The following is a 57,671-nucleotide window of genomic DNA, read 5'->3' on the forward strand; positions in this document are numbered from 1 at the left end:
TCGACCACACGGCGTTCCTGTCCGGGTCGGCCCGGGGGCTGGACATCCCGCCGGCGCCTGTCGTCTACCCCTCCCGAGGTCAGTTCATGGCCGAGGTGCCGCGGGTGGCGGTCGTGGCCGTCGCGCGGAAGGCGGGCTGATCCGCCATGGCGACACAATCGTTGACCGACCTCCTGCACCGGCCCGACGGCCCGGCGGCCGACGAGCCGGCGATCGTCAGCGCGGACGGCGAGCTGAGCTACCGTGACCTGTGGCGACGCGTCGCCGACACGGCGGTGCTCCTCCGGCGGGCGGGCGTGGAGCCCGCCGACCCCGTCGGTCTGTACTTCGCCCGCTCGGCCGACTATGTGACCGCGCTCCTGGCCACCCTGTCCATCGGAGCGGTCGGGGTGCCGGTCGACTCCGAGTTTCCGGAGAACCGGGTTCGACAGGTCCTGGACGCGGTCAAACCGCGCGTCGTGCTGTACGCGGAGGACGGACCCCCGGTTCCCGCCGACTCCCAGTCAGCCGACTGGCTCGACGTGGGTGCCGTCCGCGAGGTGGGCGTCGAGTGGGTACCGGCACCGGTGTCGGAGGAGTGGCGCGGCAGCGTGGACGGAGAACATCCGGCGCTGATCCTGTTCACCTCCGGATCGACCGGACGCCCGAAGGGAGTGCGGCTGCACCACGCCGGACTGCGGAACCGCCTGGCCTGGGGCCACGAGCGGTACGGCTTCGACGCGACCGACCGCGTGTTGCACAAGGCGTCCATCGCGTTCGACGCGTCGATCCACGAAATCTTCTCGCCGCTGATCGCCGGGGGAACGCTGGTCATCGCTCCGCCCGGGCTGCAGTTCGACAGCTTCGGTCTCGTGCGACTGATCCAGGACGCGGCCGTCACGACCGCCCACTTCGTGCCCACGATGCTCCGGTACATGGTGGACGAGGCCGAACTGGAGTACTGCACGGACCTGCGCCGCGTGTTCTGCGGTGGCGAGGCGCTGGACATGGCGATGGTGCGAAGGTTCCGCAGCCTGCTGTCGTGTGACCTCTTCAACCAGTACGGGCCCACGGAGACCTCGGTCAGCGTGACGTTCTGGGACTGCTCGGAGCCCTTCGACGGCGACATCGCCCCGATCGGCGAGCCGATCACGGGTGTGAGCTGCCACGTGCTGGACGGGGACATGGTGCCGGTCGAGGCCGGAGCCGTCGGCGAGTTGTGGCTGGGGGGCGTCGCCGTCGGACAGGGCTACCTCGACGACGAGGCGCAGACCCGGGAACGGTTCGTTCCCGACACGTTCGCGGTCGGCGGCGGCAGGCTGTACCGGACGGGTGACCTCGTCCGCCTGGATCCGGCGGGATACCTCGAGTTCCGGGGCCGGGTCGACGATCAGGTGAAGGTACGCGGCGTCCGGGTCGAGCCGGAGGAGGTCGGCGCCGTCCTCCGTCAGCACCCCATGGTCAGGGACGCCGCAGTCGTCGCCGTCACCGACGAGACCGACGGCGTCCGACTCGTGGCGTACGTCGCCGCGAAGCGCCGGCACTCGCCGATCGTGAACGGGCTGCGACGGACGCGGTTGCCCAACGGGATGGCAGTCGCGGCTCCGTCGCCGGACGAGGCGCTGTTCCTCTACCGGCAGATCTTCGAACACGACGAGTACTCGCGGTTCGGTGTCCGCCTGGGAGACGGTGCTGTCGTGGTCGACGTCGGGGCGAACATCGGACTGTTCTCCCTCTGGGCCCACCACCAGGCCGCCGACGTGCGGCTGGTCGCAGTCGAGCCCAACCCGGACGCCCTCGCGTACCTGCGGACAAATCTCGAGGCTCACGGGATCGACGCCGAGGTCGTCCCGGTGGCGATCACCGACCACATCGGTACGGCGGAACTCACGTCGTTCCCAGAGCTGACCTATCTGTCTGGTCTGGGCTCCGGGCGCGGGGAGGCGGCAGCCGAGCTCGTCCAGTCTCACTATCGGCACACCGTGGTTGCCGGTGGAGCCGAGGTGACCGAGGACGAGAGGTCGTCGCTGCTCCGCGACGCCGAACGCCGGCTGGGCTCCCAGACCCATGTGGTGCCGACCACCGACCTGTCGAACCTGTTCGAGCAGTTCCACCTGACCCGTGTCGACCTGTTGAAGATCAACACCGAGGGTGCCGAATTGAGCGTCCTTCGTGGCCTGCGGCCAGAGCACTGGTCCAGGGTCGGTCAGGTGTGTCTGGAGATGGAGCGCAGCAGCGTCGTCGGCCCGGAGATTCGCCGGATCCTGGAGGACGCCGGCTTCCGGGTACGCGAGATCGGGGACTGGAGCGTGGGAGAGGACGCCGATGTCAGCTACCTGTACGCGACCCGTGACTCCGACCAGAGCCCACCGGTCCCAGGAACGATGCTTCCGGCACCATCCGAAATGCTGACGGCACGGATGGTCCACGACTTCACCGCCGGCCTGCACTCGGCCATGCGGCCCGGTCGGATCGTCTTCGTCGAGGACCTGCCCCGCCTGCCCAACGGCAAGGTGTCCCGGGTCGACCTTCCCGCGCCGCCGGACCCTGGTCCGCAGACGGGTGCGGAGACGGAACCGGACGGTGGCCGCGACGCCGCGTTGCGGGAGATCTGGCGCTCCGCCCTCGGCGTCGACGCGGTCCTGGACGACGACAGCTTCGTCGGTCTGGGTGGGCACTCCCTCGTCGCGCTACGGATCAGTGCCCGGATGCGTGCGACGTTGGGCCTGGATGTCCAGCCGAACAGCTGTCTGAGGGCACCGACCTTCGCCGACTGGCTCGTCGCCACAGTGCGTCCAGTTACCGGCTAGCGGGACGGCGGTCGCAGCGTGCCTACTACTCGTCCCCTTTCCGACATGCAAAGATCCATGCTCGCCCACGAGGCGCTCGCGGACCGCCCGATCTACAACATGCCCCTGCGTTTCGGGCTCACCGGCACCGTCGACGAGGAGGTGCTGGGGCAGGCATTCCGGTACGCCGTTCGCCGGCACCCGGCGCTGTCCGCCCACTACGACGTGGACGTCGCGGTCCTCACCGACCGGCCTGCCGAGTTCGAGCTCTCGCACGTGACCTGCGCGTCGCCCGAGGACGCGGCGGCCGCCCTGGGCGACCTCTGGGACGTGCCCTTCGATCTGGCGGCGGAGCTTCCCGTCCGCGCCCGGCTGGTGTCGGTCGCTCCGGGTGAGTACCACCTCGGCATCTGCGTGCACCACGTCGCGGGTGACAGCTGGTCCCTGACGTTGCTGCTGAACGAACTCGGCAGCGCCTACGCGACCCTGTGCCGGGGCGGCACGCCCGACGCGACCGGCGGGCCGGACTTCTTCGACCACGCCGCTCGGGAGCAGGTCACGTCCTGGGACCACAGCTGGTGGCGGGAACGGTTGCGTGACGTGCGACCGCAGCCGTTCCCCCGCGAGATCGAACCGGACGAGGAGGACAGCGGCCGGATCCTCGACTTCCCCCTGCGGCTCGACGCGGCCCACACGCGGGGCGTGCGGCGGTTGGCCCGGGAGGCACGGGTGTCCCCCGCGACCGTTCTTTTCGCCGCAGTCAGCGACGCCGTGTCCGACGGGGACACCACGCGCGAGACGGTGGTCGGACTGCCGGTGGCGCTCCGGGACACGGATGCCCTGCAACGGACGGTCGGTCCGTTGCTCAACACGCTGCCGGTGAGGACCTCGTGGCGGACGGGTGTCGCGGGCAGGGGCATCGTCCACACGCACGCGGAGGCGATCGGGGACGCGATGGCACACAAGGAGATGCCGCTGTCGCAGATCCTCAGGGCCGCGGAGATCCGGCGGGTCCCGGGAACCGCGCCGCTGTTCCTGCACCTGGTCAACATCGACACCGAGGTACCGCGGCTACGGCTGCCCGGAATCCGCGCCACCGCGCACACGGTTCCGCTGCGCTGGGCGCAGCTTCCCGCATGCTGGGAGTTCGGGTGGGCCACCGTGGGCAATCTGGAGGGCACCCTGCGGGTCGCCACCGACGCCTTCGACGAGGAACTCGCGAACATGCTCGTGGCCGACTTCCGGTCCAGCCTGGCCCGCGTCCTGAGCGACCTGTGACCACCACACCGAAGGGGAGACTCGTGTTCTCGTCACGACAGCAAGACGGCCAGCAGTCCACCTCGGACACCTCGTTCCCGGGGCTGGACGGCGCGCCCCGCTCCCCGCAGGAGGAGATCCTGTGCGGGCTCTTCGCCGAGGTGCTGGGTCTGCCGCGCGTCGGGGTGTACGACAGCTTCTTCGCGTTGGGTGGCGACTCGCTCTCCGGGATGCGGCTGGTAAGCAAGATCCGCGCCGCGCTGGGCACGAACCTGAGCATCCGCACTCTCTTTCGCGTGCTGACCGTGTCCGGTGTCGCCCGGGAGATCGCCAGGTCGGCGCCGTCGTCTGTGTCGCGTCCGGTGTTGGGTGTTGGGGTTCGGTCGGGGTGTGTGCCGTTGTCGTTTGCGCAGCAGCGGTTGTGGTTTGTGGGGCAGTTGGAGGGGCCGGGTCCGACGTACAACATTCCGGTGGTGATGGGGTTGTCGGGTGTGGTGGATGTTGGTGTGTTGGGTGCTGCGGTGGGTGATGTGGTTGGTCGGCATGAGGTGTTGCGGACGGTGTTTCCTGAGGTGGGTGGGGAGCCGTTTCAGCGGGTGTTGGGTGTTGGTTCGGGTGTTCCTGTGGTGTCTCGGGTGTGGTGTGGTCGGGATGAGTTGGATGGTTTGGTCGCTGAGGCGGCGATGGGTGTTTTTGATGTGACGGTGGATGTGCCGTTGCGGGTGTGGTTGTTTTCGGTGGGGGATGGGGGTTCTGGCGGGTCGGGTGGGGCTGTTGCTGGTGAGCATGTGTTGTTGTTGGTTTTGCATCATATTGCTGGTGATGGTTTGTCGTTGGGTCCGTTGTTGCGGGATCTGTCGGTGGCGTATGGGGCTCGGTTGGGTGGTGGGGTTGTCGGGTGGGATCCGTTGCCGGTGCAGTATGTGGATTATGCGTTGTGGCAGCGGGAGTTGTTGGGGGCGGAGGGTGATTCCGGGAGTGTGTTGGCTGGGCAGATCGCGTTCTGGCGGCGGGAGTTGGAGGGGATTCCCGAGCAGCTGACACTGCCCATCGACCGGGTACGGTCCGGGGCTCCCGATCATCGGGGCGGAGCCGCCGAGGTGGTCGTCGACAGTAAGCTCCACTCCCGCCTCACAGAGCTGGCTCGGGCGAACCAGGTCACCGTCTTCATGGTGTTGCAGGCCGCGGTCGCGGTGGTGTTGACACGCTCCGGTGCGGGTGAGGACATCCCCCTCGGTACTCCGGTCGCGGGTCGGGGTGAGGAGGTGTTGGACGATCTTGTCGGGTTCTTCGTGAACACGGTGGTGTTGCGTACGGACACGTCTGGGAATCCGACGTTCCGGGAGTTGTTGGAGCGGGTCCGTCGGACGGATCTGGATGCCTACGCGCACCAGGACGTGCCCTTCGAACGCCTCGTCGAGGCACTCAACCCGGAACGGTCCGTTCAGCACCACCCGCTGTTCCAGGTGGTTCTGGCCTTCGGATCGGGTGCCGCCAGCACACTCGAACTGCCGGGACTGCAGGGGCCGGCCCAGGTGCTACAGACCGAGGTCGCCAAGTTCGACCTGGGCCTGTACCTGAAGGAGTCCTTCGCCGGGGAGGGAACCCCGGACGGAATCTCCGGCGTCCTGGAGTACGCCACGGACATCTTCGACCGGTCGACGGTGGAGAACCTCGTGGCCAGACTCGTTCGAGTGCTCGAGCAGGTGGCAGCCGACCCGGAACTCACCGTGGGGGCGGTGGAGACGGTGACGCCCGCCGAGCGGCACCGGGTCATGACGGAGTTCAACGACACCGCCGTCCCACGCCCGGATGACCTCTGCGTCCACGAGGCGTTCGACGAGCGGGCCGGACGCGTTCCCGATGCCGTCGCGGTCCTCTCGGACCAGGGTTCGCTGACGTACGCGGAACTCGGCACCCGTGCGAATCGTCTCGCCAACCACCTGGTCGCGCTGGGGGTTCGCCCGGAGGACGTGGTGGCCGTCGCTGTGGAGCGCACCCCACACCTGCCGGTCGCCGTCCTGGGGATCCTCAAGTCCGGGGCGGCCTACGCGCCGGTCTCCGGCGACTTCCCGGGCTCCCGGGTCCGCGAGATCCTCGATCGGGTCGGCGCGACCGTCATCGTGACGGACCACGAGACCCTTTCGGGGGCGTCCCTCCAGGGGGAGCGTGCCCGGGGAACCCGGATCGTCGTCGTGGACGACGACGGGGTCCTGGCCGACGCACCGGACACCAGTCCGGCGCTGGGCCTGGATTCCGGTGCGCTCGCCTATGTCATGTTCACCTCGGGCTCCACCGGGGAGCCCAAGGGCGTGGCGGTCACCCACCAGAACGTGGTGGATCTGGCCCGCGACGAGTGCTGGCACAACGGAGGTCACGAGCGGGTACTCGTACACTCCCCGCTCGCCTTCGACGCCTCGACCTATGAGCTGTGGGTACCGCTGCTGGCCGGCGGCACGGCGGTGCTGGCCGGAGCCGGATCGTCGGACCCGTCGGCACTCGCCCGGACGATCGTCGAACACGGGGTGACCGGGGCGTTCCTGACCGCGGCCCTGTTCGAGGTCATGTCGGAACAGGAGCCCCACGCCCTCGGCGCCCTGCGTGAGGTGTGGGCCGGCGGCGACGTCGTGTCCCCCCGTGCGGTGTCCCGAGTGCTCGCCCTCGGCACGGACACCACGGTGGTGAACGGCTACGGGCCTACCGAGACGACGACCTTCGCCCTGCGACACCCGATGACCGAGGCGCCTGTCGACGGCATGGTCCCGATCGGCCGTCCGCTCGCCAATACTCGGGCGTATGTGTTGGATGGTTGGTTGGGTTTTGTGCCGGTGGGTGTGGTGGGGGAGTTGTATGTGGCGGGTGCGGGGGTTGGTCGTGGGTATGTGGGTTCTTCGGGGGTGACGGCGGGTCGGTTTGTGGCTGATCCGTTTGGCGGTGGGGGTCGGATGTATCGCACGGGTGATCTGGTGCGGTGGAACGTGGTTGGTGAGTTGGAGTTTGTGGGGCGTGTGGATCATCAGGTGAAGGTTCGGGGTTTCCGGGTTGAGCCTGGTGAGGTGCGGGTGGTTGTGGAGCGGGATGTGGCGGTGGGTCAGGCGGTGGTGGTGGTTCGTGAGGACCGGCCTGGTGATCGTCGTCTGGTGGCGTATGTGGTGCCGGCGGATGTCGGGGTGGGGGTGGATGTTCGGGGGTTGCGTCGGCGGGTGGGTGAGGTGTTGCCGGAGTTCATGGTGCCGTCGTTTTTTGTGGTGGTGGATGTGTTGCCGGTGACGGCGAACGGGAAGTTGGATCTTCGGGCGTTGCCGGTTCCTGATGTGGGTTCGTTGGTGTCGGGTGGGGTGGCGCGTTCGCCGCGTGAGGAGATTGTGTGTGGGTTGTTCGCTGAGGTGTTGGGGTTGTCGCGGGTGGGTGTGCGTGACAGTTTCTTCGATCTGGGTGGGCATTCGATGTTGGCGATGCGGTTGATCAGCAGGGTGCGTTCCGTGTTGGGCGTCGACCTCACCATCCGACACCTGTTTGACAACCCCACGGTCGAGGGCCTCGTGGAGGCGGTGGAGGCCGAGACGTCTGTGTCGCGTCCGGTGTTGGGTGTTGGGGTTCGGTCGGGGTGTGTGCCGTTGTCGTTTGCGCAGCAGCGGTTGTGGTTTGTGGGGCAGTTGGAGGGGCCGGGTCCGACGTACAACATTCCGGTGGTGATGGGGTTGTCGGGTGTGGTGGATGTTGGTGTGTTGGGTGCTGCGGTGGGTGATGTGGTTGGTCGGCATGAGGTGTTGCGGACGGTGTTTCCTGAGGTGGGTGGGGAGCCGTTTCAGCGGGTGTTGGGTGTTGGTTCGGGTGTTCCTGTGGTGTCTCGGGTGTGGTGTGGTCGGGATGAGTTGGATGGTTTGGTCGCTGAGGCGGCGATGGGTGTTTTTGATGTGACGGTGGATGTGCCGTTGCGGGTGTGGTTGTTTTCGGTGGGGGATGGGGGTTCTGGCGGGTCGGGTGGGGCTGTTGCTGGTGAGCATGTGTTGTTGTTGGTTTTGCATCATATTGCTGGTGATGGTTTGTCGTTGGGTCCGTTGTTGCGGGATCTGTCGGTGGCGTATGGGGCTCGGTTGGGTGGTGGGGTTGTCGGGTGGGATCCGTTGCCGGTGCAGTATGTGGATTATGCGTTGTGGCAGCGGGAGTTGTTGGGGGCGGAGGGTGATTCCGGGAGTGTGTTGGCTGGGCAGATCGCGTTCTGGCGGCGGGAGTTGGAGGGGATTCCCGAGCAGCTGACACTGCCCATCGACCGAGTACGACCCGCGGTCGCGACGTACCGTGGGGCGACGGTGGAGTTGACGATCGAACCGGAGCTGCAGGGCCGGATCCTGGAACTCGCCCGCGCGAACGACTGCACGCTCTTCATGGTGTTGCAGGCCGCCGTGGCCGTTGTGCTGACCCGGTGTGGCGCGGGTGAGGACCTTCCGCTGGGCACCCTGGTCGCGGGTCGGGGTGAGGAGGTGTTGGACGATCTTGTCGGGTTCTTCGTGAACACGGTGGTGTTGCGTACGGACACGTCCGGGAATCCGACGTTCCGGGAGTTGTTGGAGCGGGTCCGTCGGACGGATCTGGATGCCTACGCGCACCAGGACGTGCCCTTCGAACGCCTCGTCGAGGCACTCAACCCGGAACGGTCCTTGTCCCGCCATCCCCTCTTCCAGGTTCTGATCGCGCTCAATGACGGATTCTCCACTGAGTCCCTGCGGCTGCCCGGGGTCGAGGTCGAGATGTTGCGGCAGACCACGGACACCGCCAAGTTCGACCTCTCCATCGACTTCGAGGACCGGCGGGACCCGGATGGCGTGCCCGCCGGGTTGTGGACGGTGTTGGAGTACGCCACTGATCTGTTCGACGAGTCCACGGTCAGGATGATGGCCGACCAGCTCGTCAGACTGCTGGAGACCGTCGTAGCCGATCCCGCCCAACGGATCGGTGTGATCCCGCTGCTCTCCGAAGCCGAACGGCACCGGCTGTTGGTGGACTGGAACGGGCCGCTCCGCCCCGAGGTGCCTGTTGACCTGGGCGCCCGGGTGCGCCAGCTCGCCGCGGAGCGGCCTGACGCCGTCGCGGTGTCCGACACCGGCGGCACCCTCACCTACCGACAGTTGGCGGATGCCGCTGAACAGGTTTCCCGAGCCCTGGCTGCCGAAGGAGTCGGTCCGGAGGACCTGATAGCGATCCTGTCCGAACGCAGCCTCTGGTACGTCTCCACTGTCCTCGGCGTCCTGGGAGCGGGCAGCGGGTACATGCCCCTGGACGCGGCCACGCCCGAACCGCGGGCCAGGCAGATGCTCGAGGATGCTGGCGTCCGGCACGTGCTCGCCTCCGCCGGGTTGACCGCCCGTGCCGAGAGGATCGTGGCCGGAGCCACGCACGAGGTCTCGCTGTTCTCCCTCGACGAACGCGAGGACGGTGGCTCGGCGGTCGGCCATCGGCTCGGCCACCGGCAGGACACGCTCGCGTACGCCGTCTTCACCTCCGGGTCGACCGGCCGTCCCAAGGGTGCGCTCATTCCGCATCGGGGCCTGGCGAACCACCTGACGGCGGTGGTCGAACTCTACGGGCTCGACGAGAACGACACGATGGCCTTCAACGCGCCGCTGACCTTCGACGTGTCGATCTGGCAGACCCTGACGATGCTGCTCGCCGGCGGCCGGGTGCACATCATGGACGACGACACCAACCGCGATCCGCTGGCGATGATGCGGTGCGTCGCGAACCACGGCGTCACGGTGCTTCAGATCGTCCCCCAGGTCCTGCGTGCGCTTCTCGACGCCTGGGATCTGGACTCCCGGGGTACGGATCTCCTCAAGGGCCTCCGCTGGATGCTCGTGCACGGCGAGGAACTTCCGCCCGACCTGGTGTCCCGGTGGTTCGAGTGGCACCCCGACATCCCGCTGGCCAACGTGTACGGCCCGGCGGAGTGTTCCGATGACGTCTCCATCTCCGTCATCCGCCAGGACGACGACTTTCGTCGGACCCGGGCACCGATCGGTCAGCTGCTTCTCAATACTCGGGCGTATGTGTTGGATGGTTGGTTGGGTTTTGTGCCGGTGGGTGTGGTGGGGGAGTTGTATGTGGCGGGTGCGGGGGTTGGTCGTGGGTATGTGGGTTCTTCGGGGGTGACGGCGGGTCGGTTTGTGGCTGATCCGTTTGGCGGTGGGGGTCGGATGTATCGCACGGGTGATCTGGTGCGGTGGAACGTGGTTGGTGAGTTGGAGTTTGTGGGGCGTGTGGATCATCAGGTGAAGGTTCGGGGTTTCCGGGTTGAGCCTGGTGAGGTGCGGGTGGTTGTGGAGCGGGATGTGGCGGTGGGTCAGGCGGTGGTGGTGGTTCGTGAGGACCGGCCTGGTGATCGTCGTCTGGTGGCGTATGTGGTGCCGGCGGATGTCGGGGTGGGGGTGGATGTTCGGGGGTTGCGTCGGCGGGTGGGTGAGGTGTTGCCGGAGTTCATGGTGCCGTCGTTTTTTGTGGTGGTGGATGTGTTGCCGGTGACGGCGAACGGGAAGTTGGATCTTCGGGCGTTGCCGGTTCCTGATGTGGGTTCGTTGGTGTCGGGTGGGGTGGCGCGTTCGCCGCGTGAGGAGATTGTGTGTGGGTTGTTCGCTGAGGTGTTGGGGTTGTCGCGGGTGGGTGTGCGTGACAGTTTCTTCGATCTGGGTGGGCATTCGATGTTGGCGATGCGGTTGATCAGCAGGGTGCGTTCCGTGTTGGGCGTCGACCTCACCATCCGACACCTGTTCCAGGATCCGACCCCGGCCGGAGTCCTGGAGATCGACGGCGGTCCGGAGACCGCGCAACGCGACTTCGACCTGTTGCTGCCGCTCAGGGAGGGCGTCGATCCCAAGCCCCTGTTCTGCGTGCACCCGGCCACAGGCCTCGCCTGGAGCTACCTGGGACTGGCCGGCCTGCTGCCCGAAGGCGTACCCGTCTACGGGTTGCAGGCTCCGGGCCTGACGGGAGGGGCGCTTCCCCGTGACGTCGGGGAGATGCTCGACCGGATGCTCGAACAGCTACGCCGGGTGCAGCCGGCCGGCCCCTACCGCCTGTTGGGCTGGTCGCTGGGCGGCAATATCGCGCACGCGCTCGCCGGCCGGCTCCAGGCGGACGGCGAGGACGTCGACCTGCTCGCGCTGGTGGACGCCTACCCCGGTGAGACGTGGCCCTATCCGGACTACGCCAGCCGTGCCCAGTGGGACGAGTTCAGCATGCTGAACACGCTGGTCACGGAGCCGCGAGACCCGGCGACGGGTGCCGCGGACTTCACCGGCTTCCTCGCCGGACTGCGGCGTGAGGCGGCCGCCGGACTCGAGCTCGACGACGAGACCTTCACCCGGTTGGTCGCTGTCGCGGTGAACGCCAGTCGGCTCGTCGCGGACTGGACGCCGCAGCCGGTGCGGCTGGAAGCGGTGTTCCTGACCGCCGCGGCGGGCCGGACCGCGCTGCACCCCGAGCCCGGATCGTGGTCGCCCTACGTCGACACGATCACCGAGTACCAGCTCGACTGTCGTCACGAGGAGGCGATGGGGGAGAAGGCCAGGACGCGGATAGCCGAGATCCTCGGCGCCGCGTTGACCGAGAGCCGCGACCCGGCGGGGACACACCCACCGACCGACTTTGAGGCAGGGATCTGAATGACCGACTTCGACGGCCGACCTCGACGCGATCCGGCTTTCGCGAGCCTGCGGGAGACGTTCCGCGGGGAACTTCTGGGGGCGGGGGAAACCGGCTATGACCACGCTCGCCGGGTCTGGAACGGCATGCACGACCGGCGGCCGGCTCTGATCGCGCGCTGTCTGGACAGCGGCGACGTGAGCGCGGCGTTGCGCTACGCCAGGACGGTGGGGCTGCCCGTGACGGTGCGGGGCGGCGGCCACAACGTCGCGGGCACCGCGGTCGCCGACGCGGCGTTGATGATCGACCTGTCGTTGATGCGGGCCGTCACCGTCGACGCGGCAGAGCGGGTGGCCGTGGCGGAGGGCGGCTGTTTGCTCAGCGACCTCGACGCCGCCACGGTGCCACACGATCTGGCCTGTCCTGCGGGAGTCGTCTCCCACACGGGGCTCGCCGGCCTTGCCCTTGGCGGCGGGTACGGATGGCTGGGGCGCAAGTGGGGACTGACCTGCGACCACATCCTCGCCGCCGAGGTCGTGCTCGCGGACGGTTCCGTCGTCGAGGCGGCTGCGGACCGACACGCAGACCTGTTCTGGGCGCTGCGGGGCGGGGGCGGCAACTTCGGGATCGTCACCCGGTTCACCCTCAGGCTCCGACCGGTCGGGCCGGTGTACTTCCACACCGGGGTCTACTCCCTCGCGGACGCGCCGGCGGCGCTCAGGGAGTACCGGACGTTCGCGGAGAAGCAGCCCTCTGATCTGCATACCATCGGGGCCTTCAAGCACGCCGGCCAACAGTCCTGGATCCCCGTGGCACTCCGGGGCACCCCCGCGTTGTTCCTCACTGCGGTGTGGCTCGGCGAACCCACCGAGGGGCCCGGGAACACCGGGCCGCTTTTCGACGCGGCGCCGCCCGCGGGGGCCTCCGCCCGCGTCATGCCCTACGCGGAACTCCAGGCGTTGGGCGACCACAGCGAGCCGCACGGCAACCGGTACTTCACGAAATCTTGCTACCTGGCGGATCTGACCGACGACCCCGTCGCCGAGATGACCGCCTCGGCGGACGAGATGCGTTCGCCGTTGTCATGCATCGACTTCGAGTACCTGCGCGGCGCCATCGCGGACGTGCCGGAGGCCGACTCGGCGTTCCCCCGGCGCGACGCGCCCTACATCTACACGGTGTCCGCGCAGTGGACCGAATCCTCGGCGGACCAGGAGAACATCGACTGGTCCCGACACGGGGTACGGCGCCTGGCCCCCTGGCAGTACGGCGGCGCCTACGTGAACTACCTGCAGGACGAGCCCTCCGACGCGGTCATCGACGTCTACGGGCAGTCCCGCTACAGCACGCTGGCGGACGTCAAACGCCGCTACGACCCCGACAACCTACTCGCGGGTAACCAAAACATCGTTCCGGCACCCAGCTCCCAGCGACGTTAGAGAGGAAGAGGACCGTGCCACAACTCAGTTCGACCGCAACCACCCTCCGTCCGCCGTCAGTCTTCGCGAGCAACGACCCGGAGGCATTCCTGGTGGCCCAGCGTTCTCCGTGGTACAGGCTCATCGCGGACCTGCACGACACCGTGCAGCGGGCGACGATGGACTATGCCAGGTCGCGTGGCCTCAAAAACCTGTGGCTGCCTCTGACCACCCGCACGATCACCTGCCCCACCGCCCTGGGCAGCGACTCCGAAGCGGTCAAGGTGACCGTCACCGGCGTCGAGACGTACCTCCCGGACTCGATGCAGTTCCTGCTCGAGTACGGCTGCCGTCTGGCGCCCGGCGGCTGCTACACGATCATGCCGTCCTTTCGGGGGGAGAACCCCGACGAGGCCCACCTCAACCAGTTCACCCACAGTGAGGCCGAGATTCCGGGCGGGCTCAACGACCTGACCCGCTATGTCGACGGGTACGTCAAGGCACTGGCGGGAGCGATCCTCGCCGAGCACGGCGACCGGATCTCGGCGGCCCGGGGAGACGTGTCGCACCTGGAGCGGATGGCCGGGCGCGACCGGGACTTCGAACAGATCACCTTCGAGGAGGCCGTGCGGGTGGTCGGCGATGTGGAAGGCTGCGTGCGCGACGCCGGGGACTGGAGGACGCTCACCCGCAAGGGCGAGCGCCTCGTGATGGAGCGGGTGGACGAGTTCGTCTGGGTACGCGACTTCGACGCCCTGGCGGTGCCCTTCTACCAGGCGTTCGGCGACAGCGACGCGAAGACGGCCCGCTGCGCCGACCTGTACTTCGGCATGGGTGAGGTCGTCGGTTCCGGTGAACGGCACTCCGACCCGGGCCAGCTGCGCAAGTCGATGGCGCTCCACAACGTCCAGGAGGACGAGTACGACTGGTACGTGCGGATGCGTGAGGAGTCCCGGATGCTCACCTCCGGGTTCGGTATGGGGGTGGAGCGGTTCCTGATGTGGGTCCTGCACCACGATGACATCCGGGACATGCCACTGGTGTCGCGGGTGAACGAGCCCCCCGGGTGGCCGCCGGCCATCGTCAGGCCGTGACCATTATCGAGAACGCCGGCCGATCCGGGTCGGCCTCCCGCAGTTGAGAGATGGGAACCATGACCGACGACTCCGACGCAGCGCCGAGGAACCCCGCCGACGACACCGGTGTGTCGAGGGCGGGGGTGGCGGACGGCGGTTCCGTGTCCACCGCCGACCCGGCGGACCGCATCCCCTCCTCGCGGTGGAGGAAACGATGGGGTCTGTTGGCGCATCCGGACTTCCGGGCACTGTGGCTGGGGGAGACCTCCAGAGGGTTCGGCAACGCCATCACCACGACGGTGCTGCCGCTGGTGGCGGTGATCACGCTGAAGGTCACTCCCTTCCAGGTCGGCCTCCTGGCGTCACTGGTCTGGCTCCCTTGGCTCCTGATCGGGCTGCCGGCGGGAGCCTGGGTGGACCGACTGCCACTCAGGCGCCTGATGGTCGTCTGCAACCTCGTCTCCGCCGCGACATTGGCGAGCGTGCCGGTCGCCTGGTGGCTCGACGCGTTAACCTTCGGGCATCTGCTGGTGGTGGCGACGGTGATCGGCGTCACCGCCGTGTTCTTCTCCACCTCCGCCCAGGTCTACGTGCCGACGGTGCTCGCTCCGGCAGAGCTGATGGAGGGCAACGCCAAACTGCACGGCAGCGAGGCCGCGACCCGGGTGGTCGGCCCAGGGTTCGGCGGCCTGATCGCACAGTGGTTCGGTGCGGCGGTCGGACCACTCGTGGACGCGGTCACCTTTGTGATCTCGACGGTGTGCCTTCTGCTGATCAGGGCCCGTGAACCGGAGAGGGTCGAGCCGACCCGGGAGGAGAGCCTCTCCCGACGGATCGCGATCGGCCTGAGATTCGTCGTCGGCGACCCGTACCTGCGGCCGATCGTTCTCTACGGCGCCGCGGTGAACCTGGCCCTCAACGGCTGGCAGGCGATCAGCATCGTGTTCCTGGTCCAGACCGTGGGTGTGAACGCCGCGACGGTCGGCGGCCTCATCGCCGCGGTCAGTCTCGGCGGAGTGCTCGGGTCTCTCGTGGCGCGGCCGATCGGTCGACGGTGGGGCACCGCACGGGGCCTGCTCATCTGCCAGTTCGTCACCGCGCCGTTCGCGCTGCTGATGCCGTTGGCGACCAAAGGCCCCGGGCTGGTGCTGTACACGCTCGGAGCGATGATCGTGGTGGCTGGGATCGTCGCCTGCAATGTCGTACTCGGCGCGTTCCGGCAGACCTACTGCCCGCAGCACATGCTGGGTCGGGTGGTCGCCTCGTCCATGGTCCTGCTGCACAGCACCATCCCGATCGGTGCCCTGCTCGGCGGGGCACTCGGCACCCTGTGGGGGCCACGCACCACCATGTGGATCATGGCCGGCCTGATCGCGCCGTGCTGGCTGATCCTGCTGGCGGGTCCGATCCGTCGGCAGCGGGATCTTCCGGCGAGCTACAGCCCCGCCGCGGGGACCGCCTGACGGACACCGCGGCTCCGGACCGCACGAACCTCTTGAACACCAACCCACAGGGGACAGGGAGACGACGATGACCAACCCGTTCGATGATCCTGACGGCCGCTACCTGGTACTTGTCAACGACGAGGGCCAGCATTCGCTGTGGCCGACGTTCGCCGAGGTCCCCGCCGGCTGGACGACTGTGTTCGGGCCGGCCGCCCACGACGCGGCTGTTGCCTACGTCGACGAGAACTGGACGGACATGCGGCCAGCCAGCCTTGCCGCGGCGATGACGGCCGCGGAACGGTCCACCGGTGACCAGTAGCCACGACCGCACGGGAAGGCGGCGGATGTGACAGGCGAGGACAGGGCTCCGGCCCGGTACCACGAGGAGATGGGTTGCTGGGTGGTGGCCGACAGCGAGGCCGCGAAGACGGCCTTCCGGATGTCGGACCTCTCGTCGAGGACCCTGGAGATCGGCGACATCCTTCCGGACGGCATCCACAGCGAGTGTCCCGAGTTGATGGAGATCATCCGTCGATGGTTCGTCCTGCTGGACGGCGACGAGCACATCAGTGCCCGGCGAGACGTGCAGCCGATGTTCTCGCCGGGCAGGATCCGCCAACTGGAGGACGTCATCACCGACATCGTGGAGGAGGCGGTGGAGGACTTCGGGCGGGCTGAGGTGCCCGACGCGATACCGCATCTGACGAATCTGATCTCCGCGCGCACCATGGCCCGGCTGTTGGGGCTTCCGCGACGTGACGCCCATCAGCTGCACGCCTGGGCCGGGGCGCTGGCCGACTTCTTCGCCGCGTCCTACCGGCTGGACTACGCGACGCGGGCACAGGAGGCACTCCGGGAGATGGGGGAGTTCATCAGGACCTCGGCCTCCGACGGAGTCTGGCAGCGGGCGTCGGGTACCGAACTCGAGCGGCTCGCCACCAGTTCGCTGATGCTGTTCGGGGGACTGGAGACGACGGCCGCGCTGATGGGCTTCACCCTCTGGTACACGCTGGGCAACGAGCTGGTGGACAGTGTGACCGGCGAGGACGGCGCGGCGGAGGCGATCGTCGAACGCGTGCTCGAGCTGTACCCGCCGCTCGGCCACGTGGCCCGTGCCACGACGACCGATGTCGGTCTCGGCGACGACCTCATCCCGAAGGGCGAGCTCATCCTGGTGTCCCTGACGGGGAGCAGCCCGTTCGAGGCTCCGGCGTGTCCGGTGCGCCCGCCGGGCCACCAGAGCGGCGGTGACAGGTCCGACCATCTCGCCTTCGGCCACGGCATGCACTACTGCATGGGGGCGCCGCTGGCCCGGTTGGAGGCCGCCACGATGATCAAGCACTTCGCCCGGCGCTACCCGAGGGCGCGGGTGCGGGACCTGGACTGGGGCCGGAACCGCACCTACCGCGGCTTCGACCACCTGTTCGTCGACCTGGCCCCGGCCAGCTGACCGTGGCGACCGGGTCCAGTGAGCGGGGGGACCCGGGAAGCCGCTTGTCCCCGCCTCACACACACGCCGCGTCGCACGGTCCGGTTCACCGGAAATCGTGGCACGGCACCAGAGCGAAACGGAGTGAGCCATGACGTCTGACCGCATTCCCGTGCTGTGCCTGCCCCATGCCGGTGCCGGTTCCAGCTTCTTCTTCCCTTGGCGGCGGCTCGATCCGCCGGGCGTCACGCTGGTCCCGCTCCAGTTGCCGGGCCGGGAGGAGCGGGTCGAGGAGGAGCTGCTCACCGACGTCCACGCGGCTGTGCGGGCCCTACTGCCGGAGGCCGTCGCGGCGGTCGGGGACAGCCGGCGGGTGGCGTTGTTCGGGCACAGCCTCGGAGCCGCCCTGGCCTACGAACTCGCGCGCGCGCTCCAGGAGCAGACGGAACTCGTCGTCGACCACCTGGTGGTGAGCGGCTCGCCGGGGCCGTGGTCGGGGCGGACCGAACAGGCCGCCGCGTTGGACGACGAGGAGTTTCTCGCCCGGATCGAGGAGTTCGCCGGCTACCGGCACTCCGCGTTCGACTTTCCCGAGTTGCGGGACATGCTGCTGCCGATCCTGCGGGCGGACGTGGCGATGCACGAGAGCTACCGTCCCACGACCGATGCCCCCACGACGACCCCGATCACGTGCGTACGCGGCGAGGGGGACCTGCTGGTGTCCCGCCGGGACGCCGAGCTGTGGCGTTCGGCGACACGGGGACCGTTCACCTACACGGAACTGCCCGGGGGGCACATGTACCTCGCGGAATCCGCCACCGACCTCGTGGACCTGATCGCCGGCACGGTCTCGGCCGCCACCGCCGGCGGGGCGAGGTAGGCATGCGGCTGGAAGGCAAGACCGTACTGGTCACAGGCGCCGGCCGTGGGCTGGGGCGCTCCTGCGCGGTCCGGTTCGCGGCGGAGGGCGCCGACCTGGCGTTGCTGGATGTCGGAACCGACATCGAGGGCGTGCCGTACCCGCTCGCCACCGCCACCCAGCTCGAGGAGACGGCCGAGTTGTGCAGACGGGCGGGCGCGACCGTGCTGGCGGTCACCGCCGACGTGCGCGACCAGCCCGGGGTCACCGCCGCGGTGCGGGACACGGTGCGCCGCTTCGGCCGGATAGACGTACTGGTCAACAATGCCGGAATCGCGGCACCCTCGGGAAAGGTCGTGCACGCGATCACCGACGAGGAGTGGTCGCTGATGCTCGACGTCGACCTCGTGGGCGCGTTCCGGATGATCAGGGAGGTGGCGCCGCACATGGTGCGGGAACGGGCCGGCAGCATCGTCAACATCGCGTCCACTGCGGGGCTGGTGGGCTACCGGCACTTCGCGGCCTACGTGACCGCCAAGCACGCACTGGTCGGGCTGACCCGGGCCGCGGCCCTGGACTACGCGCCGATGAAGATCCGGGTCAATGCCCTGTGCCCCGGCTCGGTCCGTGACGCCGAACAGGTCGACGGCCGGATGCTGTCGGAGATCGCACGTTCCCTGGAGGTGGACCTGGCGGAACACGAGCAGACCTTCGTGCAGGCGCAGCCCATGAACGCGCTCATCGAGCCCGAGGACGTCGCGGGTACCGCGCTCTGGCTCGCCGGCGACGACTCCCGTCAGGTCACCGGGACAGTGGTCACCGTCGACGGAGGGTTCACGGCCCGATGACAGCCCCGACGCAGACCAATCAGGACCACACCCACGGGTTGATCCTGCGGCTACCGATCCCGGACAGCGCCACCATCGCCGGCCGGGCGGTGCGGGCGGCGGGGATACTCGGCGAGGAAAGGTTGTCCTTCTGGGACGAACCTCTCCCGTTGGGCTCGACGGACGATCTCGCCGCCCGGCTGCGCGACCGCGAGGTCCGCCGGCCACTCGCCGGCGACCGGTTACGGATCGTCCTGTTCGGGTACGTGGACGGTCCCGCCGACCTGGTGCTCGTCGCCAGGCGGGACGCCATCGACCATCGGAGCCTCCGCGAGCTCGCGCACCACCTGACCACGGCGGACGGCGACACCGACCCCCTCGCGTCGACCGCGGTGCCCGACCCTGCCCGGCTGCCGTCCTGGTGGGGGCGGCCAACCGCGCCGCCGCCGTGGGGACTCGCCGGGGACACCGCCCGCGTCCCGGCCGGCCCGCGTAGCGGCGAGGAGGTCCGGGAGACCCCCTACGACCCGGCCCTGGTCGTGGCCGCCACGGCACTGACCCTGTCCCGGTACGAGGGCAGCTCCTCGGCACGCCTCGCGGTCGTGTCCACTCCCGGTTCGGGCCCGTCGGGTTCCGCCGTGCGGGTCCTCGTCGCGTCGACCGACGACTCCCTTCCGGTGGCCATGTTCCTGGAACAGGTGCGCGCCGACCTGGCCGTCCCGCGGCGGACCGAGGAGGAACAACCACCGCCGGTCGGTGTCGTCCTGACCGAGGAACGGGCCGGCGAGTTCTACCTGCCGTCGTTCATGAGCCTGCTCCCGCTCACCACACACTGGCGACAGGGCCCCGAGGGGCTGACCTACGACCGGCACACCGGTGACCCGCGCGCGGTGCACCCGGAGGTCGCCGCGCAGTTCGGCCGGCACGTCCGTCACCTCGCCCGGCAACTCCGGACCAGCTCCGGTGACCAGGTGCTGGGCGATCTGGAGCTGTGTCCGGACCAGGACGTGACCCGGGTCCTCGCTCTGGGGCTGTCCCCTGGGCGCCGATCGGGCCGGGCGCTCGCCGTGCACGAAGCCGTCGCGGAGGTGGCCGGCATCCAGCCGGACGCTGTGGCGCTCTCCGATGAGAACCAGCGGCTGACCTACCGCGAGTTGGACCAGCGGGCGACCGCCCGTGCCCACGCCCTGCGGTCCCACGGCGCGGCGCGCGGCGTCTTCGTCGGTGTGTGCCTGGATCGGACCGTCGACCTCGTGGTCACCTTGTTGGCGGTACTGAAGACGGGCGCGACGTACGTTCCGCTCGACGTGCAGCACCCGGTCGAGCGGCTGCGTTTCCTCACCGAGGACGCTGGTCTCGCGGTGGTCGTGACCACGCTGCCCGACTTCCCGGCCGGGGCCGGTGTCGCGGTGCTCACCCCCGAGGCGCTGGTGTCCGCCGACGTATCCGAACGCCTTCCCACCGTGGACCCGGAGGACCCCGCGTACGTGATCTACACGTCGGGTACCACGGGTCGCCCGAAGGGCGTGGTCGTCCCGCACCGCAACGTCCTGGCCCTGCTGGACGCGACCAAGACTGACCTGAGCCTGGGTCCAGCCGACGTCTGGACCCTGTTCCACTCCGCAGCCTTCGACTTCTCGGTGTGGGAGATCTGGTGCTGCCTCCTCACCGGCGGCCACCTGGTCGTCGTGCCCTACATGGTGACCCGGGCGCCGGAGGAGTTCCACGACCTGCTGCTCCGCGAACGGGTCACGCTCCTGAGTCAGACTCCGTCGGCGTTCGCCAACCTCCTCGAGGTCGACGGCCGAAGCGGAGCCGCACTGGCCCTGCGCCTGGTCGTTCTCGGCGGGGAGGCTCTGGATCCGCGCGTGCTGGTCGACTGGTTCCGCCGGCATCCCCACCCGGACTGCCGGTTGGTCAACATGTACGGCATCACGGAGACGACGGTGCACGTGACCGCGCACACCGTGCTGCCGGGTGAGGCGCGCTCCGGGTCGAGGCGGGTCGGCAGACCGATCGCCGGCTGGTCAGTGAGCGTGCGCGACCCGAGCGGCCGAGTGCTCCCGCCCGGCGTGCCCGGCGAGATCTACGTCGGCGGAGCAGGGCTGGCCAGCCACTACCTCAACCAGGAACAGCTCACCGCCGAGCGGTTCCCGCAGGGGGGTCCGGGCGGAGAGCGGCTGTACCGCACCGGCGACCACGGTCGGCTCCGGCTCGACGGCGGACTGGACCACCTGGGTCGACTGGACGACCAGGTGAAGATCCGCGGCTTCAGGATCGAGCTCGGGGAGGTGCGCACGGTGCTGCTGGCGGATCCGGCGGTCATCGAGGCGGCCGTGGTCCTCGACGGCGCGGAGGACCCGGCCCACGTCCGACTGGTCGGCTACGTGGTGCTGAAGGCCGGCGCCACCACGGCGGAGGTACGGCGGCGGGTAGCCGGGTTGCTGCCGGAGTACATGGTGCCGGGGGCGCTGGTCGACCTGCCGTACCTCCCCCTGACCATCAACGGCAAACTCGACACGGTTCGCCTGGCCGACCTGCTGACGGCCGCGGAGCCGGACCGGACCCCGCCCGCCCCGGACGACGAGGACGGCGACCTGGCGAGGGTCCTGCAGGTCTGGCGGCGGGTGCTCCAGATGGAGGTGGGCCCGGACGACGACTTCTTCGCACTGGGTGGCAACTCGCTGCTCGCGGTACGCCTCCTGACCGCGTTGCGTGATGCGGGCCTGCCACCGATCTCTGTGCGCGACCTCTACGTCCACCGCACAGCCGCCCGGTTGGCGGACATGGCCATCAAAGCGATCTGAACAGCGACACGACACAGGGGAGAGACAATGGCAACGGTCACCGCGAACGCAGTGCGGCTGCTACCGGAGTTCGACGCCCGACAGCTCCAGGAGGAGTTGTTCTCGCTGGGCGGACAGCGGTTCAGCCCACAGGCGACCTACAGCGAAGGGGAGATCACCGAGAGCCTGACGGAAGGTTGGCGGGTACTCTCGCTCCGCAGCCCGGGCGGCGATCCGTCGCGTACCGACGCGGGTGGTCCCGGTCTGGTGGACTACGCGGACACGCCGTACCTGGAGGAGGCGCCCTACACCGCCTCGGTTCTGCGGGGACTGGGGGCCTCGCTCCGCGCGGTCCGGTTCATGTCGTTGGAGCCCGGGGCGGCGGTGGGCGAGCACACGGACCACCCGTACGGACTGCCCGTGGGGTGGGCGCGCCTGCACCTTCCGATCGTCACGAACGACCAGGCCGTGATCGTCATCGAGGGTGTCGAGCACAGGTGGCAGCCCGGAGAGCTGTGGTACGCCAACTTCGGCCGGCCGCACCACCTCTACAACCACGGGCCACAGCCGAGGGTGCACCTGGTGATCGATGTCTATGTGACGCCCGGTCTGTTGGACCTGTTCCCGGCGGACGTCCGTGACGGCATCGACGAGTCCGTGGTGATGTTCCAACGTCCCGAGGTGCGACTCTCCTCCGCGGAACTCGAGGGGTTGAGCGGAAGCATCCCGGTTCCGGAGAACTTCCTGCGGACGTATCCGGAGCCGCCGACCGTCACCGAGTTCGAGGAGGCGGCGGTGCCCGACTCGGTCGGAGACCTCCGGGCCGAGAACGGGCGTCTCGTCCTGCGGGTCGGGGACCGGTACGAGACCGTGCTCGTCCACCTGGGCGGGCTGGAGTTCCGGCCGCTCTGCTGGACGGAGGAGCGGACCATGCGATTCACGGACACCGCGGGGACCTCGCGGATCGTCTTCGGCTACCGGCACGGCGGTCACCGGGCGGAGACGGTTCGCCAGGGTTCGCCGTCGTGACCTGTCGCCGCCCAAGCCAGTTCGTACAGTGAGGAGTCAGTGACAGTGGCAGGACAGCGCGCCGGGTCCATCCTGAACATCGGGGTCGACAGATATGTGCTCCGGGCTTGTCAGAGGCACGCGGCCGAGACCGTGGCGCTCTGTGGACCTGAGCCGTGGGACTTCGGTCCGACCGTCCCGGACGAGCGGGTGCGGATTCTGCGGGTCGACGACACGAGCAGTCCGGAATCCGTGCTGGGTGGGCTGCACCGCGCGGGCCTGGCCGACCACGGCTTCGACGCGGTGCACACGGGAGAGGAGTGGTCGCTCGTGACCGCCGGCCTGGTGGCCCGGTCCCTGGGCTGCCGGGGCATCGACCCCACCGTCGCGCTGCACTTTCGGGACAAGTTCCTGCAGAAGCTCAAGGTCCGCGACGCGGGGATCGCGACGGCCACCTCGATCGTCGTTGACGACATCCACGACGTCGACCACCTGGCCGACCTGAAGTTCGAGCGGTCCGTGCTCAAACCTCTCTCCTACGGTGGTACCGGGTACACCGGTGTCGTCAGCGACTTCCAAGAGTTGAGCGCGGCGAGCGCCAGGTGGCGGGCGCGGAACCTGCCGCAGCGGACCTTCGTTCTCGAAGGGTTCAGCACGGGTGACGAGTGGGTCGCCGACGGTGTCGTCTTCGACGGGGAGGTGCTCTTCGTCGCGCTCGGGAAGTACGGCGAACCGTGCCTGACCTCGCTGTCGCAGCAGCGGGCGCTGTGGGTTCGCCGGCTCGACCCCGACACCGAGTCCTGGGCGTACGAGCTCGCCGGGCCCTTCGTCCAGGCAGCCATCTCCGCGTTGGGGCTCACCAATGGCATCTTCCACATGGAATTCTTCCATGATCCGGACACGGGCGAGTTGACCTTCGGGGAATGCGCCGCCCGGCGAGGCGGCGGGCTGACCCAGGAGGAGGTCCTGTACAAGTTCAACGTCGACCTTGCCGAATGCGGGGTGCTCAGCACACTCGGCATCCGGCCGACCCTGGACATCCGGGTCAGGCCGGAGACGGTGGGCCACACCCACGTTCTGGGGCGGGCGGGCACCCTAATCGGCTATCCCTCGGTCTCCGAGATCCGTGACCTGCCCGACGTCGAGTACGCGCGGTTCGAGCATCCGTTCGGCACCCAGTTTCCCGAGGGTTTCGAGTTCATCGGACAGAGCCTGGGGCTGGTGCTGGTCTCGGCGGACTCGGAGGCGGCACTCGCGGCGAGGATCGGCCAGCTTCGGGCCTGGATCGATGAGAGGCTCGTCGTCGCCCGGCCCCACATGACGTTCCGTGAGCACCGGAACTGGCATGAATCGCACTGGCCGGCTGAGGAGGTGCTCGGCGGACGGGTCTACACCCCGATCCAACCGAACGACGGCGGGTACTGACCGGAGTTCCGTCGTCCGACGCTTCTCTCGGCCCGGGAACCGTAGGCGCCGGGCCGTCGAGGCGGCCCGGTGCCGCGAGGCCTCCCGCCCGCCTGCGGATCCCGCGCCGCTGCCCGCCATGTGGCTCATGCCTGAACCCCGTCTCCTGTGCCGGAGCATGTCAGCTCCCAGACGAGCGGCATGCCGTGGTCGACGCCGGTGTAGTCGTCAGTGGACTCGAGGAGTTCGGCCATCCGGGCCGCCCACGGAATGTTGGCGGGATGATCGTGCAGTTCGTGGCGCATCTTCTGGTAATCCTCGACGAGCACGATGTGGAACAGGTCCAGGCCGTCGCGCCAGATCCGCCACGAGTGCACGCCGGCGGCACGCAGCGCGGCGTCGAGCTCCATGGGCACAGACTGGTGGGCCTGGCCGTAGGCGTCCTCCGCGCCGGGCTTCAGCCGGGCGTGCAGAGCTATGCGTTGCATGGGATGTCTCCTCGGCGCGCGGGCCGGATGCCGGCCATGCCGCCGTCGACGGCCAGGGCGGTGCCCGTGGTGCCGCCCGACAGTGGGCTGGGCAGGTGGGCGATGGCGGCGGCGACCTGGTCGGCGGTGACCAGCCGACCGGTGGGCTGGCGGGCGTTGAGCCGGGCGAGTTCGACATCCGGGTCGTCGGCGGCGACCAGGAGCCGCTGGACCCAGGGGGTGTCGACGGTGCCGGGGTTGACGCAGTTGACCCGGATCCCGTCGGTGGTGCCGTCGGCGGCCATCGCCAGGGTCAGCGCCGCCACGGCGCCCTTGGACGCGGAGTACAGGGCCCGGTTGGGCGGGCCGGCGGTGGCGGCGATGGAGCAGGTGTTGACGATCGCCGGGCACGCCGAGCGGCGCAGGTGGGGCAGGGCGGCCCGGGTGACGCGGACGACACCGAGGACGTTGACCTCGAACACGGCCCGCCACTCGTCGAGGGGGTTGGTCTGTATGGTGCCGCGTGCGCCGATGCCGGCGTTGTTGGCGGTCACGCCGGCACCGCCCACACGAGGCCATCGGGGTAGGCGTGCTCGGCCAACGACCGCGGGTGCATGGTGGCACCGAAGCCGGGGGTGGTGGGGGTGACGTAGCGGCCGTCGCGGATCACGACTGGGTCGATGAAGTGTTCGTGCAGGTGGTCGACGTACTCGATGACCCGGTCTTCCATGGTGCCGGACACGGCCACGTAGTCGAACATCGACAGGTGCTGCACCAGTTCGCACAGGCCGACCCCGCCGGCGTGTGGGCATACGGGCACCCCGAACTTGGCGGCCAGCAGCAGGATGGCGATGTTCTCGTTGACGCCGGCGACGCGGGCGGCGTCGAGTTGCAGGAACGACAGGGCGCGGTTTTGGAGGAACTGCTTGAACATCACCCGGTTGTGCACGTGCTCGCCGGTGGCCACCCGGATCGGCGAGACGGCCCGGGCGATGGTGGCGTGTGCGCCGATGTCGTCGGGGCTGGTCGGCTCCTCAACCCACCAGGGGTCGAAGGGGGCCAGTTCGCGGATCCAGGCGATGGCGGTGGCCACATCCCAGCGCTGGTTGGCGTCGACGGCGATGCGCATGTCGGGGCCGCAGACCTCGCGGGCGACGCGCATCCGACGGATGTCGTCGGCCAGGTCCGCGCCGACCTTGAGTTTGATCTGCGTGAACCCGTCGGCGATGGCTTCCTTGCACAGCCGGCGCAGCTTGTCGTCGTCGTAGCCGAGCCAGCCGGGGGAGGTGGTGTAGGCGGGGTAGCCGTCGGCGAGGAGCCGGGCGGTCCGCTCCGCCTTTCCCGGTTCGGCGCGGCGCAGGATGGCCAGGGCCTCATCGGGGGTGAGGGCGTCGCTGAGATAGCGGAAGTCGACCAGGGCCACGACCTCCTCCGGTGACAGTTCCGCGAGTAGCCGCCACACCGGTTTGCCCTCGCGTTTGGCGCGTAGGTCCCACAGGGCGTTGACGACGGCGGAGATCGCCATGTGCATGACGCCCTTCTCCGGGCCCAGCCAGCGCAGCTGTGAGTCGTGCACGAGGGTGCGCCACAGGCCGCCGAGATCATCGAGTGTCGCTGGCACCGGCAGACCGACAAGATACGGGGCCAGGGCCCGGATCGCCGCGGCCTGGATGTCGTTGCCGCGCCCGATGGTGAACGCGAACCCGTGACCTTCGTGCCCACCGGGCTCGTCGGTGCGCACGATGACGTAGGCGGCCGAGTAGTCGGGGTCCGGGTTCATCGCATCGGAGCCGTCGAGGTCACGCGAGGTCGGGAAGCGGATGTCGAGCGTGTCCAGGGCGGTGAATCGTGGCGTCATGACTGTCCTGTCGCGGGTGCGAGGTCGATAGCGATGACGCTGCACAGCGCGTCGAGGCGTTCGGGGGCGATGTCCACGACGAGTTCGCCGGTCGGGTCGGGGTTTTGGGCGTGCACGTCCTTGAGCTGTGAGGTGACCTTGAACGGCAGCGGTCCGCCGTCGCCGAGCAGCGTGACGGCGGTGATCCGGCGCACCGGCAGGCCACGCGCGACGATGTGCTCGTACGGGCGCATCACCAGGTGCAGGTACAGACGTTCACCGCCGTCGGCGTTGACCCGGCGGGTGCTGGGGCCGTGGAACTGCCACAGCTGCAACCCGGGCTCGACGTCACGAACACTTTCGGCGTGTGTGGCCATCCAGTCGGCGAAAGCGTCGAGGCGTTCCACAGCCTGCGCCGGGAGCTCTCCCCGGCCGGTGGGGCCGACGTTGAGGAGCAGGTTTCCGCCCATGGACGCGGCTTCGACGAAACTGTGCAACAGGGCGCGCGCCGATTTCCAGCTGTCGTCGTCGGGCACATACCCCCAGGTGCTGTTCATCGTCAGGCAGCATTCCCACGGCTTGGACGGCGCGGCGACGGGGAGTTGCTGTTCGGGGGTGACGAAGTCGCCGTGTCCGAGGCAGCGGTCGTTGACCATGCAGTCGGGTTGGCGGTCGCGGATGAACTGGCGGATCTCGTCGAAGCGCCACTCGGCCGGGGAGTACTCGAACTCGCCGTCCAGCCACAGGATGTCGATTTGCCCGTAGCCGGTGAGGAGTTCGTTGAGCTGGCCGAGCATGAACTGGCGGTAGCGTTCGAACGCCTCCGGCGTGGCGCGCGGGTGCGAGCCGACGACGTAGGGCTTGGGTACGGTGGCGTCGGTGTAGCGGGGGTAGTCCTCGTGGTGCCAGTCGACGATGGAGAAGTACAGGCCGATGCGGAAACCCCGGGAACGGAACGCGTCGACGACCTCGCGGGTGAAGTCGTGGCCGGCGAGCTTGGCGCTGGTGTGGTCGGACAGGGCGCTGTCGAACATCGCGTACCCGTCGTGGTGTTTGGTGGTGAACACGACGTAGCGGGCGCCGGCGTTCCAGGCCCGCTCGGCCCAGTCGTCGGGGTCGAACAGGTCGGGCTGGAAGGTGGCGGCGTTGTCGAAGTACTCCTCGCAGCCCACCGCCGCCAGCGGCGGTTCCTGCAGGTGCACGCCGCCGGTCATCTGCCAGGACAGTTCCCAGCCCCGGGTGGCGGCGTGCCCCCAGTGCACGAACAGTCCCAGGCCCAGGCGGTTGAACCACGTCGTGTCGCTCACTCTTTCACTCCCCCTTGGGTGATGCCGGACGTGATGAACCGCAGCCCGGTGACCACCAGGACGAGTGCGGGGACGGCGAGCAGGACCAGTGCCGCGAAGTACTGCGAGGTCTGGGTGGGGCTGGGTCCGAAGCCGCTCTGGATGGTCTGCACGGCCTGGGCTGCGGTGGTCAGCTCGGACTTCTTGAGGATGGTGGAAGGGAACAGGAAGTCCTGCAGGGACCACATCACCGACAGCGCCGCGAGGTTGACCAGGGCGGGGCGGGCCAGCGGCAGGAAGATCAGCTTGTAGACGCGGCCGTGACCGGCCCCGTCCATGCTGGCCGCCTCGATCAGCTCATTGGGGATGCCGTCGGCGTAGTTGCGCAGCAGCAGCACCGCGAACGGCAGGGTCAACGCGGCCTCGGGCAGGGCGACCCCGAGGTGGGTGTTGAACAGGGCCAGCTGCCCGGTGATCCAGTACACGGGCACGAGGATCGCCACCGCCGGCACGGCCAGGAAGATCAGGACGCCGTAGTAGAGGGTCTCGCGCCCCGGAAACCGGATCTTGGAGAAAGCGTAGCCGGCCAAGGATCCAACCGAGCACACGAGGAAGGCGTGCAGGGCGGCGACGAGGAAGCTGTTGAGGAAGGTGCGCGGCAGGCTGACGCCGTTGAATGTTCCGGTGAGCACGGTGAGGTAGTTGCCGACCCCGCCGTAGGCCACCGACGCCCGCACGGCGGTGATCATCGGGAACAGCCACAGGACGGACCCGACCCCGAGGATCACGTACGTGGCCACGGTGTGCCTGCGGCGCTGCCGCAGCAGGCGCAGTGGACTGGTCGGTGTCGTCATCACCGCCCCCTTCGTTGGGCGAGCAGGTGGATGAGGGAGACGAGCAGGGCGATGACGAGCACGAGAACCGCCGCCGCCGAGGCGTAGCCGACCCGGCCCTCGCCGAGCATCGCGTTGTACACGTAGGTGCCGGTGATGCCGGTGCGCCCGCCCGGGTCGCCCTTGGTCGAGAAGAACACGACGTCGAAGGCGCGGAAGCTGCCCAGCAGCACCGACAGGATCACCGTCTTGTGGGTGTTGCGCAGCAGCGGGAACAGGATCAGCCGGTACATCTGGCGGGTGTTCGCGCCGTCCAGCAGGGCCGACTCCAGGATGGTCGTGTTCGCCGTTGCCAGGTCGGACGTGTAGTACATGATCGGCAGGCCGATCAGGTAGACGAGGAGCACGAACAGCGCCGCGTACGCCGGGCCCTCCTCGCCGAGCCAGTCCTGGGCGAGGGAACCGAGACCCACCGTGCGCAGGGTGGCGTTGACGGCCCCGTCGCGGGTTTCGAGCATCCGGCCGAACACCGTGGCGAACAGCGACAGCGGGATCAGCGACGGCAGCAGGAACACCGCGTAGAAGAACCGGCGCAGCCGCACCCCCGAGGACAGCACCACCGCGAGGAAGAACCCGAGGGTCAGTGCCACGGCGATGGACACGGCCGCGAACAGCAGGTTGTTGGCCACCGAGCGCCAGAACACCTCATCGGTGAGGACCAGGCGGAAGTTCTCCCAGCCCACATCAGTGGCGTCCCCGAACGACAGGGTGCTGCGCGTGGTGGACGTCTTGGCCAGGAAACCGAACGCGTAGAGGTAGTAGACCGCGTAGATCAGCAGCAGTGGTGCCAGGAACAATGCGGCCACGCCCACGAAGCTGCCCCGGCGACGGCGGCGCGGGCTGGTGGCGTGCCGGGCGCGCACCGGTCGCGCGCCGCCGACGGCGGCGGTGACCGGTGCGTTCCTGGAGTTCATCGAGGTCACTTCGCGGTGTACCGGCCGGACGTCCACTCGGCCTGCAGCTTGTCGGCCGCTGCCTGCGGAGTGCTCTGCCCGCGCAGTACGTCGAGAATGGCGTTGCCCTCGACCTGGTTGAGGAAGCTCTGATTGCTGTCGCGGGCAGACCCGGCCGTGTTGATTACGGTGGTGATCGCCGCGTACCCGTCGCGGGCCGCCTTGGAGGTCAGCACGGAGCCGTCGGCGGTGTAGCTCTTGGCCGTGGGCACCAGGACCAGGTCCTTGCCCCAGCTGTCGACGCCCTTGCCCATGGTCATGTACTCCACGAACTTCGCAGCCTGCGCGACATGCGTCGACTTCTTCGGAATGCCCAGTCCGCCCTCGGCGAACGCCCGCGCCGCCGGCTTGCCGCCCGCCACGACGGGGAACGCCGCCGCGCCGACGTCGGCGAGCTCGATCTTGTTGGCTTTGCGGTAGGACTCAGACAGCATCGAGGACTGCCAGGACCCGTCAACGTAGAACGCCGCCTTGCCGCCGGTGAACAGCTCGGCGGGCCGGCCGCCCTTGAGGCTGAGGACGTCGGTGCCGACGATGCCCTTGTCGAACAGCGACTTGTACTGGGTGAGCGCCATGACCATCTCGGGGGAGTTCCACGCCTTGCGCCCGGCGAACACGTCATCGGACAGGGTCGGGCTGGACTGCCCGGCGATCGTGAACAGCATCTCCTCCTGCCAGTACGGCTCGCCGGAGAACACCACCGGGGTCACGTCCGGCTTGGCGGCGCGCACCTTCGCCGCCGCCGCGGCGAGCTCGTCGGCCGTCTTCGGCACCGCGATGCCCAGGTCGGCGAGCATCGCGGCGTTGTAGAGCATGACCGCGCTGCCGAGGGAGCCCATCGGGATGGTGTAGAGCTTGCCGTCCTTGGCGGACGTCTCGGCCTGCTTGACCGGGCCGGCCGCGAGCTTGTCGTGCCAACCGGCCGGCAGGTTCTTCTCCCACTCCGACACCGGCCGCAGCTGCTCGCGGACACTGTTGGTCATCGCCGAGACCTGCACGCCGACGACGTCGAGGTTCTCGCCGCCGTTGAGGGCGAGGGGCAGCTGCTTCTGGTAGTCGGCCGCCTCGAAGATCCGCAGCTCGATCTTGATGGTGGGGTTGTCGCGTTCGAAGGCGGCGATCGTGGCGCGCAGGGTGGCCTCCGGCGGGAACCACGTCCAGTACCTGAGCGTGACCTTCTCGCCGTCCTTTGTGGTTGCCTGGTCGGCGTTCTTGCCGCCCCCGACCCCGCCGCTGTCCCCGCACGCGCCCAGGCCGCCGAGGCCGACGACCCCCGCGACCGTCAGGGCGAGGACTCGTAAGAGTCGAGATCTGTTCATGACACTCCTCCGGAGCTTGTTTCCAGATGACGCCTAGCTGGTGGAATCCAGATGACCACAATATCGTCGCCCAGGGCGACAAAAATCAAGAGGTTGGCGGGAACTTAACCGAACGGGCACGATGACATCAGCGAAGAGGCTGGGGGAAACGCATGCCGACAGAGGCCGATGTCACACTTCGGGTGGTACTGCGCTATCTGGCTGATTATGGACCAATCGCCCGACCTGAGTTGGTCGACGGGGTCGGCCTCGCCCGCGCGACGACCTCCTCCGTCGTCAACGAGCTGATGCGCCGGGGCCTGGTCAGCGAGATCGCATCGCCGGGCACCGGCCGCCGCGGGCGTCCTACCAACCTGCTCGACCTCGACGACGAACAGTTCGCCGTCGTGGGTCTGGAGATCGGACTCGACCGGGTTCTCGCCGGCGCGTTCTCCCTGCGGGGCCGCCACCTCATCCGCCTCGACGAACCCGTCGAAGTCTCCGCCAGCAACCCCCGCGCCCTGCTGCGGGTCGCGGCATCCGTGGCCTACCAGGTCATCGAACAGGTCACCGACGCCGGCCGCCGCTTGCTCGGCACGGGGGTCAGCGTCACCGGCCTCGTCGACGCCACCAGCGGCACGATCAAATACGTGCCCAGCCTGGGCTGGCGCGACGTCGCCGTGCGGGCAGGTGTGGAAAGTGCGCTGTCCGCAGCCTCCGCCGGCCCGCCCGCCCCGGTGATCGTCGACAGCGGCGCCAACTTCGGCGTCCTGGCCGAGCGCCGCGCCCGGCTACGCGGCGGGGGAGCGGTGCCGAGCCTGGTCTACCTCACCGGTACCTACGGCATCAGCGCCGGCATCATGGCCGGCGACCGGCTGTGGCGCGGCGCGCGCGGCCTGGCCGGCGAGGTCGGGCACCTCATCCTCGACCCCGGCGGCCAGCGCTGCGTATGCGGCCGACGCGGCTGCTTCGAGACCCGGGCCGGCGTGCACGCGATCCTTGCCGCGGCCGGCCTCGAACAGCGCAGCCTCGTCGGGGACGGCCCCGCCGCGCCGACCCACCGCGACGTGCCCGCCTCGGCGGCCCCCTACCCGATCCCGGCCGCCACGGCACTGTCGGCGGCCGTCGACGAACTGGTCCGCAGGGCCGAAGCGGGCGACCCGCAGGTGCTCGCCGCGCTCGCCGAGGCCGGGCACTGGCTGGGGATCGGCGCCGCCGCCGTGTGCGCGATGCTCGACCCCCGTCTCGTCGTCCTCGGCGGGCACTACACCCGGCTCACCCCGTGGCTGCTGGAGCCCGCCCGGACCTCGTTCGTCGAGTCGCTGCTGGTCGCCGACCTCGACCCGCCGGACGTGGAGCCCTCCGTCCTGGGCTCGTGGGGGTCGGTCGAGGGCGCGGCACTAGCCGTCCTGGACCAGATGCTGGACGGAATTCGCCCACTACCGGCCAACCACGATCAGACGCATCGACAGCCGGCGACGGCCGGCTGACCGTTCGGCTGATTTTTGACGCCTGAGGCGACAAAATGTTTCCGGGGTATTGCCGTGGCGTGTCCGGCGGGCTGACGATCCACCACAGGTGCCCCGATCCGGCACCGCGACCGCCGCCCCCACCGCTGTCGCCGCTCCTTCGCAAGGAGAGCCCCCGATGCGTTCCCGTCTTCCCCGAGCACTCGCCATGGCGCTGTGCGCCGCCATCGCCGCCACGGTTGCCGCCGCCACCCCGGCAGCTGCGGACACGATCATCCCCCAGGCCGGCCCCAACCCGGTCGTCATCACCCCCGGCACCGGCTCCGACGACGTCGTCGCGCTCCCGGCGTCGGCGGCCGAACGCACCTCCGCCATCACCAACACCGGCGGCCAGGGCGACATCGCCAAGAACTTCCACGTCCAGCACTTCCTCACCACCGCCGACTACCTGGCCTGGACCGTGTCGGTGCCAGCCGCCGCGTCCTACCGGTTCGCGGTCCTGCTCAACGCCTCCTCGGGCCAGCAGTTCACCCTCACCGTGCGCGGCACCGCCACCTCGGTGTCGTTCACGAGCTCCGGCGGCTGGCTGAAGATCGACGCCGGCACCCTCGCCCTGCCGGCGGGCTCGAGCACCGTCGAACTGCGGCGCGCCGGATCGCCCAGCGGCGACACCCAGGTCAAGTCGGTGGAACTGATCCGCGACTCCGACTACGCCGCCTACCAGCAGCGCGTCGCCACCGGCCGTGCGGCGGCCGACCTGACGTGGCTGCGGCAGGCCAAGTACGGCCTGATGTTCCAGTACGGCTCCTGGGGCTTCCCTGCCGGCGGTGGACCGGCCAAGACGCTCGAGCAGCAGGCCAACGACTTCAACGTCCCGGCCTTCGTCAACACGGTCAAGCAGACCGGGGCCGCCTACGTCATCTGGTCGTTCAGCTGGTGGGGCTACCGGCCCGACATGCCCAACACCGCACTGGACACCATCATGGCCAACGGCGGGGCGTCCACCTCGCAGCGTGACCTGATCGGCGAGGTCGCCGCCGCCCTGCACGCCGAGAACATCCGCTTCGCCCTCTACTACCACGAGGGCAAGGAAGAGGCGACGTTCTGGCAGAAGGAGAACTACCCCTCAAGCTTCCCCGCGACGGGTACCGGAGACCGCAGCACGTTCTTCACCAACTGGAAGAACGTCGTCGGCGAGATCGGCCAGCGCCTCGGCACCAACCTCGACGGCTTCTTCTTCGACGACGCCATGACCTACTACCCGGCGAAGTTCGAGGAACTGCACGCCGTCGCCCGCACCGGCAACCCGGCCCGCACCGTGACGTGGAACAACTGGGTGTACCCGCGCCTGACCGAGTTCCAGGACGTGTCGATGGGCGAGAACTACACCGGCGATGGCACCGTGGGTTCCCCGCCGGCCGGTGGCGACGGGATCTTCACCGCCGGCCCCGACAAGGGCCTGCTCGAACACGGCATGTTCATCATGGAGAACGACTGGGGCGTGCACCAGCAGGGCCAGCAGATCGGCGCCACGACGTTCGACGCCACTTGGGCGATCAGCCACGTCACCTCCGCCGCCGCACGGTCAGTGCCACTGACCTTCGACCTGATGATGTACGAGGACGGCACCATGTCCGCGCAGAGCCTGGCGGTCCTGCAACAGCTCAAGGCCGCCGTCCGGGGCACCACCGGCGTGACGACCGTCAACAACACCGACGCGGCCATCTCCTACACCGGGTCCTGGTCGGTGTCGGGCAACCGGGGAGCCGGTGACTACGCCGACGACGTCCGATACACGTCGGTCAACGGCGACTCAGTCGCCTACACGTTCACCGGCAGCGGGATCGACCTGCTGACGGAGAAGTACTCCGATCAGGGCAACATCGACGTCTACATCGACAACGTGTTCCAGCAGACGGTGAACACGTCCAACTCGACCCGCCTCGTCCAGCAGGCCGTCTACTCCAAGACGTGGCCGACGTCGGGCAGCCACACGATCAAGGCCGTCAAGAAGGACGGCAGCTACATGCTGCTCGACGCGTTCCGCGTCCACCAGGACGTCACCGTCAACAACACAGACGCCTCGATCGCCTACACCGGAGCCTGGTCGGTGTCGAGCAACCGGGGCGTCGGTGACTACGCCGACGACGTGCGGTACACGATGACCAACGGCGACGCGGTGTCCTACACCTTCACCGGCACCGGGATTGACCTGCTGACGGAGAAGTTCTCCGACCAGGGCAACGTCGACATCTACATCGACAACGTGTTCCAGCAGACCGTGAACACGACGAACCCGACCCGCCTGGTGCAGCAGGCGGTCTACTCCAAGACGTGGCCGACATCGGGCAGCCACACGATCAAGGCCGTCAAGAAGGACGGCACGTACATGCTCCTCGACGCGTTCCGGGTGTACGCCTAGAACAGGCCGCAGGCGACGAACGCCCGCTGACCGGATCGAAGCCGCGGGGCCATCCGAGGGGTGGCCCCGCACCCCCGTGGCTGGGAAGAAAGCCTGCCCCCTGCTCCTTGCATTCGTCCAAGCCGAATGGACCAACTCCGCCGGCGCGTCCGGCCTATTCATGACGACATCAAGGCCCGCGTCGAAAGGCTCATCGTTCCTTGGATATCCCTCCGCGGGCCAGCCAAACGCAGCCACAATTCATGCCCCCGAAAGGTCGGTGTCCAGGGCTATGGTGCGTTCGCTGTTGGTGGTCTCGGGTGGCTCGTATTCGACCCGGCGGAGGAGTTCGAGGAGCTGCCGGCTGATGATGCTGCCTGGTCTGGTCGAGGTTGGGCCGCTTCTCGGTCACCAGTCCAGTCGGATGCCGTACACCCCGGGGCGGGCGTCGGTGACCGCGATGCACACGCTGGGGGTGTCGTCGGGCAGCAGTTCGCGGAGTTCCTCCTCGGGGGCGGAGGCCGTGGCCTGGTGGAACGCCACGCACCGGGCCGGCACCGCTTGCGGGGCGAAGCTGATGTGCAGGGTGTACAAGGGCAGTAGTTGGAGCACGACCTGCCCCAACCGGGTCTCAGGCACCATGTCCGGCGGCGGCACCACGGTGTATTCGATCACCGTCGTCTCTCCCTCGGCCAGCGGCCGGCCGAACAGCAGTTCCGCGCTGAATTGGCCCGTTGCCGGGTCCCATCGCACCCCGCCGCGTCGGCAGCCCGCCAGGTCCACGAGCCGGGGCGGTTCGGAAACCGGCTCCTCGGCGCACCACGCCATGACCTTCCGGGTCACCCCGTCGGCCAGGGACCGCAGCGTCAGGCGGACCCGTCCCTGCCGGATCGACCCGTTGGCGCCCATCGTGACGTGGTTGTCGATGCTCAACGGCCGCAGGACCGACCGGACCGGCATCTCGAATTCCTCGACCACCTGGACGGCGGGCGGATACAGGCCCAGATCCATGTTCCGGCTCCTGCGGCCGCGGCTACGCACCCGGGCAGAGCGGAGCAGCCCGACCAGGGACCCGGCCGGCAGCGACAGCAGCTCCTCCAGGACGGCGACCCCGTGCAGCGACTCCGCCCGCTCGGGTTGGGACCGCCCGGTGCACCAGTAACTCAACGTGGCCGTGCTGATCTTGATGCCGCGCTCGGCGAGCCGACACTGGAGCCGGCTCAGGCCCAGGCCCCGGCGGCGCACGGCCAGCGACAACGCCAGGTGAAACGGGCCGTCCACCAGCGCCCGGTCCAGTTCGACCTCGAGATCAGATCCCATGTCAACCCCCTGCGGGCCGTACGACTGGTGCACGGAGTGTATGCGCTGGACCCCGGCCAGGTAAACGGTGACCCAGTCGGACCACGAGGCGGGCGTGCCGTGCGAGGAGGCGTCCTTCCGAGGTACACGGGGCTCCGTGGACAGCTGCCGTACACGCCTACACCAAACGACGGTCCGCATCCTCACGCGGCGCCAGCTAACAGGACATGAAAGATCCCTCAAGACACCCTCAAGCCGGTTAGCAGCGATTAACTGATAACGGGGGCGCCGCGTCGGCGGCGTGCCGGAAAGCCCGGTCCACCGCCGATCGTGCCGGCTGGGCCAGAGCCCCTTTTCTAGTTGTTTCGCCGATAGTGGTTAGGACGGGTTCGCGGCCCGCTGACGCATCCCCGAAGCGGCGTGGCACGGCGTGCGGTCGACAGATGTGCAGGAAATGCGGGGGTAGTTCGATGCAACCTGATTGGTCCGGCCGGCTCTCTCAGTGGTGAAGGAGGTAGCCCATGGGCACCGATGAAGAGGCCGAGTTCCGGGCGTTCGTCGCCGGGCGTTCACTCGCGCTGTGGCGGCAGGCGTACGTGATGTGCGGGGACCGGCACCTGGCGGAGGACCTGGTGCAGATGACGCTGGCGAAGGTGTACTCGCGCTGGCGGCGGATCCGGCAACGGGGCGCGGTGGAGGCGTACACCCGCAAGGTCCTGACCCGGATGTGTCTCGGGCAGCTGCGGTCGCGGGGCCGGCGGCGCGAGGACGTCTCAGCGGATCCCCCCGACAGGGGCGCGGCCGGTGGGCCGCAGGTGGAGGAACGGATGGTGCTGATGGACGCGCTGCGCGCTCTGGCTCCCCGGCAGCGCGCGGTATTGGTGCTGCGGTTCTGGGAGGACCTGAGCGTGGAGGAGACCGCGGCGGTGATGGGCTGTGCCGCCGGCACTGTCAAGAGCCAGTCGGCGCGGGGTCTGGTGAGGCTGCGCGAGGTGTTGGGCGCGACTGAGGAACTGCTACTGGTGGGGAAGGGAACACGATGACCGTTCACGACGAGGAGTTCGCGGGAGCCGTTCTCGGCCGGGTCCTCGAGGGGGAGGCACCCGCCCGGTCGTTCGCCGACGCGGCTGTTCGCGAGGGCGCCCGGCTGCGGTCGCGCCGACGGGCGGGAGCGCTCGGGGCGGGTGCCGTCGCGGTGGTGGCCGTCGTGGCCATGGGTGCGGTGTACGCCCCCACCTGGGGTTCCGCCCCGGTCCGGCCGGGATCGGCGCCGGCCACCGTCGCGCTGGCCACCCCGACCCCGACCCAGACCCAGACGTCGGCCGTAGCGACGGCGACCAGGGAGAACATCACCGCACTGCTCCTGGCCCTGCTGCCGGGCAGCACGGACGCCCACATCGGCGCACGCGACAACCCGGTGGGCATGGTCGCGATCAACGGCGAGGGCGGGCCGGCGGAGGTGGCGGTGACGGTCGCCCTGAGCCGCAAGACGAACACCTTCAGCATCGACGCGGTCTGCCCCGGCTGCACCAAGATCGACCTGGGTGACGGCCGGTGGCTCGTGATCGCGAACTCCTACACCGACAAGACGTCGCACCGGCTGTGGTCCGCCACCCAGGTGTACTGGCCCAACGGGGACTGCGTCAGCGTCGGCGGGGCATACGTCCAGGCGGCTCCCGACCTGCCGCTGACCATCGAGGAGGCGCGCCGGATCGTCACCGACCCGGGATGGGCAGGCCTGCTCGCCCGAGGCTGACCGCACCGGCCAGGCGGCGCGACCCCGTCGCCTGGCCAGTACCGCGCGCGCGAAGGTGCCCCAGCGGACATTGTGCGCGGGTTCGTGAGGCCGAGGCTCCACGTAGTCGCGGGCCGTCGGTGCTCGACCCCCCACGAGCGCGGAGTTGGCGCTTTGCAGGCTCGGAGGCCCGGTGGTCGCCGGGCTCGGCGCCCCGCGCCGGCCGGCCAGCTGGGCACGCCCGCATCCACATGTTCCACACCGTGCACACGTTGGTTGACCGGGCCCGCGAACACGGCGCGGTGCGAGCCGACGTCACCGGCGAGGGCATCGTCCTGCTGACGTGCGCGCCGAACTGCGTCGCCAACGTCGTGACGGACGCCCCGCCCGATCTGTGGCGGCGATACCTCGACATCGTCTCGACGGACTCTGCGCGCCGGCCACCGATGGCCTCCTGAGAGGGCGGTTTGTGAGATTATAGCGGTTTGTCATGGACCGAATCGGTAGTGTTCGGGCCGTTGGCGATATCTGGTGGGGTTGTGTCGCGTTGGGCAGGTCGTGAGTGGACGTTCCGCGTATCCGAGCGATCTCAGCGATGAGCAGTGGGCGGTGGTCGGGCCGTTTCTGGCTGCGTGGAAGGCTAGGCATCCGTCGGTGTCGGGTCATCAGGGCCGCTACGGGTTGCCGGAGATCGTGAATGCGATCTTCTATCAGATCCGGACCGGTTGTCAGTGGGCGTATCTGCCGCACGACCTGCCGCCGAAGTCGGCGACGTACTACTACTTCGCGCTGTGGCGTGACGACTGCACCGACCAGGTGATTCACGATCTGCTGCGCTGTCAAGCCCGGGAGCGGGCCGGCCGGGCGGAGGATCCGACCGCAGTCGTCCTGGATACCCAGTCGATCCGGGCAGCCAACCACGTGCCGGCGTCAGCGACCGGCAAGGACGCTGGGAAGAAGGTACCGGGCCGCAAGCGGGGGCTGGCTGTGGATGTGCTCGGCCTGATCATCGCGGTGGTGGTAGTGGCCGCGTCGGCCACCGACAACACGATCGGCGTGAGACTCCTCGACCAGGTCGTGAAGCACACGCCGACGGTGACCAAAGCGTGGGTGGACTCCGGGTTCAAGGACGACGTCGCCATCCACGGCGCTCTGCACGGTATCGACGTCGAGGTCGTCAAGAGACGTGACCAGCAACCCGGGTTCGTTCCAGTGAAGCGGCGGTGGGTGGTGGAACAGATCAACGGCACCGGAGATGCTGCACCGGCGCCTCGTCCGCGAGTACGAGAGCAACCCGGCCTCGTCGGTGTCACGGACCTTCTGGGCGTCGACGGCCAACCTGATCCGCCGGCTGACCGGCACGAACACGCCGTCTTGGCGCGACATCTAGACGATGGAGCGCTACGTTGCCGTCTGTGCTGGACCTGATGGCCGAACGCGAGACCGCCGCGACCACGGCAGCCGAAGAACTGCGCGAGCAGATCGCCAAGCTGTCCGTCGAACTCGCCCTCGCCGAGACCGAACTGGTCGACCTCGCGATCACCCGCAAGACGCTCATGAGACTGACCGGCCAGGCCGAAGCGACCACACCCGCCGACGCGACCATCGCCAGCACCCCCTACCAGCAGATCCCCGCCGCCTTCGCCACCACCGTCGGCGGCATGCGCGCCAAGGACGTCTGCCGCGCGCTCGACGTCGGCGTCACGCCCAAGGACACCGAGGGTATGCGCGCCAAGCTCAAACGCCTCGTCGCCCGCCAGATCCTCGTCGAGACCGAGCCTGGCCTGTTCACGATCACTGCGACGACATCCGCATAGTCCGACAAACAGGACTCCTGCGTCGGCCCGACATCCGAAGTGGACTTCAACCTCACGAACCGCCCCCGAGGCCGCCGGCTTCGCGTCACGCGACGCAGAACTCGTTGCCCTCCGGATCGGCCAACGTCACGCCATACTGGCCGTCCGTGTCGCCGTCATGCTTGGACAGCACCGTGGCGCCGAGCCGCACCAGCCGCTCCACCTCGGCGTCGACCCGCTGGCGGCGCACCGCCACCCCGACCGACCGGCCACCACCCACCAACACGTCAAGATGCAGGCGGTTCTTGAGCGTCTTGCGCTCCGGCACGATCTGGAACCAGATGGCCGGCCCGGCACCGGCCGGATCGACGATCCGGTCGGCGCAGTCACCATCACCAAGCTCCTCGGCGGGCACCCCCACGCTCACGTAGAAATCCCGCCAGGTGACATGCCCCTCGGGCGGATCCTGCGCCCGATAGCCCAGCGTGGCCGCCCAGAAACTGACCAGCCGGTCCGGATCGGCGCAATCGATGGTGAGTTGAAATCCCATGCCGGAGATACTGCCCCAAGGGTCCGACAGTTTCAGACCAGCGAGCGGAATGGACTTGTCGTGCCGGTAGGCTCACCTTCCGTGACTGCCGTGGTGGGGTCGATGAACGTCGAGACCGGGCCGGGCCTGTTCACACTCGCCCCAGCGCCGCCGGCCCCAAAGCCCTCCGAGCAGGACACCTATCCAATAGCCAAACCCTAAAAGGACATAGCATCACGGACCGCCCTCTGACGCACACAACAGGCCAGCGATGACGGCACCTAGGCAAGTCGGGTCCGCCCAACCCGCGGTCGACGTCCGCCTGGCGTCCCGAGTCCCGATACGGTCAGGGGTACCAGACCGAACCTTGCGGGCGATCCGTCACGCATGCCGTGGGCAACTGACCTGACGCCCAAACATCTCGGCCATCCCACCGCCACCGCATAGCGGTTTGTACGTGCCTCGCGGTGCCGCCAGCGTCCCGCCAGCGTTCTGACAGCGGGTCCGGGAAGTCTGGCAGCCGTGATCCCTCTGCCCGCACACCGGCTGCGCTCCGCCGGTATCTCCACCGTGTTTCGTCGCTGGGGCACCGCCTCGGCGGCCGCGGTCCTGCTCGCCGGCGTCGTCCTCGTGACCGCGCCGGCCGCGGACGCCGCCCCCGTGAACTGTCTGGACAGTCAGCCGACCGCACCGGCGGCGGTGGCAATGGCCGCAGCCTGCGGGCGGCGGGTGGAGGTCGCCGGCGAGCGTTCGGAGTCCGAGCAGACGTACGCCCGGCCCGGGGGCGGCTACACGACCGAGCAGTCCGCTCAGCCGCGCTGGGCCCGGAGGCCCGATGGTTCGTGGGCCGCGATCGACACCGCGCTGGTGGCTCGCGGCGATGGGACCGTGGGGCCGGCTGCAGCCGTGCTGCCGATCAGCTTCTCCGGGGGCGGGGCGGGTCCGCTCGCCCGGCTCCGTGACGGGGACAAGGAGGTCGCGGTCTCCTGGCCGGGCGGTCCTCTGCCCGCGCCCGTTTTGACCGGTGACACCGCCACCTACCGGGACGTCCTGGCGGACGTGGACCTGCGGGTGACCGCCTCGGCGCTCGGCTTCTCCGAGGTGCTGGTGGTGAAGTCCGCAGCGGCCGCGGCGAACCCCGCGCTGGCGGAGGTCAGTTTCGGACTCGCCACCACGGGTGTCAGCGCCGCGGCCACGAAGGCCGGCGGGCTCGAGGCGCTGGACGCCGCGGGGCGGTCGGTGTTCACCTCGCCGACCCCGATGATGTGGGACTCGGCGGACGCCCCGCCGGCCGCGACGGCCCAGGCGAAGGTCGCGGGTGGCCGGCGGGAGGCGCGTCGGGCCGCGATGGCGGTGCGGGTGGCCGGCGGCCGGCTGTCGGTGGTGCCTGACAGGGCCATGATGACCGATCCGCAGGTCAGCTATCCGCTGTTCATCGACCCGAGCTGGACCGGGCACGTCAAGGACAACGCGTGGACGACGGTGTGGAGCAGGTCGGGGTTGCAGGGCACCTCGTTCTGGCAGGACAACTCCGCCGCCAACCACGCCGACGTGCTCGGTGGCGCGCCGGCGGGCCGGACCTGCGACGACAGTGACTCCAACGGCAACTGCGTCAGCGCGCAGTACGTCGTGCGGTCGCTGTTCCGGATGGATCTGTCCAGAGTGGAAGGCAAGAAGGTCACCGGCGCGTCGTTCCGGGTGCGGCAGAAGTGGGCGTGGACGTGCGGGACCAGGACGAACGCCAAACTCTGGGCGACTGGCGCGATCTCCCAGGACACCACGTGGACCAATCAGCCCGCCTGGGACGCGGCGCACACCGCGCAGGCGCCCGGCAACCACCGGGTCGACAGCAACTTCGGCTGTGACGGCGCCGGTGATGTGGAGTTCGACGCGACCGGCCTGGTCCAGTACGCGCTGACGACGCCCGGTGCGGACATCACCCTGGGTCTGCGGGCCGTCGACGAGGGCACCGTCACTCAGTGGAAGCGGTTCGACGCGACGACGCCGGTGCTCGCGATCGACTACAACAGCCCGCCGAACATCCCGGACACGTTGACGGTGGACAACAAGGCGTGTGCCACCGGCGGCGGGCGGCCGTTCGTGTCGACGGCGACGCCGACGCTGCGCGGCCACTTCACGGACCCCGACGGCGACCCCATGCAGACCTGGCTGGCCGCAGTGAAGTGGAACGGCACCGCGTTCGACGAGTCCACGGCGGTGTCGGGCTCACAGACCAACGTGGCCAGCGGCGGGACGGGGGCGTGGACCACGTCACCGCTGGCGGACAACGGAATCTACGCCTACCGGGCCCAGTCCGCCGACTACGGCAGAGGCGGCGTCAGTCCCGTCACGGCGATGCCGGGCAACTGCGAGTTCCAGGTCGACCTGGTCGATCCGGTGGTGCCGACGGTGACCTCGGCGCAGTACCCGGAGAACTCGGTCGGTTGTCCTGCCGACGGGTGCGGCGCGGTCGGGATGGTGGGGACGTTCACGTTCACCAGTTCCCCGGACGTGGTGCGCTACCACTGGACGCTCGGACCGAGAAGCGGTGATGTCACCCCGGCGAAGACAGGCGGGCCCGGATCCCTGAGCTGGGCGCCGAAGGACGGCGAGATCGCGCAGAAGACCCTCGTCGTGCAGGCGTTCGACCGGGCGGGGCGGACGAGCACGAAGACCTACCAGTTCACGGTACGCAACCCGCAGGCGGCGATCGGCCGGTGGCCGCTGAACGAGCCCGCCGGTACCACCACGTTGCCGGACACCACCGACGGTCACCACGACGCGGTGCTGGCCGGCGGCGCGCCCGGGGTGCCGGGGCGCATCGTCGGCGGGGACACCGCTGTCCGGTTCGACGGCACGGTGGGCGACTACGCGAGTGTGCCGCACCTGGTCGACACGGGCCAGAGCTACTCGGTGGCCGCGTGGGTCCGGCTCTCCGACATCACCGCGGCCCGCACGGTGCTGAGCCAGGACGGGGCACACTCGGCCGGGTTCCAGCTGCAGTACGCGACGGGCTGCGCCTGCTGGCAGTTCGCCGTCCCGGCCACCGATGCCGCCAACCCCGCCCTGGTCAAGGTCACCTCGGGCGGGGCGACGGCGGAGCTCGGGGTGTGGACGCACCTGGCGGGCAGCTACGACGCCGGTACCCACACCATCGCTCTGTACGTCAACGGCGCCAAGGTGCAGGAGGCGGCAGCCCCCGCCGCCCCCTGGAACGCGACCGGCGCACTGACCATCGGGCGTGGCAGGTGGAACGACCAGCCGGCTGACCCGTGGTCCGGGGACGTCGCCGACGTACGGCTGTGGGACCGGCCGATCTCGCAGTTCGACGCGACCTCGGCCGCGGACCCGCAGCTCACCGGCCGGGTGGGCGAGTGGCACTTCGGCGAGGTGGGCGACGGGCCGGCCACGGACTCCTCGCAGTACGCCCACGATCTGACGTTCCACCCGGTGGCCACCGTGCCCGCCGAGGGTTCGGGGAAGGTCGGCACGGGACTGCGCACCGACGGCACCGGCTGGGCCGGCACCGACGGGCCGGTCCTCAACACCGATCAGTCGTTCACCGTCTCGGCCTGGGCCCGGCTCGACGGCACCGCGCTGCCGACGGGCAACATGACGGCGGTCAGTCAGGACGGTGCGCGGCAGAGCGCGTTCTACCTCGGCTACCGGCTCTGGGGCACCGAGGCGCACTGGTCGTTCACGTGCGCCACCGGGGACGTCGACGCGTCGGGATTCGCCCACGCGCGCGGCACGGCGGTGCTCGGGACCGGTGACCTGAACAAGTGGGTACACCTCGTCGGGGTCTACGACGCGACGGCCGGCCAGCTGAGGCTCTACGTCAACGACGTGTTCCAGCAGTCCACGCCGTGCACGACGTGGAACGCCCACGGTGGGCTGGCCGTCGCGCGCGCCCGGTACCGGGGCGACATGGTGGACCTGTGGAAGGGCGACATCGACGAGGTCCGGGCGTTCGCCGGGCTGGTCGTGCCGGCCAATGTGCTCACCGTCGACGGCCAGCGCACCGGCCCGGTCACCTGGGCCGCCAACAGCCGGTGCGTGGACATCCCGAACGGGGCCAGCGCCCCGCTGCTGACCCAGCTGCAGAGCTACACCTGCAACGGCACCCCGGCACAGGAGTGGACCTACGACCCGGTCGACCACTCGGTGCACGCCCTCGGCCGGTGCCTGGACGTGTACAACTCGGGCACGGCCAACGGCACGGTGGTGGACGTCTACACGTGCAACCAGTCATACGCCCAGACCTGGACGTATGACCCGACCACCCAGGCGCTGCAGGCCATGGGCAAGTGCCTGGACGTGACGAACGCCAGCACGGCCAACGGCGCGAAGCTCCAGCTCTACCAGTGCAACGCCACCGCGGCCCAGAAATGGAGCTTCGCGCAGTAGTCCGTTCCGGGCCCGGGGTGCGAACCCCGGGCCCGACCTCTCGAAAGGCATGCCGTGTTCGCACCACCACGCCCTCGCCGCGGTTGGCTGTCCGCCGCCGTGGCCGTCGGTCTCGCCGCCTCACTGCTCAGCGCCGCCCCGGCACTGGCAGCCCCCTACCACCCCGGTCACGCCCAGAAGGAAACCCCGGTCGCGGGGCGGTCCGTCAAGCCGGGCCCGGCCTCCGCCCCGCCGATCGCACCACCATTCCGGGGTACCGCCCCGGTGTGGCCCCCGGCCACCTCCGTCGACGTGGACCTCGCCGCGGCGTCCGGGGTCCGCGGTCTCGGGGCCGGACAGCGCGCCTCCGCCGTCCGGGCCGCCGGCACCCCGGTCTGGCTGGCGACGGCCGGGCGTCCAACGGCCACGGCCGTCGCGCGGAAGGAAACCGTGCGGACCCTCGATCACGCCGCCAGTGCCGCGGCCGGCGTCGACGGGCTCGTGTTCGCCGTGTCCGGCGACAGCGGGCCCCTCGACATCGCCGTCGACTACAGCGGCTTCCGCTGGGCCGGCGGCGCGGACTGGGCGCAGCGGCTGCGCCTGGTCGAGCTCCCCGACTGCGCGCTGACGACCCCGACGGCCGATGGTTGCCACGGCCGGCCGGTGCCATCCCGCACCGACACCGCCGCCGCGACCGTCAGCACGACCGTCACCGGCTCCAGGCTGCTGGGCCTCACCACCGGGACAGGCAGCGGCGCGGGCAACTACGCGGCCACCCCGCTGTCGCCGTCGGCGCTTTGGTCGGCGGGCTCCAACACCGGCGGGTTCTCCTGGGCGTACCCGATGCGCACCCCGCCGTCGCTCGGCGGCCCCGCGCCGCAGCTCAAGCTCGCCTACTCCTCCGCGGCGGTCGACGGCAAGATGGCCGCGTCCAACAACCAGCCCGGCTGGGTCGGTGAGGGCTTCGACCTGGATCCCGGCTTCATCGAGCGCCGGTACCGGCCGTGTGTCGAGGACCGGGGCGCCGGCGCCAACAACCCGGACACCGGCGGCGACCAGTGCTGGGCCACGGACAACGCGACCCTGTCCTTCGGCGGCCACGGGGGTGAACTGATCAAGGACCCGACCGTCGCCGACCGGTGGCGGACCCGCGCCGACGACGGCACGCTCGTCGAACACCGGACCGGGGCGGCCAACGGCGCGCGGAACGGCGAGTACTGGGTGGTCACCACCACGGACGGCACCCAGTACTGGTTCGGCCAGTCCGCGGGCGCCACGCTGACGATGCCCGTGGCCGGCAACCACGCCGACGAGCCGTGCCACGCGACCGCGTTCGCCGACTCGTTCTGCGTCCAGGCCTGGCAGTGGCACCTCGACCATGTCGTCGACACGCACGGCAACACGATGAGCTACGTCTACGCCAAGGAGACCAACAAGTACGCGAAGAACAACAAGACCACCGACCTCGTCAGCTACGACCGGGCCGGCTACCTGACCCGGATCGACTACGGCACCCGCACCGACCGCACCGAGGCCGCACCGATGCAGGTGGTCTTCGATACCGCCGACCGGTGCCTGTCGGCGTGCGCGACCCACGACGCCGGACACTGGCCCGACGTGCCGTGGGACACCGAGTGCGTCACGAGCCCGTGCACGATGCTGAGCCCGACGTTCTGGAGCACGAAGCGGCTGGTCAAGGTCACCACCCGGGTGGCGGGCAGCCCGGTCGAGGAATGGACCCTCACCCAGTCCTTCCCCGACCCCGGTGACGGCACCCGGGCCGGTCTGTGGCTGGAACGCATCTCCCACAAAGGGCTCGTGCGGGGTACCGCGCCGATGCCCGACGTCGTCTTCGAGGGCGTGCAGCTGTCCAACCGGGTGGACACCTACAACGACCAGTACGCCGCGATGAAGTGGTGGCGGCTGCGCACGATCACCCTCGAGACCGGTGGCAAGATCTCCGTCACCTACTCCGCCGCCGACTGCGTGCCCGGCACCCGGATGCCCGACCCCGCCGCGCTGCAGGACAACACACTGCGCTGCTATCCGGTGCGCTGGAAGCCTGAGGGCAACGACGACGCGATCGTGGACTTCTTCCACAAGTACGTCGTCACCGACATCACCGAGACCGACCTGCCCGCCAGCGGCGGCGCCCCGCGCACCCTGACCCACTACGACTACGTCGGCGACCCGGCCTGGCACTACACCGACGACGACGGCCTGATCAAGGCGGAGAACAAGACCTGGTCGGTGTGGCGCGGCTACGGGGCCGTGCGCACCGTCAAGGGCGACCCGGGCGAGCGGACGGTCACCGAGGCCCGGTACTTCCGTGGCATGGACGGCGACCATCTGCCGACCGGCACCAGAGACGTCTCCCTGCCGGCGATCGCCGTCGGCGGCGTACCGAAGGCCACCGACGAGGACGCCTTCGCCGGCATGACCCGCGAGACGCTCGTGTGGAACGGCGCCGCCGAGGTGTCGGCGACGGTGTCGGAACCCTGGCAGTCGCCACCGACGGCGACCCGGACCATCAACAACTCCACCGTGTACGCCCGGCACACCCAGGTCGCCGTCGCCCACACCCGCACGGCCCTGGACGGCGGTCGCGGCTACCGCACCACCCGGACCGCCAGCACCTACGAGAACACGTACGGCACGGTCACCCAGGCCGAGGACTCCGGCGACGAGAAGGTCGCCGGCGATGAGACCTGCACCGTGACCAGCTACGCCCGCAACACCGGCGCCTGGCTGGTCGCCGCGCCCAACCGGATCGAGAAGTACGGGGTGACCTGCGCGAAGGTCACCGCGGGCACCTACACGGCCACGGACGTTATCGGCGACAACCGGATGAGCTTCGACCAGCAGGCGTTCGGCGCCGCGCCGACCCGGGGCGAGGTGACCCGCAACGAGGAGCTGACCTCCGTTGCCGGCGCGCGCGGCTACGTGACCACCGCCCGCAGCGACTTCGACGCCAACGGCCGGGTGGTCGCCAACTACGACGCGCACGACCAGAAGACCACCACCGGGTACACGCCGGCCGCCGGTGGGCCGGTGACCGGCACGACGACCACCACCCCGCTGCTGTGGAAGTCCACGACCACCCTCGACCCCGCGTGGGGCGTCACGGTGGCGACGGTCGACACCAACGGACGCCGTTCGGACCTGACCTATGACCCGCTCGGTCGGCTGACCGCGGTCTGGGGACCCGGCCGGGACAAACTGAGCCAGTCCGCGAACGCCACCTACACGTACCTGACCCGCAACGACGGCCCGAGCGTCGTCACGTCCGCCGCGCTGACCCCCAACGGCGGCTACAAGCGGTCCTACGCCCTCTACGACGGGCTGGGCCGTCCCCGCCAGTCGCAGACCGCCGACGAGTCCGGCGGGCCCAACGCGGTGGTCGCCGACACCCTCTACGACACCGCCGGCCGGGCGGCCCGGACCAACCGGGGCTATCTGTCCACCGTGGCCGCCGGCCCGAACCTGTTCCAGCCCACCGGTGTGATCCCGGTGCAGAACGTGACCGTCTTCGACGGCGCGAACCGGATCACCGCCGACATCGTCAGCACCAGCGCGCCGTCCGGCGGCAGCCCCGGCGCCACGGAGAAGTGGCGCACCTCCACCTCGTACGGCGGGGACCGTACCGACCGTACGCCGCCTGCCGGCGGGGTGGTCACCTCCGCACTCACCGACGCCGCCGGGCACACCGTCGAGCTGCGCCAGTACCACCAGGGAGTGGCCGCGGGCACCGCCGACCCGGCGACCTTCGACCGGACCACCTACACGTTCGACAACCGCGACCTGCTGCGCCGGGTGACCGACTCCGCAGGCCGGCACTGGGACACCACCTACGACCTGCGCGGCCGGCCCGTGCACGCGACCGACCCGGACTCCGGGGCCACCGACACCGCCTACGCCGACACGGGCGAGGTCCTCACCGAGACCGACGCGCACGGCACCCTGGCGTTCACCTACGACCCGATAGGACGCAAGCGCACCGAGCGCGTCGGCACGGCCACCGGCACCGTGCTCGCCGAATGGTCCTACGACACGCTGGCCAGCGGTTCGGTGGTGCGCGGCCAGCTGGCGAAGACCACCAGGTACTCGGGCGGCCGGGCCTACTCCACCGAGGTCACCGGCTACACCGTCGACTACCAGCCCACCGGTAACAAGATCACCATCCCGGACGAGGAGACCGGACTGGGCGGCAACTACACCTACGCCTACACCTACAAGCAGGACGGCAGCCCTGCGACCACCCGACTGCCGGCGACCGGGGACCTGAAACTGGAGACCCTGACCTACGGATACGACCTGCTCGGGCACCAGGCCACGGTCCGCGACGGCTACGGCACCAGCCCGGAGACGGATCTGGTCACGGGTACCGGATTCACGGCCTTCGGTGAGGTCGGCAGCTTCCAGCTGGCCAACAACGCTGGCAGGACCGTGGACGTGACCCGCACCTACGACACCGACACCCGCCGGCTGGCCCAGATCTGGACGTCGCGTCAGACCGGTCCCACCACGATCAGCGACATCCGGTTCAGCTACGACCCGGCCGGCAACACCACCCGGATCGCGGACCTGACCTCCGGCGACACGCAGTGTTTCCGCACCGACCACCTGCGCCGGCTCGCTGAGGCGTGGACCCCGGGCGGCGCCGACTGCGCGCCGGATCCCGCAGTCGGCGGCGGGCCCGCACCGTACTGGCAGTCCTACCGCTACGACACCGCCGGCAACCGCACGACCCTCGTCGAGCACGCCACCTCCGCCGGTGACCGCACGACCACCTCCGCCGTGGATCCCGGCAGGCACCTGGTCACCGGCACCTCCACCACCGACGCCGCCGGAACCCGGACGGCCGGCTACACCTACACCGACGCGGGGGACACCTGGACCCGACCGACAGCGGCGGCCGGCACCCAGACCCTGACCTGGGACCCGGAAGGACACCTGTCCACCGCGAAGGACACCACGGGCACGACCAGCTACGTCTACGACGGTGACGGCAAGCGGCTGATCCGCACCGACCCGACGGGCAAGACCCTGTACCTGCCCGGACAGGAACTGCGCTTCACCACCGCCGGCTCGACCACGGCAGCCGTCCGCTACTACCGACACGCCGACGGCACTGTGGCGATGCGCACCGGCGCGGGGATCACCTGGCTGTCCGCCGACGAACACGGCACGGCCTCCGTCTCCGTCAACGCCGTCAGCCAGGCCGTCGCGGTGCGCCGCCAGACCCCGTTCGGGGTGCCGCGCGGCACGACGGGCACGTGGGTCCCGCAGTACGACAAGGGGTTCCTGGGCGGCACCAATGACAACACCGGGCTGACGAACCTGGGTGCCCGGGAGTACGACCCAGGGACCGGGAGGTTCATCAGCCGCGACAAGGTACTGCGCAACGACGACCCGCAACAGGTCAACGGGTACGCCTACGCCAACAACAACCCGGTCACCTTCACCGACCCGACCGGGCTGGACTGGCTGGACTCGCTGTCGGACGCCGCGAGTGACTTCGTCGACACGGCCACCGACGTGATCGATCGCACCGACGCCCCGATGTTCGCCCTCGGACTGGGGATGACCCTGCTCGGCGGCATGACCGACACCCTCGGCGGCGCGCTGTGCGCCACCGGGGTGGGCGCCCCGCTGGGCGCGGTGGTCCTCGCCGGCGGGATCTACGTCACCAGCGCGGGCGTGGCCATCGCCGTCACGGCCGTCGCCGCGCCGAACATCGCCTACGCCGTGCAGAACAACGACTCCGGTGGCGGAGGGGGTGAGTCAGACGACCCGGACTCGGCGGCGACCCCGCGCGAGTACGAGGAGGAGATCCGGATGCTGATGAAGGACCACGACAACAAGGGTGGCGGCGCACTCACCGAGGAGAACGCGATCGAGTCCCTCCAGGGCCCGCCCGGCACCAAGCCCAACGTCACCGAGGACGGCCTCAAGGGCGGCGCGGACATCGAGTTCACCGACGCGGATGGCAACGTCGTCCTGCGCCGCGAGGTGAAGACCACCGGCAACGTCGACGGCTACAGCAGTTTCAACAGCCACATCAAAGAGGCCAACTTGCAGTTCGACAAGGACGGCGAGATCTTCTACCAGGTCAAGGACGGCGCCGACGTCGAGAACTGGATTCAGCGCTGGCAGGGATCCCGGCGGGGTGTGGACAGCTACACCAAGGTCAAGGTCCGGTTCCGCACCGAGAGCGGCAAGGACCTCGGCACCTACAATCTGGGCATCAAGGGCAAGGCTGGCTACACCCCGCCCAAGCCGCAGCCGAGGCCAGAGCCGCCCCGCCAGCAGGGTGGCTGCCGGCGATACCCCGGGGAGTGCTGATGAGCGAAGGAACGTGGCTGGCCTGCGTGGACTGCAAGGTCATGCTGCCACTGGGCCGGGCGGTGAAGGATCCGGCGACCCGCGACATCGTCTTCATCGCCGAGTACCGCTCGGGGCGTCCGGCCCGGCTCGACGAGCGGCTCGACCGGGTGCTGTGGAAGATGCTCGCCGAGCACCCCGGCCACCGGCTGGAGGTGGTCCGGGAGAACAGCACCCAACTCGACGACCTGGGCGAAATGCTCACCCTGGGGGAGGACGAGATCGGCTCACCCACCCTGGAGGAGTACCTGGCCGGCTGGCCCGGATAGCGCGACCGGCCCGGCGTCCACCCAGGACGCCGGGCCGCACGTGCCACCACACCCGTCTTCGGGTACCTTCGACCGGGCCGGCTGTCGCGAACCTGACACCGGCGCCGCTCGGTACCAGGAGGCCGGCATGGAGTTCCGCCTGCTCGGCCCGCTGGAGGTACGCGACGGCGAGCAGGTGATCCCTGTGACGTCGTCCCGACAACGGGCCATGCTCGCAGCCCTGGCGCTGCGGGCCGGCTCCGTGGTTCCCGTCGACGACCTCGTCGCCGTCATCTGGGGCGAGTCCCCGCCGCCCTCCGCCCGCAGTGTGCTGCAGAGTCTGGCTCTCCGGCTCCGCAAGCTGCTCGGCCCGCACGCCCACGTGCTCGTGACCCGGTCACCCGGCTACCTCCTCGACGTCGACCCCGACACCGTCGACACCGCCGCCGCCCGCCGACTGCGTGCCGAGGCCGAGCGGGCCGCAGCTGCCGGTGACCTGGCCACCGAGGCCGACCGGCTACGGTCGACACTGGCACTGTGGCGGGGCCGGGCCCTCGTCGACGTCGACTCCGACCTGCTCCGCAGGGAGGACGCGGCTTGGTGGGCCGAGTGGCACCTCGACACCCTCGAGCGCAGGATCGTCGTCGACCTCGCCCTCGGCCGGGGTGGTCAGGCCATCGGCGAGCTGCGCGAACTCACCGCCGCGCACCCGTTCCGCGAACAGTTCCGGGTCCTGCTCGTCACTGCCCTGCACCAGGCGGGCAGGCGGGCCGAGGCGCTCGCCGAGTACCAGGCCGCCCGCACCATCCTCATCGACGAGCTCGGCGTGGAGCCGGGCGCCAACCTGCGCCGCGCGCACCGCGAAGCCCTCGGGGCCGAACCCGAGCCGCCCGCCGAGCGGCCGGCCCCAGCCGCCCCGTCCGCACCCGTCCCCGCCCAGTTGCCGCACGAGGCGTCGGGCTTCACCGGACGGGTCGCCGAACTGGCCGCGCTCGACGAGCTGGCGGCCGGACGTACCCCCGGAGTGGTCATCGTCGCCGTGACCGGGCCCGCCGGCGTCGGCAAGACCGCGTTCGTCGTGCACTGGGCGCACCGGAACCGGACGGCGTTCGCCGACGGCCAGCTCTACGCCGACCTGCGCGGCTTCGACGCCCGGCACCCGCCGGTGCCCCCGACGGAGATCCTGCGGCAGTTTCTCCGCGCGCTCGGCGTGCCCCCGGCTGGCATGCCGGACAGCGCCGACGAACTCACCCAGCTGTATCGATCCATAGTGGCCGGTCGCCGCCTGCTCGTGGTGCTGGACAACGCGGCGACCCCCGACCAGGTGCGGCCCCTGCTGCCGGGCGGCGACGGCTGTGTCGTCGTGGTCACCAGCCGCCGCCGACTCGGCGGACTCACCGCCAGGGACGGAGCCCGGACAGTCGCCCTGAGCATGCTGTCGGCCGCAGAGTCCCACGAACTGCTCGCCGCCATCGCCGGACGCGACCGGCTGCTCGCCGACCCGGACGCCGCCACCGAACTCGCCGCGCTCTGCGGTCACCTGCCACTGGCCCTGCGGATCGTCGCGGCCAACCTGGCCGCCACCCGGCTCGGCATCCGAGAGGTGGCCACCGAACTCGGCCGGGGCGACCGGCTGGCCGCACTGTCCTTCGCGGACGATCCCGAAACAGCCGTCGGGGCCGCGTTCGCCCTTTCCTACGCCGCACTGGAGCCGACCGAGCAGGCCATGTTCCGCCGGCTGTCGCTGTGCACCGGCCCGGACACGACCGCGGACATCGCCGCCGCGCTCGTGGACGGCGATCACGCCGACCCGACCACCTTGCTGGGCGCCCTCGCGTCGGCACACCTCGTGGAGGAGTACCGCCCGCGCCGCTACCGGCTGCATGACCTGCTGCGGCTGTACGCGACCGACCGCGCCGCCGCCGAGGACCCGCCCGGGACACTCGCGGCCACCCGGCACCGGCTGCTGTCGACGTACCTGTCGACCACCGACGCGGCGTGCACCCTGCTGTTCCCCCATGCGCTCCGGGTGGCCATGCCGGCGCTGGCCGGCCCACCCGTTGCCTTCGCCGACCAGCAGGCCGCGCTCGACTGGCTGGACCGCGAGCACGTCAACGTGCTGTTCGCCGTGGCCGACGCGGTCGGCGGTGGCGAGGCGAGGCTCGGCTGGTGCCTGACCGACGCGCTCCGCGGGTACTTCCTGTACAACAACGGCGGCACGCTCTGGCTGGACACGCTCACCCTGACCGCCGACGCGGCCCGCGAGCACGCCGAGACCGGCGTCGAGGGCCTGATCACCCAGGCCATGGGCACCTACCACGACCAGCGGGGCGCCGCGGCCGCCGCGACAGCCCACTACCTGCGCGCCGTCGAACTGCACCGGCTCTCCGGCAACATCCGCGCAGAGGCCAACACCCTCAACAATCTCTCCGCGACCGACTTCGCCGCAGGGCGACTCGGCGAGGCGATCGAGCGCCTCCAGCGGGTGATCACGCTGTTCGGCCAGCTGCACAACCAGCACGGCGAGACACTCGCCCGACACAATCTTGGCCGGATCCTGCTCGCGGTGGGCCGGTTCCACGAGGCCATCGGGCACGCGACCGCCGCGCTGGAGCTCACCAGGCAGCGGCAGTCCCGGTCAGAGGAGGGGCTCGCCCTGCACCTGCTGGGCTTGGTGCACGACCGGCTCGGCCACACCGAGGAGGCTCTCGCGGCACTGCACGCCGCCGCCGACATCCATCAGGAGCTGGGCACCAGAATCGAGCTGGCCAGCGTCCACGCGGAGCTCGCCCTGACCTACCTCAGCAGCGGCGACCAGACCGAAGCGGCCCGGCACGCCGAACTCGGCGTGCACCTGGCCCGGGAGAACGGCGGCACGTCGCGCGAACCGAGTACCCTGCACGCCCGCGCGATGGTGCACTACGAGAAGGGCGACACCGCAGCCGCCCGCCGCGACCTGGACACAGCCCAGACACTCACCGCCGGTATCCAACGTCCGGTAGAGACGGACATCGCAACGGCGCTGGCCCTGGTCGTCCTGCGGGAGGGCGACGCCACCGGCGCCCTCGGACACGCCTACCGGGCGTTGACGCTCTCCCGGCACTCGGGGAGCACCGCGCAAGAAGGCGACGCGCTGATCGCGGCCGCCGCAGCGCACCTGGCCCTCGGCGAGGCCCGGCAAGCCGCGACGACAGCCGGACGAGCTGCCGCGATCCACCACGACAGCGGCTACCGGCGGGGGGAGCACCGAGCCCGGCAGGCACTCGCCAGGGCCACAGCCCACGAAGGGACCACCGCCTGACCCGGAGCCCGGTGCGACGGCCGGGGACAGGGGGAGGCGAATCGCGTCGAACTCCGCGACCCGCAATCGCCGCTCCGTACAGCCGAGCCTCCTGACTCGCTGTCGCAGCCAGGGTCTCTTACTCTGCCAGGCGCGCCATGTCGGACACCAGGCCGAGGTGGCTGAGTTTGTCGGGGTTGGACACGGAGTGGATCGCGCGGATCGCGCCGTCTGCGATGTGGAGCTCGACGACGCTGACCACCCGGCCGTCGGGGTCGTAGGTGACGGCGCCCGGGCGGCCGTTGACCCAGGCTGGGCGTAGCGTGGCGCCGAGCAGTCGGACGCGGCGGATCCCGCCGACGAACAGTTGTCCGACGCGGTGCGGCTCGGCCACCGGGTGTCTGGTCGCCCGCGCCTTGCCGCCGCCGTCGCCGGTGAACACCACGTCAGGGGCGAGCATGGCGAGTAGGCCGTCCAGGTCGCCGCCGTCGGCGGCTTCGAAGAACCTGCGGGCGAGTTCCGCGCCCTCCGCCCGCCGCGCCGGGGCTGGCGCGCTGTCGGTGCCCCTGCCGTCGGCGGCGATGCGCCGTCTGGCCCGGGCGAAGATCTGCCGGCAGTTGGCCTCGGATTTGCCGGTGGCCTGGGCCAGGTCCGGGTAGTCGTACGCGAACACCTCGCGGAGCACGAACACCGCCCGCTCGATCGGGGACAGCGCCTCCAGGAGCACGAGGAACGCCATCGACAGCGAGTCGGCCAGCTCGGCGTGCTCGGCCGGCCCCGGTCGGTCGGTGGTCACGACGACCGGCTCGGGCAGCCAGCTGCCCACGTAGGTCTCGCGCCGGACCCGTGCCGAGGTCAGGTGGTTGATGCCGAGTCTGGTCACCGCCGTGGCGAGGTACGCCTTCGGGGCGGCGATCGTGGTACCCGCCTGGTGCGCCCGGGTCAGGCCGAGGAACGCGTCCTGCACGATGTCCTCGGCGTCGCCCACCGATCCGGTCACCCCGTAGGCGATGGAGAACAGCAGCGGCCGGTAGCCCGCCGCGTCCGTCACGTCCGCTGATCCCGGCACGGCACCTCCCCGCTCGCCTACCGCGGCACCCGGTCGGGTTCACGGCCTCAGCATGATCACCCGAAGATCCACGCGGCGTCCAGCGGGTGGCCGGTCGGACTGCGGTCGCCTGAGCCTGGGGGAGACGCACGCCACACTTCGTCACAGCTCGCCGGGGGGCCCTGTCTTAAGAGGGCAACAGCGAACAACGATCCAGGAGTACCCGATGAACGCTCGTCTGAACGTCATGGCCAGCCCGGTCGCCGCCAAGGCCATGAAGCACATCATCGCCGCGCACCGGGCGCTGGCGGACTCGACGGTGCCGGCCTCGACGCGGGAACTGGTGATGCTGCGCGCGAGCCAGATCAACGGCTGCGCCGGGTGCGTCGACATGCACACCAAGGACGCCACAGCGGCCGGGGAGTCCCAGGTGCGCCTTCACCTGGTCGCGGTCTGGCGGGAGGCCACCGTGTTCACCGAGGCCGAACGCGCCGCACTGGAGCTGACCGAGCAGGGCACCCGGATCGCCGACGCGGCCGGCGGTGTCCCGGACGAGGTCTGGGCGAACGCCGCCCGGCACTACGACGACGACCAGCTCGCCGACCTGGTGACCCAGATCGCGCTCATCAACGCCTTCAACCGGGGAAACGTCATCATCAGGCAGCCCGCCGGCGGCTACCAGCCCGGCCAGCACTGACACACCCTGATCGCCACCCTCGATTACGTAAGGACAGTACCGTGAACATCGCTCTGTGGATCGTCACCGGACTCCTCGCCGCCGCCTACCTGCTCGGCGGTGGCTTCAAGCTGATCATGCCGAAGGAGAAGATCGCCGCCAGCGGGGCCAGCGCCAGATGGGTCGAACACTTCAGCGCCGCCGGGGTGAAGGCCATCGGAGCCCTTGAGGTCGCGGCCGCGGTCGGCCTGGTCCTGCCGGCGCTCCTCGACATCGCGCCGATCCTGGTGCCGCTCGCCGCCCTCGGCCTGGTGCTGATGATGACCGGTGCGGCGATCACCCGCGCCCGGCGGCACGAGACCAAGCTCATGATGGTGGACCTGGCCTACCTCGCCCTGGCGGCCTTCGTGGCCTGGGGCCGCTTCGGCCCCGAATCCTTCCTCACCTGACCCGGGAGCGGCGGCGCCGGTCTAGCGGAGCCAGAACCCGCATCGCGCCACCACCGCCCACCGCTCATCGGCCCGCCGACCCCGTCCGAGGTATTACGGTTGGAAGTACGCCGACATCAGGCGGCTGACCCATTCCGGCTGCTGGACGTTTTCTGGCAGGAACTCCGCCATCACTGGCTTCAGGTCGATGACCGGGGTGCCGGAGACCGCGTCGAGGCCTACCACCGTCAGTTCGCGGCCGTGGACGGATTCGATGGCACAGGACGTCACCCCGATGCGGTTGGGTCGTCGAGGGCCGCGTCCGGCGAACACGCCGACGGGTGGGAGGTCGGGGCGCCCGCGGTTGGGACGGGGCTCGCGGTAGTCCCCGTGGTCGGGGAACTGGTCGAAAACGAAGAGGATCTCCACGTGAGAGAAGCCCTCCAGACCTTGGAGGCACGCTTCACCGAAGCGCTCGTCAACGGTGATCGTGCTGCGGACGGCGCCCCAGTTGTCCGTGCGCTGAATGTCCGTCCTCGCGTTCTGGACGGTACCTATCGGGGTGATGTCGAAGCTGAGCATGATTCCATCCATGTCTTGGGGGTGTTGAACCATCGTCGCCGTCCCCGACCACGCTGTGACCGGCACGGGAGGGCTGTACTGCCGGCAATTGGCTATCCGGCGAACAGGAGCGCGCTGATCACCAGCATCACCAGGGCGGTGGCAGCGTGCACGCCGTAGGCGGTCGCCTTGGGTCCGTCGCTGCGCAATACGATCAGTGCGTCGCCGACGGGAATGACGGCGGCGGCCAGCATGCCCGAGCCGAGTAGGTGGGGTGTTCCTCCCGCCAGCAGGACGAGGATGAGGAGTCCTGCGGCGATGTCGCGGACGGCCTTGACTGCCAGCCAGGCCTGGAAGGTGCGGTCTGCGGTCGGCGTGTCGGGGATGCCGAAGCCGGCTGCGGCCTGCGGTGCCCGGAGGGCGTTCGCGCCCATGAGGATGACGGCTACGCCGATCAGTCCGGCGAGTACGTTGGCGACGGTGATGAGCATGGTTGTCCCTGAAGAAGCGAAGCGGATGTGGTGAGGAAGAGCTGGTGGCTACTGGCACCGTTCCTTGTCCACGGCACGTGACCGCGTCGTGGGGCGGTGATCCGGTGCGGCGGGCTAGGGAACGATCACGACGCCTCCGCGCACTCCGCCTTGGGCCAGCAGGTTGTGGGCCGCTGTAGCGTCGGTGAAGGGGTAGACACCGGCGACCCGCAGTGGGATGACTCCGCTTTCCACCAACGTCACCAGTTCGCCCAGCCGGGTGCTGTCGGGCAGCACGTTCAGTGCGAACGT

General features: G+C 69.7%; 39 protein-coding genes and 1 pseudogene (2 of these 40 only partly in view). 27 read left to right on the forward strand and 13 right to left on the reverse strand.

Going from position 1 to position 57,671, the window contains the following annotated elements:
• The 14 genes from IW245_RS01025 to IW245_RS01090 form a co-directional block, all read left to right on the forward strand.
• Positions 1-140: the final stretch of a class I SAM-dependent methyltransferase gene (locus IW245_RS01025; protein ID WP_231398610.1), read on the forward strand. Its footprint begins 733 nt before the window's first position; only the last 140 of its 873 coding nucleotides appear in the window; the start codon falls outside the window, past its left edge; the stop codon is at positions 138-140.
• Positions 141-146: 6 nt separating this feature from the next.
• The gene (locus IW245_RS01030) at positions 147-2,789 is read left to right on the forward strand and encodes an amino acid adenylation domain-containing protein (RefSeq protein ID WP_197001309.1); all 2,643 of its coding nucleotides are present in this window, start codon (positions 147-149) and stop codon (positions 2,787-2,789) included.
• A gap of 18 nt (positions 2,790-2,807) precedes the next feature.
• Positions 2,808-4,046 (forward strand): condensation domain-containing protein, encoded by a 1,239-nt coding sequence (locus IW245_RS01035; RefSeq protein ID WP_267920139.1) that lies wholly within the window; start codon positions 2,808-2,810, stop codon positions 4,044-4,046.
• Positions 4,047-4,069: 23 nt separating this feature from the next.
• Entirely contained in the window at positions 4,070-11,683 is a 7,614-nt protein-coding gene (locus IW245_RS01040) for a non-ribosomal peptide synthetase (RefSeq protein ID WP_197001311.1), read from the forward strand.
• Positions 11,684-13,102 (forward strand): FAD-binding oxidoreductase, encoded by a 1,419-nt coding sequence (locus IW245_RS01045; protein ID WP_231398612.1) that lies wholly within the window; start codon positions 11,684-11,686, stop codon positions 13,100-13,102.
• 92 nt (positions 13,103-13,194) lie between these two features.
• Positions 13,195-14,175, forward strand: a complete 981-nt coding sequence (locus IW245_RS01050) for an amino acid--tRNA ligase-related protein (RefSeq protein ID WP_233473215.1) — start codon at positions 13,195-13,197, stop codon at positions 14,173-14,175.
• Between the two features lie 59 nt (positions 14,176-14,234).
• Positions 14,235-15,620, forward strand: coding sequence for an MFS transporter (locus IW245_RS01055; protein ID WP_197001313.1), 1,386 nt, complete (start codon positions 14,235-14,237; stop codon positions 15,618-15,620).
• A 67-nt stretch (positions 15,621-15,687) separates the two neighbouring features.
• Positions 15,688-15,921: an MbtH family protein gene (locus IW245_RS01060; protein WP_197001314.1), complete on the forward strand. Its 234-nt coding sequence runs from the start codon at positions 15,688-15,690 to the stop codon at positions 15,919-15,921.
• Positions 15,922-15,948: 27 nt separating this feature from the next.
• On the forward strand, positions 15,949-17,052 hold the full coding sequence (locus IW245_RS41980; protein WP_197001315.1) for a cytochrome P450: 1,104 nt from the start codon (positions 15,949-15,951) through the stop codon (positions 17,050-17,052).
• Positions 17,053-17,182: 130 nt separating this feature from the next.
• The gene (locus IW245_RS01070) at positions 17,183-17,911 is read left to right on the forward strand and encodes a thioesterase II family protein (RefSeq protein ID WP_197001316.1); all 729 of its coding nucleotides are present in this window, start codon (positions 17,183-17,185) and stop codon (positions 17,909-17,911) included.
• 2 nt (positions 17,912-17,913) lie between these two features.
• The gene (locus IW245_RS01075; protein WP_197001317.1) at positions 17,914-18,738 is read left to right on the forward strand and encodes an SDR family oxidoreductase; all 825 of its coding nucleotides are present in this window, start codon (positions 17,914-17,916) and stop codon (positions 18,736-18,738) included.
• Positions 18,735-21,524: an amino acid adenylation domain-containing protein gene (locus IW245_RS01080; protein ID WP_231398614.1), complete on the forward strand. Its 2,790-nt coding sequence runs from the start codon at positions 18,735-18,737 to the stop codon at positions 21,522-21,524. The genes IW245_RS01075 and IW245_RS01080 overlap by 4 nt, the downstream gene beginning before the upstream one ends.
• 27 nt (positions 21,525-21,551) lie before the next feature.
• Complete coding sequence (locus tag IW245_RS01085; protein WP_197001318.1) at positions 21,552-22,532, forward strand: aspartyl/asparaginyl beta-hydroxylase domain-containing protein; 981 nt, start codon at positions 21,552-21,554, stop codon at positions 22,530-22,532.
• Positions 22,533-22,577: 45 nt separating this feature from the next.
• On the forward strand, positions 22,578-23,936 hold the full coding sequence (locus IW245_RS01090) for an ATP-grasp domain-containing protein (RefSeq protein ID WP_197001319.1): 1,359 nt from the start codon (positions 22,578-22,580) through the stop codon (positions 23,934-23,936).
• Positions 23,937-24,061: 125 nt separating this feature from the next.
• On the opposite strand, the gene IW245_RS01095 is transcribed toward IW245_RS01090, so the two are convergent.
• Genes IW245_RS01095 through IW245_RS01120 form a run of 7 tightly spaced genes read right to left on the reverse strand, consistent with a single transcriptional unit; the run spans position 24,062 to position 30,670 of the window.
• Positions 24,062-24,403, reverse strand: coding sequence for an L-rhamnose mutarotase (locus IW245_RS01095; protein WP_197001320.1), 342 nt, complete (start codon positions 24,401-24,403; stop codon positions 24,062-24,064).
• Complete coding sequence (locus tag IW245_RS40145) at positions 24,391-24,936, reverse strand: SDR family NAD(P)-dependent oxidoreductase (protein WP_233473216.1); 546 nt, start codon at positions 24,934-24,936, stop codon at positions 24,391-24,393. The genes IW245_RS01095 and IW245_RS40145 overlap by 13 nt, the downstream gene beginning before the upstream one ends.
• A complete protein-coding gene (locus IW245_RS40150; RefSeq protein WP_231398615.1) occupies positions 24,933-26,240 on the reverse strand; it encodes an L-fuconate dehydratase in 1,308 nt (435 codons plus the stop codon). Before IW245_RS40150 ends, IW245_RS40145 begins: the two co-directional genes overlap by 4 nt.
• Positions 26,237-27,526: an alpha-L-fucosidase gene (locus IW245_RS01105; RefSeq protein WP_197001322.1), complete on the reverse strand. Its 1,290-nt coding sequence runs from the start codon at positions 27,524-27,526 to the stop codon at positions 26,237-26,239. The genes IW245_RS40150 and IW245_RS01105 overlap by 4 nt, the downstream gene beginning before the upstream one ends.
• On the reverse strand, positions 27,523-28,359 hold the full coding sequence (locus tag IW245_RS01110; RefSeq protein WP_197001323.1) for a carbohydrate ABC transporter permease: 837 nt from the start codon (positions 28,357-28,359) through the stop codon (positions 27,523-27,525). The genes IW245_RS01105 and IW245_RS01110 overlap by 4 nt, the downstream gene beginning before the upstream one ends.
• On the reverse strand, positions 28,359-29,312 hold the full coding sequence (locus IW245_RS01115) for a carbohydrate ABC transporter permease (RefSeq protein ID WP_197001324.1): 954 nt from the start codon (positions 29,310-29,312) through the stop codon (positions 28,359-28,361). The genes IW245_RS01110 and IW245_RS01115 overlap by 1 nt, the downstream gene beginning before the upstream one ends.
• 5 nt (positions 29,313-29,317) lie before the next feature.
• Entirely contained in the window at positions 29,318-30,670 is a 1,353-nt protein-coding gene (locus tag IW245_RS01120; RefSeq protein WP_197001325.1) for an extracellular solute-binding protein, read from the reverse strand.
• A gap of 152 nt (positions 30,671-30,822) precedes the next feature.
• On the opposite strand from IW245_RS01120, the gene IW245_RS01125 reads away from it, so the two are divergent.
• A complete protein-coding gene (locus IW245_RS01125; RefSeq protein WP_197001326.1) occupies positions 30,823-32,139 on the forward strand; it encodes an ROK family transcriptional regulator in 1,317 nt (438 codons plus the stop codon).
• A 157-nt stretch (positions 32,140-32,296) separates the two neighbouring features.
• A complete protein-coding gene (locus IW245_RS01130) occupies positions 32,297-34,540 on the forward strand; it encodes an alpha-L-fucosidase (RefSeq protein WP_197001327.1) in 2,244 nt (747 codons plus the stop codon).
• A gap of 387 nt (positions 34,541-34,927) precedes the next feature.
• On the opposite strand, the gene IW245_RS01135 is transcribed toward IW245_RS01130, so the two are convergent.
• The gene (locus IW245_RS01135) at positions 34,928-35,839 is read right to left on the reverse strand and encodes a hypothetical protein (protein ID WP_197001328.1); all 912 of its coding nucleotides are present in this window, start codon (positions 35,837-35,839) and stop codon (positions 34,928-34,930) included.
• Between the two features lie 500 nt (positions 35,840-36,339).
• Between IW245_RS01135 and IW245_RS01140 the strand changes: the two genes are divergently transcribed.
• The 5 genes and pseudogenes from IW245_RS01140 to IW245_RS01160 all read left to right on the forward strand — a co-directional run bounded on the left by IW245_RS01140 (position 36,340) and on the right by IW245_RS01160 (position 39,370).
• Positions 36,340-36,861, forward strand: coding sequence for a SigE family RNA polymerase sigma factor (locus IW245_RS01140; protein WP_197001329.1), 522 nt, complete (start codon positions 36,340-36,342; stop codon positions 36,859-36,861).
• A complete protein-coding gene (locus tag IW245_RS01145) occupies positions 36,858-37,574 on the forward strand; it encodes a hypothetical protein (protein WP_197001330.1) in 717 nt (238 codons plus the stop codon). Before IW245_RS01140 ends, IW245_RS01145 begins: the two co-directional genes overlap by 4 nt.
• A 242-nt stretch (positions 37,575-37,816) precedes the next feature.
• Positions 37,817-38,011 carry an SbtR family transcriptional regulator gene (locus tag IW245_RS01150; protein ID WP_197001331.1) on the forward strand — a complete coding sequence of 65 codons (195 nt, stop codon included), beginning with the start codon at positions 37,817-37,819 and terminating at the stop codon, positions 38,009-38,011.
• Positions 38,012-38,111: 100 nt separating this feature from the next.
• Positions 38,112-38,943, forward strand: a pseudogene (locus IW245_RS01155) (IS5 family transposase).
• Between the two features lie 25 nt (positions 38,944-38,968).
• Positions 38,969-39,370: a hypothetical protein gene (locus IW245_RS01160; RefSeq protein ID WP_307788852.1), complete on the forward strand. Its 402-nt coding sequence runs from the start codon at positions 38,969-38,971 to the stop codon at positions 39,368-39,370.
• Between the two features lie 85 nt (positions 39,371-39,455).
• Here IW245_RS01160 and IW245_RS01165 read toward each other — a convergent pair whose 3' ends face one another.
• Positions 39,456-39,899, reverse strand: a complete 444-nt coding sequence (locus tag IW245_RS01165) for a VOC family protein (RefSeq protein ID WP_197001332.1) — start codon at positions 39,897-39,899, stop codon at positions 39,456-39,458.
• Positions 39,900-40,400: 501 nt separating this feature from the next.
• Between IW245_RS01165 and IW245_RS01170 the strand changes: the two genes are divergently transcribed.
• The 4 genes from IW245_RS01170 (at position 40,401) to IW245_RS01185 (ending at position 54,197) form a co-directional block, all read left to right on the forward strand.
• Positions 40,401-44,285: a LamG-like jellyroll fold domain-containing protein gene (locus tag IW245_RS01170; protein ID WP_197001333.1), complete on the forward strand. Its 3,885-nt coding sequence runs from the start codon at positions 40,401-40,403 to the stop codon at positions 44,283-44,285.
• Between the two features lie 54 nt (positions 44,286-44,339).
• Complete coding sequence (locus tag IW245_RS01175) at positions 44,340-50,609, forward strand: RHS repeat-associated core domain-containing protein (RefSeq protein ID WP_197001334.1); 6,270 nt, start codon at positions 44,340-44,342, stop codon at positions 50,607-50,609.
• Positions 50,609-50,917, forward strand: coding sequence for a hypothetical protein (locus tag IW245_RS01180; protein WP_197001335.1), 309 nt, complete (start codon positions 50,609-50,611; stop codon positions 50,915-50,917). Before IW245_RS01175 ends, IW245_RS01180 begins: the two co-directional genes overlap by 1 nt.
• Before the next feature lie 127 nt (positions 50,918-51,044).
• On the forward strand, positions 51,045-54,197 hold the full coding sequence (locus IW245_RS01185; RefSeq protein ID WP_197001336.1) for an AfsR/SARP family transcriptional regulator: 3,153 nt from the start codon (positions 51,045-51,047) through the stop codon (positions 54,195-54,197).
• A 118-nt stretch (positions 54,198-54,315) separates the two neighbouring features.
• On the opposite strand, the gene sigJ is transcribed toward IW245_RS01185, so the two are convergent.
• Positions 54,316-55,245, reverse strand: coding sequence for an RNA polymerase sigma factor SigJ (sigJ, locus tag IW245_RS01190; protein ID WP_197001337.1), 930 nt, complete (start codon positions 55,243-55,245; stop codon positions 54,316-54,318).
• A gap of 205 nt (positions 55,246-55,450) precedes the next feature.
• On the opposite strand from sigJ, the gene IW245_RS01195 reads away from it, so the two are divergent.
• Together IW245_RS01195 and IW245_RS01200 are read left to right on the forward strand one after the other, a co-directional pair.
• Positions 55,451-55,921 carry a carboxymuconolactone decarboxylase family protein gene (locus tag IW245_RS01195; protein ID WP_197001338.1) on the forward strand — a complete coding sequence of 157 codons (471 nt, stop codon included), beginning with the start codon at positions 55,451-55,453 and terminating at the stop codon, positions 55,919-55,921.
• A 41-nt stretch (positions 55,922-55,962) separates the two neighbouring features.
• Positions 55,963-56,349: a DoxX family protein gene (locus IW245_RS01200; protein ID WP_197001339.1), complete on the forward strand. Its 387-nt coding sequence runs from the start codon at positions 55,963-55,965 to the stop codon at positions 56,347-56,349.
• Positions 56,350-56,442: 93 nt separating this feature from the next.
• On the opposite strand, the gene IW245_RS01205 is transcribed toward IW245_RS01200, so the two are convergent.
• The 3 genes from IW245_RS01205 to IW245_RS01215 all read right to left on the reverse strand — a co-directional run.
• Positions 56,443-56,910 carry an SAM-dependent methyltransferase gene (locus IW245_RS01205; RefSeq protein ID WP_197001340.1) on the reverse strand — a complete coding sequence of 156 codons (468 nt, stop codon included), beginning with the start codon at positions 56,908-56,910 and terminating at the stop codon, positions 56,443-56,445.
• Positions 56,911-57,002: 92 nt separating this feature from the next.
• A complete protein-coding gene (locus IW245_RS01210; RefSeq protein ID WP_197001341.1) occupies positions 57,003-57,380 on the reverse strand; it encodes a DUF4267 domain-containing protein in 378 nt (125 codons plus the stop codon).
• Positions 57,381-57,494: 114 nt separating this feature from the next.
• Positions 57,495-57,671 carry the end of an NADP-dependent oxidoreductase gene (locus IW245_RS01215; RefSeq protein ID WP_197001342.1) on the reverse strand. 738 nt of this gene lie beyond the right edge of the window, so only the last 177 of its 915 coding nucleotides appear in the window; its start codon lies off the right edge, out of view; its stop codon occupies positions 57,495-57,497.

Origin of the sequence: Longispora fulva (genome assembly GCF_015751905.1) — a bacterium.
Lineage (GTDB): Bacteria > Actinomycetota > Actinomycetes > Mycobacteriales > Micromonosporaceae > Longispora > Longispora fulva.

What these genes read in the sequence shown, in the direction of transcription:
- IW245_RS01030 (WP_197001309.1), top strand. Translation starts at nt 147, where the DNA reads ATGGCGACACAATCGTTGACCGACCTCCTGCACCGGCCCGACGGCCCG.
- IW245_RS01045 (WP_231398612.1), top strand. Translation starts at nt 11,684, where the DNA reads ATGACCGACTTCGACGGCCGACCTCGACGCGATCCGGCTTTCGCGAGC.
- IW245_RS01055 (WP_197001313.1), top strand. Translation starts at nt 14,235, where the DNA reads ATGACCGACGACTCCGACGCAGCGCCGAGGAACCCCGCCGACGACACC.
- IW245_RS01060 (WP_197001314.1), top strand. Translation starts at nt 15,688, where the DNA reads ATGACCAACCCGTTCGATGATCCTGACGGCCGCTACCTGGTACTTGTC.
- IW245_RS01070 (WP_197001316.1), top strand. Translation starts at nt 17,183, where the DNA reads ATGACGTCTGACCGCATTCCCGTGCTGTGCCTGCCCCATGCCGGTGCC.
- IW245_RS01075 (WP_197001317.1), top strand. Translation starts at nt 17,914, where the DNA reads ATGCGGCTGGAAGGCAAGACCGTACTGGTCACAGGCGCCGGCCGTGGG.
- IW245_RS01080 (WP_231398614.1), top strand. Translation starts at nt 18,735, where the DNA reads ATGACAGCCCCGACGCAGACCAATCAGGACCACACCCACGGGTTGATC.
- IW245_RS01085 (WP_197001318.1), top strand. Translation starts at nt 21,552, where the DNA reads ATGGCAACGGTCACCGCGAACGCAGTGCGGCTGCTACCGGAGTTCGAC.
- IW245_RS01095 (WP_197001320.1), bottom strand. Translation starts at nt 24,403, where the DNA reads ATGCAACGCATAGCTCTGCACGCCCGGCTGAAGCCCGGCGCGGAGGAC.
- IW245_RS40150 (WP_231398615.1), bottom strand. Translation starts at nt 26,240, where the DNA reads ATGACGCCACGATTCACCGCCCTGGACACGCTCGACATCCGCTTCCCG.
- IW245_RS01110 (WP_197001323.1), bottom strand. Translation starts at nt 28,359, where the DNA reads ATGACGACACCGACCAGTCCACTGCGCCTGCTGCGGCAGCGCCGCAGG.
- IW245_RS01115 (WP_197001324.1), bottom strand. Translation starts at nt 29,312, where the DNA reads ATGAACTCCAGGAACGCACCGGTCACCGCCGCCGTCGGCGGCGCGCGA.
- IW245_RS01120 (WP_197001325.1), bottom strand. Translation starts at nt 30,670, where the DNA reads ATGAACAGATCTCGACTCTTACGAGTCCTCGCCCTGACGGTCGCGGGG.
- IW245_RS01125 (WP_197001326.1), top strand. Translation starts at nt 30,823, where the DNA reads ATGCCGACAGAGGCCGATGTCACACTTCGGGTGGTACTGCGCTATCTG.
- IW245_RS01130 (WP_197001327.1), top strand. Translation starts at nt 32,297, where the DNA reads ATGCGTTCCCGTCTTCCCCGAGCACTCGCCATGGCGCTGTGCGCCGCC.
- IW245_RS01135 (WP_197001328.1), bottom strand. Translation starts at nt 35,839, where the DNA reads ATGGGATCTGATCTCGAGGTCGAACTGGACCGGGCGCTGGTGGACGGC.
- IW245_RS01140 (WP_197001329.1), top strand. Translation starts at nt 36,340, where the DNA reads ATGGGCACCGATGAAGAGGCCGAGTTCCGGGCGTTCGTCGCCGGGCGT.
- IW245_RS01145 (WP_197001330.1), top strand. Translation starts at nt 36,858, where the DNA reads ATGACCGTTCACGACGAGGAGTTCGCGGGAGCCGTTCTCGGCCGGGTC.
- IW245_RS01165 (WP_197001332.1), bottom strand. Translation starts at nt 39,899, where the DNA reads ATGGGATTTCAACTCACCATCGATTGCGCCGATCCGGACCGGCTGGTC.
- IW245_RS01180 (WP_197001335.1), top strand. Translation starts at nt 50,609, where the DNA reads ATGAGCGAAGGAACGTGGCTGGCCTGCGTGGACTGCAAGGTCATGCTG.
- IW245_RS01185 (WP_197001336.1), top strand. Translation starts at nt 51,045, where the DNA reads ATGGAGTTCCGCCTGCTCGGCCCGCTGGAGGTACGCGACGGCGAGCAG.
- IW245_RS01195 (WP_197001338.1), top strand. Translation starts at nt 55,451, where the DNA reads ATGAACGCTCGTCTGAACGTCATGGCCAGCCCGGTCGCCGCCAAGGCC.
- IW245_RS01205 (WP_197001340.1), bottom strand. Translation starts at nt 56,910, where the DNA reads ATGCTCAGCTTCGACATCACCCCGATAGGTACCGTCCAGAACGCGAGG.
- IW245_RS01210 (WP_197001341.1), bottom strand. Translation starts at nt 57,380, where the DNA reads ATGCTCATCACCGTCGCCAACGTACTCGCCGGACTGATCGGCGTAGCC.